This is a genomic window from Micrococcus sp. Alg238-R198, assembly GCF_900537135.1.
Classification (GTDB): Bacteria; Actinomycetota; Actinomycetes; order Actinomycetales; family Micrococcaceae; genus Micrococcus; species Micrococcus luteus.
Map to the genome: position 1 here is coordinate 228,550 of NZ_UNRH01000001.1, position 56,881 is coordinate 285,430.

General features: G+C 74.3%; 51 protein-coding genes and 2 tRNA genes (2 of these 53 running past the window's edge). 13 read left to right on the plus strand and 40 right to left on the minus strand.

Annotation, left to right across the window (positions count from 1 at the left end; genetic code table 11):
* The 6 genes from ilvC to ilvD all read right to left on the minus strand — a co-directional run.
* A protein-coding gene (gene ilvC, locus G6R13_RS01030) for a ketol-acid reductoisomerase (protein WP_100058408.1) crosses the window boundary here: on the minus strand, positions 1 to 534 show its 5' portion. Its footprint begins 498 nt before the window's first position; only the first 534 of its 1,032 coding nucleotides appear in the window; the start codon lies at positions 532 to 534; the stop codon falls past the left edge of the window.
* Positions 535 to 570: 36 nt separating this feature from the next.
* Complete coding sequence (gene ilvN, locus G6R13_RS01035; protein WP_002854209.1) at positions 571 to 1,080, minus strand: acetolactate synthase small subunit; 510 nt, start codon at positions 1,078 to 1,080, stop codon at positions 571 to 573.
* A gap of 12 nt (positions 1,081 to 1,092) precedes the next feature.
* Entirely contained in the window at positions 1,093 to 2,994 is a 1,902-nt protein-coding gene (locus tag G6R13_RS01040) for an acetolactate synthase large subunit (protein ID WP_101967178.1), read from the minus strand.
* A 290-nt stretch (positions 2,995 to 3,284) separates the two neighbouring features.
* A complete protein-coding gene (locus G6R13_RS01045) occupies positions 3,285 to 4,505 on the minus strand; it encodes an amidohydrolase family protein (RefSeq protein ID WP_123244091.1) in 1,221 nt (406 codons plus the stop codon).
* Between the two features lie 43 nt (positions 4,506 to 4,548).
* The gene (gene nagB, locus G6R13_RS01050) at positions 4,549 to 5,334 is read right to left on the minus strand and encodes a glucosamine-6-phosphate deaminase (protein ID WP_123244092.1); all 786 of its coding nucleotides are present in this window, start codon (positions 5,332 to 5,334) and stop codon (positions 4,549 to 4,551) included.
* Positions 5,335 to 5,437: 103 nt separating this feature from the next.
* Positions 5,438 to 7,165 (minus strand): dihydroxy-acid dehydratase, encoded by a 1,728-nt coding sequence (gene ilvD, locus G6R13_RS01055; protein ID WP_069941567.1) that lies wholly within the window; start codon positions 7,163 to 7,165, stop codon positions 5,438 to 5,440.
* A 104-nt stretch (positions 7,166 to 7,269) separates the two neighbouring features.
* On the opposite strand from ilvD, the gene G6R13_RS01060 reads away from it, so the two are divergent.
* From G6R13_RS01060 to G6R13_RS01090, 7 genes are all read left to right on the plus strand, one after another.
* Positions 7,270 to 7,818, plus strand: coding sequence for a hypothetical protein (locus G6R13_RS01060; protein ID WP_065573672.1), 549 nt, complete (start codon positions 7,270 to 7,272; stop codon positions 7,816 to 7,818).
* Between the two features lie 67 nt (positions 7,819 to 7,885).
* Positions 7,886 to 7,958: transfer RNA gene (locus G6R13_RS01065), tRNA-Lys, on the plus strand.
* An 86-nt stretch (positions 7,959 to 8,044) separates the two neighbouring features.
* The gene (bcp, locus tag G6R13_RS01070; RefSeq protein WP_036382122.1) at positions 8,045 to 8,533 is read left to right on the plus strand and encodes a thioredoxin-dependent thiol peroxidase; all 489 of its coding nucleotides are present in this window, start codon (positions 8,045 to 8,047) and stop codon (positions 8,531 to 8,533) included.
* 67 nt (positions 8,534 to 8,600) lie between these two features.
* Positions 8,601 to 8,681 (plus strand) — tRNA-Leu (locus G6R13_RS01075).
* Between the two features lie 48 nt (positions 8,682 to 8,729).
* Entirely contained in the window at positions 8,730 to 10,394 is a 1,665-nt protein-coding gene (locus G6R13_RS01080; protein WP_159833063.1) for an ABC transporter substrate-binding protein, read from the plus strand.
* A gap of 99 nt (positions 10,395 to 10,493) precedes the next feature.
* On the plus strand, positions 10,494 to 11,984 hold the full coding sequence (locus G6R13_RS01085; RefSeq protein WP_208011144.1) for a malate:quinone oxidoreductase: 1,491 nt from the start codon (positions 10,494 to 10,496) through the stop codon (positions 11,982 to 11,984).
* Between the two features lie 7 nt (positions 11,985 to 11,991).
* Complete coding sequence (locus tag G6R13_RS01090) at positions 11,992 to 15,225, plus strand: efflux RND transporter permease subunit (RefSeq protein ID WP_159833059.1); 3,234 nt, start codon at positions 11,992 to 11,994, stop codon at positions 15,223 to 15,225.
* 46 nt (positions 15,226 to 15,271) lie between these two features.
* Here G6R13_RS01090 and G6R13_RS01095 read toward each other — a convergent pair whose 3' ends face one another.
* Together G6R13_RS01095 and G6R13_RS01100 are read right to left on the minus strand one after the other, a co-directional pair.
* Positions 15,272 to 18,316 carry an SMC family ATPase gene (locus G6R13_RS01095; protein WP_159833057.1) on the minus strand — a complete coding sequence of 1,015 codons (3,045 nt, stop codon included), beginning with the start codon at positions 18,314 to 18,316 and terminating at the stop codon, positions 15,272 to 15,274.
* The gene (locus G6R13_RS01100; protein ID WP_069941941.1) at positions 18,313 to 19,536 is read right to left on the minus strand and encodes an exonuclease SbcCD subunit D; all 1,224 of its coding nucleotides are present in this window, start codon (positions 19,534 to 19,536) and stop codon (positions 18,313 to 18,315) included. Before G6R13_RS01100 ends, G6R13_RS01095 begins: the two co-directional genes overlap by 4 nt.
* A gap of 66 nt (positions 19,537 to 19,602) precedes the next feature.
* Between G6R13_RS01100 and G6R13_RS01105 the strand changes: the two genes are divergently transcribed.
* Positions 19,603 to 20,757, plus strand: a complete 1,155-nt coding sequence (locus G6R13_RS01105) for an ADP-ribosylglycohydrolase family protein (RefSeq protein WP_049145222.1) — start codon at positions 19,603 to 19,605, stop codon at positions 20,755 to 20,757.
* A 5-nt stretch (positions 20,758 to 20,762) separates the two neighbouring features.
* On the opposite strand, the gene G6R13_RS01110 is transcribed toward G6R13_RS01105, so the two are convergent.
* The 7 genes from G6R13_RS01110 to clpS are packed head-to-tail and all read right to left on the minus strand — an operon-like array spanning position 20,763 to position 26,257.
* The gene (locus tag G6R13_RS01110; protein ID WP_049145224.1) at positions 20,763 to 21,908 is read right to left on the minus strand and encodes an exonuclease domain-containing protein; all 1,146 of its coding nucleotides are present in this window, start codon (positions 21,906 to 21,908) and stop codon (positions 20,763 to 20,765) included.
* A complete protein-coding gene (locus tag G6R13_RS01115) occupies positions 21,905 to 22,594 on the minus strand; it encodes a non-canonical purine NTP pyrophosphatase (protein ID WP_044659188.1) in 690 nt (229 codons plus the stop codon). The genes G6R13_RS01110 and G6R13_RS01115 overlap by 4 nt, the downstream gene beginning before the upstream one ends.
* A complete protein-coding gene (gene rph / locus G6R13_RS01120; RefSeq protein ID WP_036382145.1) occupies positions 22,591 to 23,355 on the minus strand; it encodes a ribonuclease PH in 765 nt (254 codons plus the stop codon). Before rph ends, G6R13_RS01115 begins: the two co-directional genes overlap by 4 nt.
* Before the next feature lie 22 nt (positions 23,356 to 23,377).
* Positions 23,378 to 24,193, minus strand: coding sequence for an MBL fold metallo-hydrolase (locus tag G6R13_RS01125; protein ID WP_069941944.1), 816 nt, complete (start codon positions 24,191 to 24,193; stop codon positions 23,378 to 23,380).
* Positions 24,190 to 25,122, minus strand: a complete 933-nt coding sequence (gene murI, locus G6R13_RS01130) for a glutamate racemase (protein ID WP_049145229.1) — start codon at positions 25,120 to 25,122, stop codon at positions 24,190 to 24,192. Before murI ends, G6R13_RS01125 begins: the two co-directional genes overlap by 4 nt.
* Positions 25,119 to 25,886, minus strand: a complete 768-nt coding sequence (locus tag G6R13_RS01135) for a DUF2017 family protein (protein ID WP_069941945.1) — start codon at positions 25,884 to 25,886, stop codon at positions 25,119 to 25,121. Before G6R13_RS01135 ends, murI begins: the two co-directional genes overlap by 4 nt.
* 8 nt (positions 25,887 to 25,894) lie before the next feature.
* The gene (gene clpS / locus G6R13_RS01140; RefSeq protein ID WP_002857236.1) at positions 25,895 to 26,257 is read right to left on the minus strand and encodes an ATP-dependent Clp protease adapter ClpS; all 363 of its coding nucleotides are present in this window, start codon (positions 26,255 to 26,257) and stop codon (positions 25,895 to 25,897) included.
* Positions 26,258 to 26,321: 64 nt separating this feature from the next.
* Between clpS and G6R13_RS01145 the strand changes: the two genes are divergently transcribed.
* The 3 genes from G6R13_RS01145 (at position 26,322) to G6R13_RS01155 (ending at position 28,884) form a co-directional block, all read left to right on the plus strand.
* Entirely contained in the window at positions 26,322 to 27,674 is a 1,353-nt protein-coding gene (locus G6R13_RS01145; protein WP_010079001.1) for a nicotinate phosphoribosyltransferase, read from the plus strand.
* A gap of 3 nt (positions 27,675 to 27,677) precedes the next feature.
* On the plus strand, positions 27,678 to 28,361 hold the full coding sequence (locus G6R13_RS01150; protein ID WP_049145233.1) for an isochorismatase family protein: 684 nt from the start codon (positions 27,678 to 27,680) through the stop codon (positions 28,359 to 28,361).
* 61 nt (positions 28,362 to 28,422) lie between these two features.
* A complete protein-coding gene (locus tag G6R13_RS01155) occupies positions 28,423 to 28,884 on the plus strand; it encodes a GNAT family N-acetyltransferase (protein ID WP_159833055.1) in 462 nt (153 codons plus the stop codon).
* Positions 28,885 to 28,893: 9 nt separating this feature from the next.
* Here the strand turns inward: G6R13_RS01155 and G6R13_RS01160 are convergent, their stop codons facing one another.
* The 6 genes from G6R13_RS01160 to G6R13_RS01185 form a co-directional block, all read right to left on the minus strand.
* Entirely contained in the window at positions 28,894 to 30,843 is a 1,950-nt protein-coding gene (locus tag G6R13_RS01160; protein WP_159833053.1) for a heavy metal translocating P-type ATPase, read from the minus strand.
* A gap of 106 nt (positions 30,844 to 30,949) precedes the next feature.
* Entirely contained in the window at positions 30,950 to 32,770 is a 1,821-nt protein-coding gene (locus tag G6R13_RS01165; RefSeq protein WP_159833051.1) for a DEAD/DEAH box helicase, read from the minus strand.
* Positions 32,763 to 33,107 carry a DUF3039 domain-containing protein gene (locus G6R13_RS01170; protein WP_163720894.1) on the minus strand — a complete coding sequence of 115 codons (345 nt, stop codon included), beginning with the start codon at positions 33,105 to 33,107 and terminating at the stop codon, positions 32,763 to 32,765. Before G6R13_RS01170 ends, G6R13_RS01165 begins: the two co-directional genes overlap by 8 nt.
* 23 nt (positions 33,108 to 33,130) lie before the next feature.
* The gene (locus G6R13_RS01175; protein WP_159833049.1) at positions 33,131 to 34,735 is read right to left on the minus strand and encodes a Tat (twin-arginine translocation) pathway signal sequence; all 1,605 of its coding nucleotides are present in this window, start codon (positions 34,733 to 34,735) and stop codon (positions 33,131 to 33,133) included.
* Entirely contained in the window at positions 34,726 to 35,550 is an 825-nt protein-coding gene (locus G6R13_RS01180) for an ABC transporter ATP-binding protein (RefSeq protein WP_159833047.1), read from the minus strand. Before G6R13_RS01180 ends, G6R13_RS01175 begins: the two co-directional genes overlap by 10 nt.
* A 64-nt stretch (positions 35,551 to 35,614) precedes the next feature.
* Positions 35,615 to 36,571 (minus strand): tetratricopeptide repeat protein, encoded by a 957-nt coding sequence (locus G6R13_RS01185; protein ID WP_240335697.1) that lies wholly within the window; start codon positions 36,569 to 36,571, stop codon positions 35,615 to 35,617.
* Between the two features lie 125 nt (positions 36,572 to 36,696).
* On the opposite strand from G6R13_RS01185, the gene G6R13_RS01190 reads away from it, so the two are divergent.
* Positions 36,697 to 38,019: an AI-2E family transporter gene (locus G6R13_RS01190; protein WP_163720898.1), complete on the plus strand. Its 1,323-nt coding sequence runs from the start codon at positions 36,697 to 36,699 to the stop codon at positions 38,017 to 38,019.
* A 34-nt stretch (positions 38,020 to 38,053) separates the two neighbouring features.
* Here G6R13_RS01190 and G6R13_RS01195 read toward each other — a convergent pair whose 3' ends face one another.
* Positions 38,054 to 38,413 (minus strand): hypothetical protein, encoded by a 360-nt coding sequence (locus G6R13_RS01195; RefSeq protein ID WP_049145255.1) that lies wholly within the window; start codon positions 38,411 to 38,413, stop codon positions 38,054 to 38,056.
* Positions 38,414 to 38,465: 52 nt separating this feature from the next.
* On the opposite strand from G6R13_RS01195, the gene nucS reads away from it, so the two are divergent.
* The gene (gene nucS / locus G6R13_RS01200; protein WP_002857250.1) at positions 38,466 to 39,161 is read left to right on the plus strand and encodes an endonuclease NucS; all 696 of its coding nucleotides are present in this window, start codon (positions 38,466 to 38,468) and stop codon (positions 39,159 to 39,161) included.
* A 14-nt stretch (positions 39,162 to 39,175) separates the two neighbouring features.
* Here the strand turns inward: nucS and G6R13_RS01205 are convergent, their stop codons facing one another.
* The 18 genes from G6R13_RS01205 to G6R13_RS01290 form a co-directional block, all read right to left on the minus strand.
* A complete protein-coding gene (locus G6R13_RS01205) occupies positions 39,176 to 39,565 on the minus strand; it encodes a DUF2550 family protein (protein ID WP_240335698.1) in 390 nt (129 codons plus the stop codon).
* 34 nt (positions 39,566 to 39,599) lie between these two features.
* Positions 39,600 to 39,875, minus strand: a complete 276-nt coding sequence (locus tag G6R13_RS01210; protein WP_036313044.1) for a F0F1 ATP synthase subunit epsilon — start codon at positions 39,873 to 39,875, stop codon at positions 39,600 to 39,602.
* A gap of 6 nt (positions 39,876 to 39,881) precedes the next feature.
* A complete protein-coding gene (gene atpD, locus G6R13_RS01215; RefSeq protein ID WP_070708778.1) occupies positions 39,882 to 41,339 on the minus strand; it encodes a F0F1 ATP synthase subunit beta in 1,458 nt (485 codons plus the stop codon).
* Between the two features lie 53 nt (positions 41,340 to 41,392).
* Positions 41,393 to 42,286, minus strand: coding sequence for a F0F1 ATP synthase subunit gamma (locus G6R13_RS01220; protein WP_049161482.1), 894 nt, complete (start codon positions 42,284 to 42,286; stop codon positions 41,393 to 41,395).
* Positions 42,287 to 42,369: 83 nt separating this feature from the next.
* Positions 42,370 to 44,004 carry a F0F1 ATP synthase subunit alpha gene (gene atpA, locus G6R13_RS01225; protein ID WP_036334989.1) on the minus strand — a complete coding sequence of 545 codons (1,635 nt, stop codon included), beginning with the start codon at positions 44,002 to 44,004 and terminating at the stop codon, positions 42,370 to 42,372.
* A 90-nt stretch (positions 44,005 to 44,094) separates the two neighbouring features.
* The gene (locus G6R13_RS01230; RefSeq protein ID WP_159833041.1) at positions 44,095 to 44,910 is read right to left on the minus strand and encodes a F0F1 ATP synthase subunit delta; all 816 of its coding nucleotides are present in this window, start codon (positions 44,908 to 44,910) and stop codon (positions 44,095 to 44,097) included.
* Complete coding sequence (locus G6R13_RS01235; RefSeq protein ID WP_002857262.1) at positions 44,907 to 45,461, minus strand: F0F1 ATP synthase subunit B; 555 nt, start codon at positions 45,459 to 45,461, stop codon at positions 44,907 to 44,909. Before G6R13_RS01235 ends, G6R13_RS01230 begins: the two co-directional genes overlap by 4 nt.
* An 84-nt stretch (positions 45,462 to 45,545) precedes the next feature.
* Positions 45,546 to 45,761, minus strand: coding sequence for an ATP synthase subunit C (locus G6R13_RS01240; protein WP_002857264.1), 216 nt, complete (start codon positions 45,759 to 45,761; stop codon positions 45,546 to 45,548).
* A gap of 150 nt (positions 45,762 to 45,911) precedes the next feature.
* Complete coding sequence (gene atpB / locus G6R13_RS01245) at positions 45,912 to 46,712, minus strand: F0F1 ATP synthase subunit A (protein ID WP_002857266.1); 801 nt, start codon at positions 46,710 to 46,712, stop codon at positions 45,912 to 45,914.
* 231 nt (positions 46,713 to 46,943) lie between these two features.
* Positions 46,944 to 47,378, minus strand: a complete 435-nt coding sequence (locus G6R13_RS01250; RefSeq protein ID WP_101967161.1) for a hypothetical protein — start codon at positions 47,376 to 47,378, stop codon at positions 46,944 to 46,946.
* The gene (locus G6R13_RS01255; protein ID WP_159833037.1) at positions 47,375 to 48,514 is read right to left on the minus strand and encodes an MraY family glycosyltransferase; all 1,140 of its coding nucleotides are present in this window, start codon (positions 48,512 to 48,514) and stop codon (positions 47,375 to 47,377) included. The genes G6R13_RS01250 and G6R13_RS01255 overlap by 4 nt, the downstream gene beginning before the upstream one ends.
* A gap of 9 nt (positions 48,515 to 48,523) precedes the next feature.
* Positions 48,524 to 49,255 (minus strand): L-threonylcarbamoyladenylate synthase, encoded by a 732-nt coding sequence (locus tag G6R13_RS01260; protein WP_049161492.1) that lies wholly within the window; start codon positions 49,253 to 49,255, stop codon positions 48,524 to 48,526.
* Positions 49,252 to 50,154 (minus strand): peptide chain release factor N(5)-glutamine methyltransferase, encoded by a 903-nt coding sequence (prmC, locus tag G6R13_RS01265; RefSeq protein WP_159833035.1) that lies wholly within the window; start codon positions 50,152 to 50,154, stop codon positions 49,252 to 49,254. Before prmC ends, G6R13_RS01260 begins: the two co-directional genes overlap by 4 nt.
* Positions 50,151 to 51,260, minus strand: a complete 1,110-nt coding sequence (gene prfA / locus G6R13_RS01270; protein ID WP_044659208.1) for a peptide chain release factor 1 — start codon at positions 51,258 to 51,260, stop codon at positions 50,151 to 50,153. The genes prmC and prfA overlap by 4 nt, the downstream gene beginning before the upstream one ends.
* A gap of 115 nt (positions 51,261 to 51,375) precedes the next feature.
* Positions 51,376 to 53,466, minus strand: coding sequence for a transcription termination factor Rho (rho, locus tag G6R13_RS01275; RefSeq protein ID WP_163720902.1), 2,091 nt, complete (start codon positions 53,464 to 53,466; stop codon positions 51,376 to 51,378).
* A 320-nt stretch (positions 53,467 to 53,786) separates the two neighbouring features.
* Positions 53,787 to 54,740, minus strand: coding sequence for a homoserine kinase (gene thrB / locus G6R13_RS01280; RefSeq protein ID WP_101967155.1), 954 nt, complete (start codon positions 54,738 to 54,740; stop codon positions 53,787 to 53,789).
* Between the two features lie 3 nt (positions 54,741 to 54,743).
* On the minus strand, positions 54,744 to 55,856 hold the full coding sequence (thrC, locus tag G6R13_RS01285) for a threonine synthase (RefSeq protein ID WP_036313078.1): 1,113 nt from the start codon (positions 55,854 to 55,856) through the stop codon (positions 54,744 to 54,746).
* A gap of 3 nt (positions 55,857 to 55,859) precedes the next feature.
* Positions 55,860 to 56,881: the 3' portion of a homoserine dehydrogenase gene (locus G6R13_RS01290; RefSeq protein ID WP_101967154.1), read on the minus strand. The gene runs 301 nt beyond the window's last position; only the last 1,022 of its 1,323 coding nucleotides appear in the window; its start codon lies off the right edge, out of view; the stop codon is at positions 55,860 to 55,862.

The window sequence follows — 56,881 nt, forward strand, 5'->3', positions numbered from 1 at the left end:
GGCGCGGGTGCCGCCCACGGCCTTGGCGTAGGACAGGGCGAGGGCGTGGGCCTGGCCGGAGGCGTCCTTCTCGACGGCGATCAGCGCGGGCACGCCGCGGCCGGCCTCGAACTCGCGGCGCACCACGTGGCCCGGGCCCTTGGGGGCGACCAGGGCGACGTCGACGCCCTCGGGGGCCTGGATGTAGCCGAAGCGCACGTTGAAGCCGTGCGCGAAGAACAGGGCGTCGCCCTCCTGCAGGTTGCCGGCGATGTGCTGCTCGTACACGTCGGCCTGGACCTGGTCCGGGGTGAGGATCATGATCAGGTCGGCCTCGGCGGCGGCGGTGGCGACGTCGACGACGCGCAGGCCCTCGGCCTCGGCCTTGGCGCGGGACCTGGAGCCCTCGGCGAGGCCGATGCGCACGTCCACGCCGGAGTCGCGCAGCGACAGGGCGTGGGCGTGGCCCTGGGAGCCGTAGCCGATGACGGCCACGGTGCGGCCCTGGATGATCGACAGGTCGGCGTCGTCGTCGTAGAACTTCTTCACGGTCATGCTGTTCTCCTCACGGGATGGGTGGATCGGGACGGGTCAGCGGGCCAGGGCGCGGTCGGTCATGGACCGCGGCCCCCGGGCGAGGGCGAGGGTGCCCGAGCGGACGAGCTCACGCACGCCGTAGGGCTCCATCATCTCGAGGAAGGCCTCGAGCTTGTCACGGGTGCCGGTGGCCTCGAGGGTCAGGGACTCCGGGGCCACGTCGACGACGTGGGCGCGGAACAGGTCGGCCGCCTGGACGACCTGACCGCGGGTGGCGGCATCGGCGCGCACCTTGACGAGCAGGTGGTCGCGCTGAACGGAGGAGTCGGGCGTGAGCTCGACGACCTTGATCACGTTGATCAGCTTGTTCAGCTGCTTGGTGACCTGCTCGAGCAGGTCCGTGTCGGCGTCGACGACCACGGTGATCCGGGACAGGCCCTCGACCTCCGTGACGCCCACGGCCAGCGAGTGGATGTTGAACGCGCGCCGGGCGAAGAGGCCGGCCACGCGGGTCAGGGTGCCGGGCACGTCCTCGACGAGCACGGACAGGGTGTGGCGTTCCATCGGTTGCCCTCCTCAGTCTTCCTGGTCCCAGTCGGGCGTCATGCCCCGGGCCACCTGGATCGCGTCGTTGCTGACCCCCGCGGGGACCATCGGCCAGACCATGGCGTCACGGGAGACCACGAAGTCCACGATCACGGGGCGGTCGTCGATGGCGAGGGCCTGGCGGATGGTGTCGTCCAGGTCCTCCCGGCGGTCGCAGCGCAGGCCCGCGGCGCCGTAGGCGTCGGCGAGCTTGACGAAGTCCGGCACCCGGGCGGTGTCATGGCCCGTGTTGAGGTCCGTGTTCGAGTAGCGCCCGTCGTAGAAGAGGGTCTGCCACTGGCGCACCATGCCCAGCGAGGAGTTGTTGATCACCGCGATCTTGATGGGGATGCGGTTGATCACGCACGTGGCGAGCTCCTGGTTGGTCATCTGGAAGCAGCCGTCGCCGTCGATGGCCCAGACCACGCGGTCGGGTTCGCCCACCTGCGCCCCCATCGCGGCGGGGACGGCGAAGCCCATCGTTCCGAGGCCGGCCGAGTTGAGCCACTGGCGCGGACGCTCGTAGGCGACGAACTGGCTGGCCCACATCTGGTGCTGGCCGACGCCGGCCACGTAGGTGGCCTCGGGACCGGACAGGGCCGACAGACGCGAGATCACCTCCTGGGGCGCGAGGAGGCCGTCCTCGGTCTCGGTCCAGCCCATCGGGTAGGTGTCCTGCAGGCGCCGCAGCACCGCCCACCAGTCGGCGAGGTCGGGCAGCGCCTCGGGGTCCGTCGCGAGCTCGGCCACCAGGTCCGGGATGATCTCCTTGACGTGGCCGACGATCGGCACGTCCGCGGTGCGGTTCTTGGAGATCTCGGCCGGGTCGATGTCCGCGTGGATCACGCGGGCGCCGGGGGCGAACGAGGGCAGGTGACCGGTCACGCGGTCGTCGAAGCGGGCGCCGAGCGTGATCAGCAGGTCGGCCTGCTGGAGCGCGGCCACGGCGGGGACGCCGCCGTGCATGCCCGGCATGCCCAGGTGCTGGGGGTGCGAGTCGGGGAAGACGCCGCGGGCGGTGAGGGTGGTGACCACCGGGGCGCCCGTGAGCTCGGCGAGGGCGCGCAGCTCCTCGTGGGCCTCGCCGCGGGCCACGCCGCCGCCCGCATACAGCACGGGGCGCCGGGCCTCGCGGATCAGCCGAGCGGCCTCGCGGATCTGCCGGGGGTGGCCGCGCAGGACGGGGCGGTAGCCGGGCAGGTCGATCCGGGGCGGCCACGCGAACTCGAACTCGCCCTGCTGGGCGTCCTTGGTGACGTCCACGAGCACGGGCCCGGGCCGGCCCGTGGCGGCGATGTGGAACGCCTCGGCGAGGGCCTGGGGGACGTCCTCGGGCCGGGTCACGAGCCGGGAGTGCTTGGTGATGGGCATCGTGATGCCCACGATGTCCGCCTCCTGGAAGGCATCCGTGCCGATCGCGGCGGAGGAGACCTGGCCGGTGATGAACACGACCGCCTGGGAGTCCATGTGGGCGTCCGCGATGGCGGTCACCAGGTTGGTGGCGCCGGGACCGGAGGTGGCGATGGCCACGCCGACCTTGCCGGTGGCCAGGTGGTAGCCCTGCGCCGCGTGACCGGCACCCTGCTCGTGGCGCACCAGGATGTGGCGGATCCGATCGGAGTCCATGAGCGGGTCGTAGGTCGGCAGGATGGCGCCGCCGGGCAGCCCGAACACGTCCGTGACCCCCAGCTCCTCCAGGGAGCGGATGATGCCCTCGGAGCCGGTCATCCGGGTCGGCTCGACGCGGGAGCCCTCGCCGGGCACCCGCGGCTCGACGATCTCGGGCCGGGGGGCCGGACGGCGCTCCTGGACCCGGGCGGTCTCCGTCGGGCGGGAGGCCGGCGTCGGGACCTGCGGGACCGCCGCGCGGGCGTCGCGGGGGGTCGTGCTCATGGGGTCACCTCACTGCGTTCGTCGCTGCGTGTCCGTCGCGGGGGCGTCGGACGGTCGTCGTTCGGATCCGTCGGGCGTCGGGGACCGTGGCCGCGTCGATGACGGATCGGGCCGGCGTGGCGGAGTCTGAGGTGGGGACACGGGCCGCCGGGTCCTTCGGGGTGGTCTCAGTATCGACAGCCGTGCGCCCCGTCCGCCATCGACCACCCGCCTGTCTCGCAATGTGAGATAAAGCGTCACATCGTGAGACGACCGGGCGGTCGGGGTCGGATCCCGGGCCTGCGCCCACCCTAGTCAGCCGCCGCGGGGGCGGCCGCCTTCACCCACGTTCCGTGATGGAGCACCCCGCGCACCTCGAGCTCGGGGCCGAAGACGACGGCGTCCGCTCGGCTCCCGGCTCGGAGCCGGCCGACGTCGGGAAGCCCCAGGGCGTCCGCGGGCGCGGCCGTCGCCGCCCGCAGCGCGGCGTCGAGGTCGACCCCGGCGACGACGGCGGAGCGCACCGAGCCGGTGACCGTGGCCGTGGACCCGGCGATGGCCCCGGCTGCGCCGTCCGCGCCGACCACCCGCGCGACGCCGTCGTGGACCCGGACCCGCAGCGGCCCGAGGGGGAACTCGCCGTCGCCGCAGCCGGCGGCGGCCATGGAGTCCGAGACGAGGATCCACCGCTCCCCGGCCTCCCGGGCGACCCGCCGCACCGTGGCCGCATGCAGGTGGACGCCGTCCACGATGGTCTCGATCCCCACGCGCGGGTCCTCCAGCAGGGCGACGGCCGGCCCGGGCTCGCGATGGTGGGTGGGCCGGCACGCGTTGTGCAGGTGCGTGGCCATCCGCGCCCCCGCGTCGATCGCCGCGCGCGTGGTCTCGTAGGAGGCGTCCGTGTGGCCGATCGCGACGACGACGCCCGCCTCCGCCAGCCGGCCCACCGCGTCGAGGGCCCCGGGCAGCTCGGGGGCCAGCGTGACCATCGCCAGGTGGCCCGCGCCGACCTCGACGAGGCGAGCGACGTCCTCGGGCTCCGGCGCCCGCAGCGACGCGGCCCGGTGCGCGCCGCGGTGCAGGGGCGAGAGCCAGGGACCCTCGAGGTGCACGCCGGCCAGCACCCCCTCTGCGCACAGGGGCGTCAGGGCCGTCAGCTGCGCCGCGAGCGCGTCGACCTCGTCCGTGACGAGGGAGGCCACCACCGTGGTCGTGCCCGCGCGAACGTGGGCCGCGGCCGCCGCGCGTGCCGCGGCCGCGCCGGACTCGAAGGCGTGTCCGCCGCCGCCGTGGCAGTGCACGTCCACGCAGCCGGGAGCGAGGAGGGCGTCGCCGAGGTCGTGGACGGGGCCGTGGGTGCGCGGCGGGTCCCCGCCCCCGACGGCCACCACCCGGCCCTCGGCCAGGGCGATCCAGCCGGGGCCGCCGAGGCGCTCACCGTCATGGACGCGGTCCGCGCACAGCACCGACGGGGACGCGGCGGCCGGCGACGCCTGCTCGGCGCGCGGCCGGTGAGGGACCGAGGCGGGCACGGATGCACCTTCCGGGGTGGGCGGGTCGATGGACGAGGGGCGCTCAGAGGCCCTGCCAGGACGGCTTGGCCTCCCACATGTGGCGGTACTCCCCCGCGAGCTCGAGTCGCCCGGCGGCGGCCTCGTCCACGAGGACGGTCACATGCGGGTGCAGCTGCAGGGCCGTGACCGGCCAGCGCGCGCTCACGGGGCCCTCCACGAGCTGCCGCACCGCCTCGGCCTTTCCCTCGCCCCGGGCCAGCAGGACCAGGTGCCGGGCGTCGAGGATCGTGCCGACGCCCTGGGTGAGGCAGTGGGTCGGCACCTGGTCGAGGTCGCCGTCGAAGAAGCGGGCGTTGTCCCGCCGGGTCTGCTCGGCGAGCACCTTGATGCGCGTGCGGGAGGCGAGGGAGGAGCCGGGCTCGTTGAACGCGATGTGCCCGTCCGTGCCCACGCCGAGCAGCTGCACGTCCACGCCGCCGGCCTCACGCAGCGCCTCCTCGTAGGCGGCGCAGGCGCCCGGGACGTCCGCCGCCCCGCCGTCCGGACCGTGCACGGCCTCCGGGGCGATGTCCGTGCGCGCGACGAACTCCCGCTCGATCACGGTGCGGTAGGACTCGGGGTGTCCCGCGGGCAGGCCGACGTACTCGTCCAGCAGGAACGCGCGGCAGGAGCGCAGGGACAGCTCCCCGTCCCGGACCCGGCGGGCGAGCTCGGCGTAGACGGGCAGCGGCGAGGAGCCGGTGGCCAGCCCCAGGACGGCCTCGGGACGGGCCGCCACGTGGGCGGCCACCGCGTCCGCGCCGTGCCGGCCCAGGGCGGCGGCGTCGGGCAGGATGACGACCTCCATCAGCGCGCCTCCCGCCCGGGACGCGGCGGGGTTCCCCCGGCCCGGGCGTCGGTCTCGTGCATGCTCATCCTCTGCTCGTCTCGGCGTGCGGGCCGACCGGCCCTCAGCCCAGGTAGGCGCCCTCGGCGGCCGAGTGCACCAGCTTGGCGTACTTGCCCAGCACGCCCGTGGTGAACTTCGGCTCCACCGGCTTCCAGGACTCGCGGCGGGCGGCGAGCTCGGCCTCGTCCACGAGCAGGTCCATGGTGCGTCCGGCGATGTCCACGCGGATGCGGTCGCCGTCCTGCACCAGGCCGATCGGCCCTCCCTCGGCGGCCTCGGGAGCGATGTGGCCGATGCACAGGCCGGTGGTGCCGCCGGAGAAGCGCCCGTCGGTGATCAACAGGACGTCCTTGCCCAGGCCCGCACCCTTGATGGCGCCGGTGATCGCGAGCATCTCGCGCATGCCCGGGCCGCCCTTCGGGCCCTCATAGCGGATGACCACGACGTCGCCGGCGGCGATGGTCCCGTCCTCGAGGGCGTCCATGGCGGCGCGCTCCCGGTCGAAGACGCGCGCGGTGCCCTCGAAGACGTCCGCATCGAAGCCGGCGGACTTCACGACGGCGCCCTCCGGGGCCAGCGAGCCGTGGAGGATCGCGATGCCGCCGTTGGGGTGCATCGCGTCGTCCATGGTGCGGATGACCTTGCCGTCCACCGGGTCCGGATCGAGCGCGGCCAGGTTCTCGGCGAGCGTCTTGCCGGTGACGGTGAGGGTGTCCCCGTGCAGCAGGCCCTCGTCCAGCAGGGCCTTCATGACCACCGGGACGCCGCCGATGCGGTCCACGTCCGTCATGACGTACTGGCCGAACGGCTTGAGGTCGGCGATGTGCGGAGTGCGGTCGGCGATGCGGTTGAAGTCGGACAGCTGCAGGTCCACGCCCGCCTCCCGGGCGATGGCGAGCAGGTGCAGCACGGCGTTGGTGGAGCCGCCGAACGCCATGGTCACGGCGATCGCGTTCTCGAACGCGGGCTTGGTCATGATGTCCCGGGCCGTGATGCCCTGGCGGAGCATGTTCACCACGGCCTCGCCGGAGCGGCGCGCGAAGGCGTCGCGGCGGCGGTCCGCGGAGGGGGCGGCGGCGGAACCGGGCAGGGACATGCCGAGGGCCTCACCGATGGAGGCCATGGTGTTGGCGGTGTACATGCCGCCGCAGGCGCCCTCGCCCGGGGCGATGGACTTCTCGATGCGGAGCAGGTCCTCCTCGGACATGAGACCGCGGGCGCAGGCGCCGACCGCCTCGAAGGCGTCGATGATGGTCACCTGCCTCTCGGTGCCGTCGGTCAGGCGGGCCACGCCCGGCATGATCGAGCCGGCGTAGACGAACACGGAGGCCAGGTCCAGGCGGGCGGCGGCCATGAGCATGCCCGGGAGCGACTTGTCGCAGCCGGCGAGCAGGACGGAGCCGTCCAGGCGCTCGGCCATCATCACGGTCTCCACCGAGTCGGCGATCACCTCGCGGGAGACGAGGGAGAAGTGCATGCCCTCGTGGCCCATGGAGATGCCGTCCGAGACGGAGACCGTGCCGAACTCCAGCGGATATCCGCCGGCGGCGTGGACGCCGTCCTTCGAGGCCTGGGCGAGGCGGTCCAGGGAGAGGTTGCAGGGGGTGATCTCGTTCCAGGACGAGGCGATGCCGATCTGCGGCTTGCCGAAGTCCTCGTCCCCCATGCCGACCGCGCGGAGCATGCCGCGGGCGGCGGTGCGCTCCATCCCGTCGGTGACGTCGCGCGAGCGCGGCTTGATGTCGGGAGCGGCGGACGGGGTGCTGGGAGTCGACGCGGCGGAGTCCATGCCGCGGAGTCTAGTGAGCACGGCGCCACCGGGCCGACGCGACGTCCCCGTGTGACGGGTGCCGCGGCATGACACGTGCGGACGGGTCCGCGTACGTTGGGGCCATGGACACGCCCACCCTGCACAGACGGCTGCGCCGCGTCTTCGATGCGCGCGTGTTCAACCACGGCGACTACAACGTCGTCTACGGCCAGCCCTCGGGCTCTTCCTCCCCCCTCGTGATCGGCTACCGCCACCAGCCGCTCGAGATGCTGCTGTGCCCGTTCGACCCCACCTCCACCCCGGACGACCACGACCGCCGCGCGCCGGGCGTGGCCGAGGACGATCCGCACGGCCCGGTGACCGAGGCCTCCGCGGACCGCGCCGACGTCGTCGAGGTGGGGCTGGCCAACGTGGCCACCGTGGCGGACACGGGCAGCGGCTATCAGGTGGAGACCGTCACGGGCTTCCGGACGTGGTTCGACGTCCCGGAGCACACGCGGGTGCCGGTGGGCGACCTCACGGAGGACGGCACCGCGGAGCTCGACCAGGCCGAGGACGCCACCGACTTCCACGCCTTCATGACCGCCTTCATGGACGAGCTGGACCGCCTCTACGCGGCCCCGGAGCCGGACACGACGGACGTCACGCCCCCCGATTTGCACGGCGTCTGAAACCCCTGGTAGGGTTTCACCTCGTTGCACGGCGCACCGGAGAGATCCGAGAGGCGGTGCGGCATCTGCACCTCTAGCTCAACCGGTAGAGCATCTGACTCTTAATCAGCAGGTTCCGGGTTCGAGTCCCGGGGGGTGCACCCACCGGAGCGAAGGCCCCGTCTCCACGGAGACGGGGCCTTCGTCGTCCCCGCTCCCCGTCCGGGCCCACCGTAGGCTGGGGCCCATGACCGACACGACCCAGCACCGCCTCCAGCCCGGCGACACGGCGCCCGCGTTCACCCTCCAGGACCAGGAGGGCCGGCCCGTCTCGCTGCGCGACAGCGCGGGCAAGCACACGATCGTCTACTTCTACCCGGCCGCGTCCACGCCCGGCTGCACCACGCAGGCCTGCGACTTCCGGGACAGCCTCGCCTCCCTGACCGCGGCCGGCTACGTCGTCCTGGGGATCTCCCCCGACCCGATCGGCAGGATCATCCGGTTCGCCGAGCAGGAGGGCCTGACGTTCCCCCTGCTCTCGGACGAGGACCACGCGGTGGCCGAGGCCTACGGCGCCTGGGGTGAGAAGAAGAACTACGGGCGGACCTTCGAGGGTCTGATCCGCTCCACGATCGTCGTCGGCCCGGACGGGAAGGTCACCCACGCGCAGTACAACGTGAAGGCGACCGGCCACGTGGCCCGACTGCGCCGCACCCTCGGCCTCGACGAGGCCTGATCCGCGCCCGCCGCGCCCGGGCGCCGCACGGTAGGATCGGGGCTCGCCCCGCCCGCGCGGGGTGTGCGCGGGCGTGGCGGAACTGGTAGACGCGCTGGATTTAGGTTCCAGTGTCCTGGACGTGGGGGTTCGAGTCCCCCCGCCCGCACTCCCCGGACCCGCCCGACCCCGACGTCACCCGCCAGAGGAGGCCGCCATGCAGCCCACTCGCCGCGCCTTCCTCGGCGGGGGCCTGGGCCTGCTCGGCCTGGGCGTGGCCGGCTGCGCGACGTCGCCCGCGGCGCCGTCCTCCGCCGCCCCGAGCTCCTCGGGCCCGGGCCGGCTGCTCGTGGTCGGCGCCCCGGCGCGGGCGCTGACGCGGGACCCGGCCCGCGCGCTGGACGTCGAGTCCTTCCGTCTGATCCGCCAGGTCTTCGAGACGCTGCTCGGCGTGGACGCGGACACCGGCGCCCCCACGCCCCGCCTCGCCGAGCGGCACGAGGAGTCCGACGGCGGCCGCCTCCACATGTTCCACCTGGTCTCCGGGGTGGTGTTCGACGACGGCGAGCCGTGCGACGCCGCCGCCGTGGTCGCGAACATCGAGCGGTGGGCCGCCGCCCCTGCGCCCGTGGACGGGACCGTGGCCCCGCCCTCCTCGTTCGTCTCGGCCTTCGGCGGATACGCCGGGGACGCGGACTCCGCCTTCGCCGGCGTCGAGGCCCACGGAGAGCTCGAGGTGCGGCTGCGCCTGCACTCCCCCCGCCGTCACCTCGCGGCCGCGCTGGCCTCGCCGGCCTTCGCGATCTCCTCGCCGGCCTCGTGGGACCGCACGGTCGACGTGGACGGCTCCGAGGTCACCACCCCAGCCGGCACCGGCCCCTACCGCTGGGCCGACGCCGCGGAGACCGCCGAGCTCACGCGCGCCCACCCGGGCGCCTCGGGCGCGACGATCCTGGTCCCCAGCGCCCGCCACCGCGGCTCCGATCCGGCGGCGTACCCGGTGGCCGTGCAGGCGTGGGGTCGGGCCTCCGTGCGCCTGCGGGAGCTGCGGCGCGGCACGGCGGACGTGATCGACGTCGTCGCCCCCGGCCAGCTGCGCCCCCTCGTCGAGGCCGGCACCCAGGTGCTGCCCCGGGACCCCCTGGGCGTGCTCTACGTGGGCATGAACCTGGACCACCCGCGCGTGCGCTCGCAGTACCTGCGCCAGGCGATCGCGTACGCGGTGGACCGCCCGCGCATCGCCGGCAGCGACGTCTTCCTCGAGGGCACCCGCCTGGCCCACGACCTCGTCCCCCCCTCCCTCGGCGTCGGCGACGAGGAGGCGCGGCGCTACGACGTCAACCCGGGCCGGGCCCGCGAGTTCCTCGGCCTGGCGGGATACGACGGGGAGCCGTTGGAGTTCCTCTACCCGGCCGGCACGGCCCGCCCCTCCCTGCCCGAGCCGGAGCGGGTCTACGCGATGGTCGCCCGCGACCTCGGCGCGGTGGGGATGCACATCGTGCCCGTGCCCGTGCCGGAGGACCAGGACTACCTGCACGCCGTCGTCTCCCGACCCACCCGAGCCCTGCACCTGATGGGCCGCACCGGCGACTACCGCGACCCGCACGCGTTCCTCGAGCCCTTCGCGCGCTCGGGCCGCGCCGAGACCGGCTACCGCAACCCGCGCGTCGTCGAGGACGTGGACGCGGCCGCGGCCGAGACCGACGACGACGCGCGCCGCGCCCTGTTCCGCCGCGTCGTCCGGGCCATGGCCCTCGACCTGCCGGCGCTGCCGCTGGTCTATCCGATCTCGGCCCTGGCCACCGGCCCGCGCGTGGCCTCCTACCCGACGTCGCCGCAGCTGGACGAGCCCTTCTCGCGCGTCAGGCTGACCGAAGGCTGAACGCACCGGTAGTACAGTGGGAGATCACGGCGCCCGGCCCGACCGCCACTGCTCGGCCTGGTCGCACTGCGCCCACCCGCCGTCGTTCTGCTTCAGGAGTTGACCGTGCCCACCACCTCGTCCACCGCCACCCACGACGTCGTCCTGATCGGCGGCGGCATCATGAGCGCCACCCTGGGCGTGCTGCTGCAGAAGCTCGAGCCCACCTGGTCCATCGCCCTGTACGAGAGCCTCGATCAGGCCGGCCTGGAGTCCTCCGACCCGTGGAACAACGCGGGCACCGGCCACGCCGCCCTGTGCGAGCTGAACTACTCGCCCATGGACAAGAACGGACGGGTGGACGTCACCAAGGCGCTGGGCATCAACGAGCAGTTCTGGACCACCCGCCAGTTCTGGTCCTCCCTGGTGGCGGACGGCACGCTCAAGGACCCCAAGTCCTTCATCAACCCGCTGCCGCACATGTCCTTCGTGTGGGGTGACGACCACGCGGACTACCTCCGCACCCGCTATGAGGCCATGTCCGCCCAGCCGCTGTTCGCCGGCATGGAGCACAGCGAGGACCCGGAGCAGATCCGTGCCTGGGCCCCGCTGCTGATCGAGGGCCGTGAGCCGGGCCAGCGCCTGGCGGCGTCCCGCAACACCGGCGGCACCGACGTCGACTTCGGCTCCCTCACCCGCCAGCTCATCACGGCCATGGCCGGCGCCGGCGCCGAGGTGCGCTTCGGTCACAAGGTCACCGGCCTCACCCGCGGCACGGACGGCCGCTGGGAGGTCAAGGTCAAGAACAAGGCCGCCGGCTCCGAGGTCGTGGACCGCGCCCGCTTCGTCTTCGTCGGTGCCGGCGGCGGCGCCCTGCCCCTGCTGCAGAAGTCCGGCATCCCCGAGGCCAAGGGCTTCGGCGGCTTCCCGGTCTCCGGCCAGTTCCTGCGCTGCACGGACGAGTCCGTGGTCAACCAGCACATGGCCAAGGTGTACGGCCAGGCCGCCGTCGGCGCCCCGCCGATGTCCGTGCCCCACCTGGACACCCGCTTCGTCAACGGCAAGCGGTCCCTGCTGTTCGGCCCCTACGCCGGGTTCTCCACGAACTTCCTCAAGACCGGCTCCTACCTGGACCTGCCGCTGTCCGTGCGCCCGCACAACCTCAGCACGATGCTGGACGTGGCCAAGGACAACATGGACCTGACCAAGTACCTCGTGACCGAGGTGCTGAAGTCCCGGGACAAGAAGATCGACGCGCTGCACGAGTTCTACCCGGAGGCCGACGGCGCCGAGTGGGAGCTGATCACCGCGGGCCAGCGCGTGCAGGTGATGAAGCGCAAGGGCCGCTTCGGCGGCGTCCTGCAGTTCGGCACCGAGGTCGTCACCCACGCGGACGGCTCGCTCGGCGGCCTGCTCGGCGCCTCGCCGGGCGCCTCCACCGCGGCCCCCATCATGGTGAAGCTGCTCGAGCGCTGCTTCCCCGCGAAGATGGCCGGCTGGGACGGCACGCTCAAGGAGCTCATCCCGTCCCTGGGCCACACGCTCAACGACGACCCGGCGCTGCTGGACGAGGTCCGCACCGCCACGGACGCCGCACTGAAGCTGGCCTGACGCCCCGATGGGAGCGCTCGCACGGTTCTCACTCGGTCGGCGGGCGCTCGTGGCGCTCGTCACCGTGTTCATCGCGGTGTTCGGTGTCCTCTCCGCCGGGCAGCTCAAGCGGGAGCTCATCCCCCCGCTCGAGCTGCCCGTCATCTCCGTCTCGACGCTCTACCCGGGGGCGTCCCCCGAGGTCGTGGACGCGCAGGTGGGCGAGCCCCTCGAGACGGCCCTGCAGGCCGTGGAGGGGCTCGAATCCTCGCGGTCCACGTCGCAGTCCGGCTTCAACGCGGTCCAGCTGGAGTTCGCCTACGGCACAGACCTGAACCGGGCCCGGTCCCAGGTGGACCGGGTGGTCGCCAACCTCGGGCCCCAGCTGCCGGAGGAGGCGGAGACCTCGTCCTTCGCAGGCTCCGTCTCCGACTTCCCGGTGGTCTTCCTCGCCCTGTCCGGGGACGAGGACCTCAACACCCTGCGCCGCCGCGCCGAGGACGTCCTGGCCCCGCGGCTGCAGAAGATCGACGGCGTCCGTGGCGCCGACGTCCTCGGCGGCACGGACGAGAACGTCTCCGTGGTCCCGGACCCGGCCGCGCTCGCCGCCGCCGGGCTGACCACCTCCGACATCACCGACGCGCTCGAGGAGAACGCCGGCCTCTTCCCCGTCGGCCAGGTCACCGAGGGCGCGACCACCTATCCCGTCCAGGCGGGCGCCGCCGTCGAGGACCTCGAGGGCCTGCGCGGGATCGTCGTCGCTCCCTCCGGCGACGGAGAACCGCGCACCCTGGACGAGGTCGCCGACGTCACCCTCGTGGCCGCGGCCCCCACCTCCCTGACCCGCACCGACGGGGTGCCGACGCTGTCCGTCTCCGTGACCGCGACCCCGGACGCCGACCTCGTGGCGGTCTCTCAGGCCGTGCGCGACGCCCTGCCGGAGCTGGCGTCCCTGGTCGGCGGCGGCGCGGACCTGACCGTGGTGTTCGACCAGGCCCCGTTCATCCAGCAGTCCATCGACACGCTGTTCCAGGAGGGCCTGCTGGGCCTGGCATTCGCCGTGCTGGTGATCGCCGTGTTCCTGCTCTCGGTGCGCTCCACCCTCGTCACCGCCGTGTCCATTCCGCTGTCCCTGCTGGCCGCCCTCATCGGGGTGGCGGCCTTCGGCTACTCCCTCAACACGCTGACGCTCGGGGCGCTGACGATCTCGATCGGCCGGGTCGTGGACGACGCGATCGTGGTGGTGGAGAACATCCGCCGGCACCTCGGCCTGGGCGCCGACCGGCGCACCGCGATCCTCGACGGCACGCGCGAGGTCGCCACCGCGATCACCGCCTCCACCCTCGTCTCCGTGGCCGTGTTCCTGCCCATCGCCTTCGTGGGCGGCCTGGCCGGCGAGCTGTTCCGGCCCTTCGCCGTGACCGCCACGGTCGCCCTGCTGGCCTCCCTCGTCGTCGCCCTGACGATCGTGCCGGTGCTGTGCTGGTGGTTCCTGCGCTCCCCGCGGCGCGGGGCCGAGACCACGGCCGCGCCCGCCGTCCCCGGCGACCGGCCCGTGGCGGCCGGCGGATGGCTCACCCGGGCCTACCGCCCGGTGCTGCGCTGGACACAGCGGCACACCGTGGTCACCCTCGCCGCCGCCCTGGCGCTGCTGGCCGGCACGGCCGCGCTGGTCCCGCTGATCCCCACGAACCTCCTGGGCGACTCGGGACAGAACTCGTTCGTCGTCACGGCGGAGCAGGAGCCGGGGACGTCGCTGGAGACCACGGCCGCCGCCGCCGAGCGCATCGAGCGGGTGCTGCTGGACACCGACGGCGTCGAGACGGTCCAGTGGACGGCCGGCACCGCCGCCGGTCCGATGGGGGCCTTCGGCGGCTCCTCGGCGGACCGGGCGCGGTTCACGGTGGTGACCGACCCGGATGCGGACCAGGTGGCCCTCCAGGACGGGGTGCGCGCCGAGCTCACGGGTCTCGACGGCGTGGGCGACGTGTCCGTCTCCACACAGCAGGGGCCGAGCGGCGGCCAGGACATCGAGGTGGCCGTCTCCGCCCCCGACCCGCAGGCCCTCACCGCGGCCGCCGATCAGGTCGCCGAGGCGCTGCGGCCCGTCGAGGGTGCCCGCGAGGTGACGACGCCGGCTTCGGACCTGCGCCCGACGTTCCAGGTGGACGTGGACACCGTCGCCGCCGCCCGGCTCGGCCTGACCGAGGAGGCGGTGGCCGGCCAGGCCGCCGCCGCCCTGCAGGCCGTGCCCGTGGGCGACGTCCGCTTCGGGTTCGAGAGCTTCGCGGTGCAGCTGGGTGACCCGGAGCCGGTCGAGTCCCTCGACGCCCTGCGCCAGGTGCCCGTGGAGACGGCCGAGGGGCCCGTGCCGCTGGGGGACCTCGCCGAGGTCTCGCGAGTGCCGGTGCCCGCCCGGGTGACGTCCTCGAACGGCGAGCGGACCGCCGTCGTCACGGTGACCCCGGACGACGAGGACCTCGGGGCCGTCTCGCGCCGGGTCACGCAGGCCGTGGCGGAGCTGGACCTGCCCGAGGGCGTCACCGCGGCCGTGGGCGGCGCGGCGGAGCAGCAGGCGCAGACGTTCCGGGACCTCGGACTGGCGCTGCTGGCCGCCGTGGCGACCGTGTACGTCGTGATGGTGGCGACGTTCAACTCGCTGCGCCAGCCGCTCGTGCTGCTCGTGTCGATCCCCTTCGCCGCCACGGGCGTGTTCCTGGCGCTGCTGGCCACCGGCACGCCGCTGGGACTGTCCACGATGATCGGGCTGCTCATGCTGGTGGGCATCGTGGTGACGAACGCGATCGTGCTGATCGACCTGATCAACCAGTACCGCCGCGACCGCGGCATGACCCTGGACGAGGCGATCGAGGTGGGCGCGCTCAACCGCGTGCGCCCGGTGGTGATGACGGCCCTGGCCACCGTCCTGGCCATGACCCCGATGGCCCTGGGCATCACGGGGCACGCGGGGTTCATCTCCCAGCCCCTCGCGGTGGCCGTGGTGGGCGGCCTGGTGTCCTCCACCCTGCTCACGCTCGTGCTCGTGCCCGTGCTGTACCGGCTCACCGAGGTCCGCGGGGAGCGCCGCCTGCAGGAGGAGCGCCGTGTCGCGGCCGAGCGGGAGGCGCAGCGCGTCGCGGCCGAGCGCGCAGCCGAGCAGGCGCGCCGGGCTGAGGAGCGTTGGGCGGCCCCGTCCGAGCTCGACGCCGGACGCCTCGGCCGACTCCGGCAGCGCCTCCGCCGGCGGTGGCGCCGGGCCTGACCGCTCGCGTGGCGCGAGCCGGAGCGGCGGGGCGCACCCCCGCCGCTCAGGCGCCGTCGTGCACCGCGAGGCTCGAGCCGCGCCGGTCCTTGCGCACCTCGAGGCGCACGCCGATCTCCTGCCTCATCCGTTCGACGTGGGAGACGAGGCCCACGGTCCGGCCACCGGTTCGCAGGGTGTCCACGACGTCCAGGACGTCGTCGAGGGTGTCCGCGTCGAGCGAGCCGAAGCCCTCGTCCACGAAGAGCGTGTCCAGTTCGATGCCGCCGGCTTCGGCCTGCACGGTGTCCGCGAGCCCCAGGGCGAGGGCGAGGGAGGCCATGAAGGTCTCGCCGCCCGAGAGCGTGGCCGGGTGGCGCGTCTCGTCCACGTAGTGGTCCCGGATGACGAGTTCGAGGCCCTTGTTCCCGCGCCCGCCCACGGCGTCGGAGTACTCGATCGAATACCGCTGGTCCGTCATGGCGAGCAGACGCTCGGTGGCCGCGGCGGCGACCTCCTCGAGCCGCCCGGCGAGGACGTAGCTCGTCAGGGGCATCTTGAGCAGGTTCTCCCCGCCGCCGCGGACGAGGTCGAGCAGCCCCCGCACCCGCGTGTGCTCGGCGATGAGCCCGGCGGACCGCTCCAGGACCTCGGTCAGGGCGGCTGACTGGCGGCGCACCGTGGCGACGAGTGAATCGAGTCGCCCGACCACCGTCGCCCGGGACGAGCTCGCGGCCTCGGCCGCGGCGAGCGCCTCGGCGGCGGCGCGGGTCTGCTCCTCGGTCGGCGGCTCGACGCCCGCCTCGGCGAGGGCGCGGCCCCGGCGGACGGGCTCGCTCGCCTCGAGCTCGGCGAGGCGGGCCCGTTCGGCGTGCCACTCCTGCACGGCGGCCGTGCGCGCGGCGGCCTCCGTCTCCTCGAGGCGGGCCGCGCGCGCCGCGTCGACGTCGTCGAAGTGCTGTTCGGCCAGCGCGGCGGTGAGCGCCTGGTCGGTCTCGTCGGCGACCGCCCGGGCGCGCGCGTCCTCGTCCTGCGCCGCAGCGAGGGCGGCCAGGACCCGGCGTGCGGCGGTGACCTGGTCGCGGCGGGCGTCGAGGGTCTCGGCGTCACCGCGGGCGGCCTCGACGGCGTCCCGCAGCTCGGTCAGCCGGGCGGCACGGTGGGCGGCGGCCTCGGCGAGCCGACCGTCCTCGGCCGCGAGCGCGGCGGCGGTCTCGTCGGCCCCGGCGAGCGTCTTCTCGGCGGCGGTCAGCCGCCGGCGGTCCGCGGCGAGGTCCTTCGCCGCCTGGTCCAGCGCGGCCCGTTCGGCCTCGGCGCGCTCGAGCGCCTCTCGCGCGGCCTCGGGTGCGAGCCCGGCGGCGGCCTCGCGCGCCGTGCGGAGGGTCTGCTCGGCGGCGCGCAGGGCGGTCTCGGCGTCGGTCGCGGCCCGGTCGGCCGCGGTCCGGGCCTGCTCGGCGTCCCGCACGTCCGCCTCGGTCACCGTGGTGTCCGCGGTGGCGGCCGGGGCCGGGTGCTCGGGCGAGCCGCACACGGCGCACGGCTCGCCGGGCACGAGCCGCTCCGCCAGTTCGGAGGCGGCCTGCTCGTACCGGGCACGCAGCAGACCGACGTGCCGTTCGGCGGCCTCGCGTCGCCGCTCCTGTGCCTCCCGGTGGGCCCGGGCCGCGGTCTCTGCCTCGACGGCGCGGGCGGCCGCGGCCTCGGCGGCCGTGCGGCGAGCGGCGGCCTCGGACACGGCGCGGTCCACGGCCTCCCGGGCGCCGAGACGCTCGGTGCCGCGTTCGACGGCCGCGCGGTGTGCCGCGACGGCCGCCTCACGCTCGGGGCGGGACTCGACCAGGGCGGCGCGGTCGCGGCCGATCTCGGCCCGACGCTCCGCCGCGGCGGCCGCCTCCTGCTCCAGCTCGCCCATCCGGGCACGGTCCTGGACGGCGCGTGCCACCGCCTCCGCGGCGCGCTCGGCCTCCCCCAGCGCCTGGCGGGAGGCGGGCGCGTCGGCGGCCCCGTCCGCCCGGGCGGCGGCGAGCCACGCCGCCGCGGTCGGCTCGTCCTCGACGTGCGCCAGGGCCTCCGTCACCGTCTCCGACGCGGTGCCGGCGGCGTCCGCCGCCGCGGTGGCCCGCTGGGCGGCCGCGAGCACCCGCCCGGCGCGCTCATGGGCGTCGACGGCGCGGCGCCGCGCCGCGGCGGTCTCGGCCTCGGCGTCGTGGTCGCGTCGACGGCTCGCCCACGCCTCGGCCGCGGCCAGGTCCCGCCCGCGGGTCTCCAGCTCACGCGCCGTCACCCGGGCCCGCTGCTCCGCGGCGCGGGCCGTGGCGAGGTCGGCCCGCGCGTCCTCGTGGGCGCGACCTGCGCGCTCGGCGGCGAGGGCGAGCAGCCGGTCGTCCGTGTCCGGTGACGGCTCCGGCGCATGCCAGTCCGGGCCGAGCGCCTCGTGGAGCGCCTCGGCCAGCTGTGCCCGCGCGGTCCGGGCCACGTCCGCGTCCACGGCCACCGCGGTGTCCAGCCGGGCCGTCTCGACGCGCAGGTGCTCCTCGACGCCGTCGAAGCGCTGCGTGCCGAAGAGCCGCCGCAGCAGGACGCGGCGCTCATCCGACTTCGCGGTGAGGAACTGGGCGAACTGTCCCTGAGGCAGCAGGACCACCTGCATGAACTGCTCGGCGTCCAGGTGCAGGACGGCCGCGATCTGCTGGCCGACCTCGTCCGCCCGGGTGAGCGGCGCCGTCCATTCCCCGTCCACGCGTTCCCGCAGGGAGACCGTGGCCTGCGTGGTGACGGTGGCGCCGCCCGCCGCGCTGCGTCTCCGGCGGGGCCGCTCGTGCTTGGGCGAGCGGACCACCTCGAAGCGCCGGCCCTGCACGGTGAACTCGACCTGCACCTCGGGGATCACCGCGCCGGGCTCGCGCAGCGTGGTCACGAGCGACTCGGCCGACCGTCCGCCCGGCACGGTCCCGTAGAGGGCGAAGCACAGCGCGGCCAGCACCGTGGACTTGCCCGCGCCGGTGGGCCCGTCCAGCAGGAACAGGCCGCCCGCGTTGAGCCGGTCGAAGTCGACGTCCTGCGCCTGGGCGTAGGGCCCGAGCCCCTCCAGGCGCATCCGATGGATCCTCATGCGCGCACCTCCCCCGCGCGAGCGGCCTCGAGGGCGTCCCGCAGCAGGTCCTGCTCGGCCCCGCTGGCCGGCCGCTGCCGGACGTGGTCCACGAAACCGACCGCGAGCGCGTGGTCCGAGGGTGCCTGCCGCAGGACCTGGGCGTAGGTCCGCTCCCGGGCCCGCCTCCCGCCGGCCGGTTCGTGGCGGAAGACGAGCACGGAGGGGAACCGGGTCTTCAGGCGCTCCAGGGCCCGCTCGGGGCGTTCGTCGTCGGTGACGGTGACCTGCACCCAGCACTGCTCCGCCCACGCGAACTCCGGGGACTCCAGCAGGTCCTCGATCGGCCCGGACAGCACCGCCAGGCGCCGTCCGGCGTCCCAGTCCACGGCCTCGACGTCGGTGACGGCCCCGCCCGTGACGTGGACGAGCCAGCCGCCCTTGCGGTGGCCCGCCTCGGAGAAGGAGTACGGCAGCGGTGAGCCGGAGTACCGCACGTGCTCTGCCAGCCGCTGGCGGCCGTGCAGGTGGCCCAGGGCCGCGTAGTCGAGCCCGTCGAACACGGAGACCGGCACCTGCCCCAGCGTGCCCACCAGCATCTCGGGCGGGGCGTCCGGCTCGACGTGCTCGCCCTCGCCGATGTCCCGTTCGGACTCGGAGCCGTGGCCCCCGGCCGCGAACAGGTGGGCCAGCACGACGGCGGCCACCGGCTCCGGCGTCTCGGCGCGGCGGGCGGCCAGATCGGCGTGGACGCGGCGGACCGCCTCCGTCAGCACGGCCGTGTGGTGGGGCTCCACGCCCCAGGCCGGTCCCTGGTGGCGCGGTTCGAGGTAGGGGATGCCGTAGACGGCCACGGTCTGGCCCGCGCCGCCGTCGACCCCGGGCTCGGTGAGCAGCACGGGGCGGTCCAGCTCCGCCGCGTCCGCGCGCACGTGCACGCCCGCGGCCGCCAGGAGTCCGCCGCCGAAGCCGAGGCGCACCGCCGAGTCGTGGTTGCCGCTCGTGAGCACCACCTGGGCGCCGGCCGCGTGCAGCCGGGTGAGCGTCCGGTCCAGCAGCCGGACGGCGTCCGCCGGCGGCAGCGCGCGGTCGTACACGTCCCCGGCCAGCAGGACGGCGTCCACGCCGCGCTCCGTCACGGTCGCGACGAGGGCGTCCAGGACCTCCTCCTGGGCCTCGAGCAGCCCGGTGCCGTGGAACGACCGGCCCAGATGCCAGTCCGAGGTGTGCAGCAGGATCATGCGGCCCACTCTAGGGAGGGTGTGGACGGGATAAGCACGACGCGGTGCAGCTCGTACGATGGCGGCATGTCCGCCACCGCGCCCGAGCCCACCGCCTCCTCGTCCACGCCCCTGCCCGGCCCCGAGCACGCCGACCGGGTCCTGGCCCTCCTCGCGGCCGGTGCCGCCGGGGACGCGCTGGGCGGCGTCGTCGAGTTCACCCCCGCGTCGGGGATCGCGGCGGTGCACGGCCCCGCCGGCGTCACCGACGCCGCGGACCTGCTCGCCCAGGAGGGCGCCCACGCCCTGCCGATCACCGACGACACGCAGCTGACGCTGTACGTGCTCGACGGCCTGCTCGAGTGGATCGAGTGGCAGAACGACGGCGTCCCGGCCGATCCTGCGGCGTGCGTGTGGCTCGCGTGCCTGCGCTGGTTCGCCACGCAGGACGGCGCGCTGCCCGAGGGCGCTCCCCCGGCCCCGCCCCGCTGGATCGACGCGCACGCGGAGCTGAAGGTGCGCCGCGCGCCGGGCACCGCGTGCCTGACCGGGCTCGCCGAACCGGGGATGGGCCTGCCGGGCGACCCGCACAACCCGGGTTCGAAGGGCTGCGGGACGGTCATGCGCTCGGCCCCGTACGGGATGGTGCCGGGGCTCGAGGACCCGCACGTCGTGTCCCTCGCCCGCCAGGGGGCCGTCCTCACGCACGGCCACCCCACCGCGTGGGTCGCGGCGGGCGCGTACGCCCTCGTCATCGCGGCCCTGCTGCGCGGCCTGGACCTGGCCGCCGCGGTCGCGCACGCCCGCGCGTGGCTCGACGGCCTGGGCGAGGAGGCCGCGGAGACCCGCGCCGCCGTGACCGCGGCGGTCGACCTGGCCGGCACCGTCGACGCCGACCCCGGCGCCCCCGGCGCCCTCCCCACCGCGCTCGGCGAGGGCTGGGTCGCGGAGGAGGCCCTGGCGATCGCGCTGTATGCCGCGCTCACCGCGCAGGCGGTGCACCCGGCCGATCCGGCGGCGGCGCTCGCCCTGGCGCTGCGGATCGGCGTGAACCACGACGGCGACTCCGACTCCACGGCCTCGCTGGCCGGGCAGGTGCTCGGCGTGGCGCACGGCACCGCCGTGTTCGGTGCGCACGACCCCGCGGACCGCGCCGCGGCCGAGGCCTCCGTCCCGGGGTGGATCGCCGAGCGCGAGGTCGTCCTGGAGGCCGCCCGGCGCTGGAGCGCCGCGACCACCTGAGTGGTTCAGCGCGCGGCGTCCGGCCAGTTCCCGTCGAGCATCTGCAGGAACTCCCCCTCGGAGACCAGGGCGATGGCCTGCCCACGGTCCCGCCGGCGCAGGGCGTCCCGCGTCTTGCGGTGCGCCAGCGCCGTGGTCACGGCCTGCGGTGCCCCGTCCTCGGCGCGCGGGCGGTGCAGGTCCGCGGCCTCGAAGCCGTCCCCCACGACGAGCATCGTGGTGGCCGCGCCCACCCGGTTCGCGGTCTGCGCGCCGTGCGCGGCCGCGCGCGTCTTGGCACTCTGACGCGACATGCCGATGCCGCCCGTGAACACCACGGTCTGGCCGAACAGGGGGTGGCCCGGGTCGGCGGCCGGGTTCGGGAGCGGATTGACGCCCTCGTCCGGCCAGCGCATGAAGTCGGGCATGGCGCGTTCGTCCCGCAGCGGGACCCGCGCGTCGAAGACGCCCTCGGTACGCCGGGCCTGGCGGGTGGCCTTCGACTCGGCGCCCGATCCCGCCGCCCGGGGGGCGAGGACGCTGACGCTCAGCCCCTGGGCCCGCATCAGGCGGTCGACGCCGCGGCCGGCCGGCGCGTCGGTCAGCCCGGGCAGAATCTCCGCGTCGGCCGGCGGCACCCCCAGCACGCGCCGGCCGATGTCCACGAGGATGGCCGCGCAGGCCTCGGCGTCGGCCAGTGCGTCGTGGTGGCGCCCCGGGGTGAACCCGGCCTCGCGCGCCGCGGAGGGCAGGGCGTACGAGGGCAGGTCGTAGACGCGGCGCGCCAGCACCAGGGTGCACACGAACTCCAGGCCCGGCACGTCCCGGCCGGAGACCTCGAGGCCGGACTCGATGACGCCGACGTCGAAGCCCGCGTTGTGCGCCGCGAGCACGTCCGTCCCCACGAAGTCCGCGAGCTCGTCGTACACCTGCGCGAACCGGGGGGCGTCCAGGACGCGGTCCTCGGTGATGCCGTGGATGCGCACGTTGCGGGGATCGAACCGGTCGAAGCCGACGGGCGGACGGATCAGCCACTCGGCACGGTCCACCATGACCCCGTCCCGCACCCGGACGGCGCCCACGGCGCACGGGGAGCCGCGGAAGCCGTTGGCGGTCTCGAAGTCGATCGCGGTGAAGTCCAGCCCCGGCACGGGGACGCGCCCGCCGCTCACGGGCGCGCGTCGAGCGCGTCCACCAGGTAGGGCAGCAGGGCGCGGAAGGCGTGCCCCCGGTGGCTGATCGCGTTCTTGTCCTCGGGGCTCAGCTGCGCGGTGGACACGTCCCGGCCCTCGGGCCGCAGGATCGGGTCGTAGCCGAAGCCGCCGTCCCCCACGGGCTCGCGCAGCAGCGTGCCGGGCAGGCGGCCGTGCTCGACGTGCTCGACGTGGATGGCCCGGGCGCCCGCGGCGTCCGGGCCGCTGGGGACCGCGAGCGCGGCGGCGCACACGAACTGGGCACCCCGATGCTCGTCCGGCACGTCGGCCAGCTGGGCCAGCAGCAGCTCGAGGTTGGCACGGTCGTCCCCGTGGCGCCCGGCCCAGCGGGCCGAGAAGATCCCGGGGGCGCCGTGCAGCACGTCCACGGCCAGACCGGAGTCGTCCGCGACGGCGATCAGCCCGGTGTGCGCGGCCACGGCGCGGGCCTTCTTCAGCGCGTTCTGGGCGAACGTGACGCCGTCCTCGACGACGTCCGGGGCGCCCACGGCGCCCGCGTCCACCACCGCGGCCTCCACGTCGAGGCCGGGCACGGCGCCGGCGAGCAGCTGCCGCAGCTCGCGCACCTTGCCCGCGTTGTGCGTGGCGAGCACGATGCGGGCGCCCTCCGGCAGGCCCGCCGACGAGGAGGCGGGCGCGCTCACGCCCGGTCCTCCGTGGCGGCGGCCAGGGTCTCGGCCTGGATGCGGGCCAGCTCACCCGTGCCGATCAGGGCCAGGTCCAGCAGGGTGTCCAGCTCGGCGCGGGTGAACGGCGCGCCCTCGGCGGTGCCCTGCACCTCCACGAACTCCCCGGCCCCGGTGACGACCACGTTCATGTCCGTCTCCGCCTTCACGTCCTCCACGTACGGCAGGTCGAGGACGGGCACCCCGTCCACGATGCCCACGGACACCGCGGCGACGGAGTCCTTGAGGACGGCGGCGCCCTTGGCGAGGATCCCCTCGCGCCGCGCCCAGGCCACCGCCTCGGCGAGGGCGACGTAGGCGCCCGTGATGGCGGCGGTGCGGGTGCCGCCGTCGGCGTCGAGGACGTCGCAGTCCAGGACGATGGTGTTCTCCCCCAGGGCGGACAGGTCGATGACGGCGCGCAGGGACCGGCCGATCAGGCGGGAGATCTCGTGGGTGCGCCCGCCGATCCGGCCCTTGACGGACTCGCGCTGGCTGCGCTCGTTGGTGGCCCGCGGGAGCATCGCGTACTCGGCGGTGACCCAGCCGGTCCCCTCGCCCTTGAGCCAGCGCGGCACGCCCTCGGTGAAGGAGGCGGTGCACAGCACGCGGGTGTTCCCGAACTCGATCAGGGCCGAGCCCTCCGCCTGCCGGGACCAGCCCCGGGTGATGGTGATGGGGCGCAGCTCGTCGACGGCGCGGCCGTCCGGGCGGGGGGCGGTGGGGGCGGGAGAGCTCATGGCCTCCAGTCTAGGCGCGCCCTCAGACGCCGTAGCTCAGCCCCGAGACGGCGACGGCCAGCGGGCCGTCGTACACCGCGCGGGCCTCCTGGACGGCGCGCTGCGGATCGTTCCACACCGGCAGGTGTGTGAGCAGCAGCTTCCGGGCCCCGGCCTGCGCCGCCGTCTCGCCGGCCCGTCGGCCGGTCAGGTGGACGCCGTCGATGCCGTCGTCCCGGCCCTCGTGGAAGGCGGCCTCGCACAGGAACACGTCCGCGTCCCGCGCGGCCTCGACGAGCCCCTCACACGCGTCGGTGTCCCCGGAGTAGGTGAGCACGCGGGTGGTGACGTCGCCGTCGTCGTCGACGCGGTCCACCTCGACCCGGATCGCGTAGGCCTCGTCGATGGGATGGCGCACGGGGACCGGGGTGAACCGGAACGGACCGAGCCGCTCGGTGCGGCCGGCGGCCCAGCACCGGAACTCGAAGTCCTGGTGCATCCCCGGCTCGGGGTCCATCCCGTACGCCTCGGCGATGCGGTCGGCGGTGCCGGCGGGTCCGTAGACGGGCAGCCGGCCGCGGTCCCAGCCGGCCGGGTTCCAGCGGATGGCCACGTGCATCCCGCACAGGTCCATGAAGTGGTCCGGGTGCAGGTGGGAGAGCAGGATGCCGTCCAGGTCCTCGAGCTCGACGTAGCGCTGCAGCACGCCGAGGGCGCCGTTGCCGAGGTCCAGCAGGATCCGCCATGTGCGCGGGGTGACGCCGTCCTCGGCCACGCCCTCGGCGGTGAGGAGGTAGCACGAGGCGGGTGAGCCCGGGCCGGGGAAGGACCCGGAGGCCCCGATGATGGTCAGCTTCACGTCACACCCTCCTGCTCGGCGCCCAGCCGCACGAAGGCCGTCGAGCGCGTCGGGACCGGCGCGGCCGCGGGGCGGGGCGCGCCGATCGTCTCCAGGCGGCGCACGGACTCGACCTCGGGTCCGAGGAAGCGGCGCGCGAGGGCCTGGAAGTGGTCGGGGTCGCCGGTGGCGGCGAAGCGGTGGCGGGTGGCCTGGCCGGAGCCCGCGGCCGAGTGGGGGTGCTCGAGGCCGAGGCGGACCAGTTCCCGGTAGAGGTCCTTGGCGGTCTCCTCCGCGGAGGAGACGAGCGTGACGTCCTCCCCCATCACGAGCGAGAGGGCGCCGGTCAGCAGCGGGTAGTGGGTGCATCCCAGCACGAGGGTGTCCACGCCCGCCGCGCGCAGCGGGGCCGTGTACTCCCGGGCGGTCTCCAGCAGTTCGGGGCCGGTGGTGATGCCGGCCTCCACGAACTCCACGAACCGCGGGCACGCGACCGAGGTGATCTCGAGGTGCGGGGCGGCCGAGAACGAGTCCTCGTAGGCGCGGGACCCGACGGTCGCCTCGGTGCCGATCACGCCGATTCGGCCCGTGCGGGTGGCGGCCACGGCGCGGCGCACGGCGGGCTGGATCACCTCGATCACGGGGATGCCGTGGCCTCCCGTGTAGCGCTCGCGGGCGTCGCGCAGCACGGCGGCCGACGCGGAGTTGCACGCGATCACGAGCGCCTTGACGCCGCGCGCGACGAGCTCGTCCATGATCGCCAGGGCGAGGGCCCGTACCTCGGCGATGGGCCGCGGGCCGTACGGCGAGTGCTCCGTGTCGCCCACGTAGAGGATGGACTCGTGGGGCAGCTGGTCCATGATCGCCCGGGCCACGGTCAGCCCGCCCACGCCCGAGTCGAACACGCCGATCGGCGCGGCGGCGTCCACGGCGGCGCGCTGGCCGCTCACTGCTCGTCCTCCGCGTCCCCGGCGCCCGGCGCGGACTCGTCCGCGCCCTCGGGCAGCTCGCTGAGCATCTCCGTCATGAGCGTCTCCAGCAGCCACGAGGTGAAGTTGTAGAGCAGGGCCATGGTGGACTCGACGTCCTCCGCGCTGCGCCAGTCGTCCACGGCGTGCACGCGGGCGGCGTCCTCCTCGGTCTCGACGCCCAGGCGGGCGGCCAGGACGAGGCGCACGTCGTTGAGCGCGCGGCCGAAGGCCGGCGCCTGGTCGTGCGGCACCTCCACGCGCGTCGAGCGCAGCAGCTCGAGGGCCAGGCGCGCGTCCGCGAGCTTCCCCTCCGACAGGGCGTCCTCGGTCAGGGCCCGGTGGGCGCCCTGTTCGGCGGCGCCGGCCTGGGGCATCGCATCCGGCAGGAGGCGTGCGACGGCCGGGTCGGTGGGGGCCGAGCGCTGCGGCTCCGGGTCCTGGCTCAGGTGCAGGCCGGAGACCAGCCCCCAGAACGCGGCGTCGGACGCGTCCAGCCCGGCCACGGGGCCCGCGTCCTGCGCGGCGGACACGGACGGCGGCGCCGCCGGGGGATCTTCGGGCGTGTCGACGCCGTCCTCGGCGGCCGGGGCCTCGGCGGGGTCCGCCTCGGCGGGGCGCACGTCCGCGCGTCGGCCCTCGAGCAGGGCGACGACGTCCCTGACCAGCCCGCGCAGCAGGCGCACCTCCGGCAGCTCCAGCTGCGCCGTGTACCCCCGCCGCGTCCAGCGGAACCGTTCTGCCATGCCCCTCCTCAGTCCTCCGCCTGCTCCAGCGTGGCCCACAGACCGTAGCCGTGCATCGCGCCCACGTGCAGCTCGGCCTTCTCCTTGGTGCCCGTCGCCACCACGGACCGGCCCCGCTCGTGGACCTCGAGCATGAGCCGCTGCGCCTTGGCGGCGGAGTAGCCGAAGTGGGTGCGGAACACGTAGGCGACGTAGCTCATCAGGTTCACCGGGTCGTTCCACACCACGACGTTCCACGGCCGGTCCCGGGCTGTGTCCTCGTGAGGCCGCTCCAGCAGGGCGGTGTCGGTGGCGCCGGCGGGGACGGACTCACCCGGCGCCGGACGCACGGCGCGCGGCGCGGACGGATCGTGGCGGGTCAGCACGGACATGCGCCCCAGTGTACGAGGCGGGCGGGCCAGGACCGGCCCCGCCACGGTCCACTAGGGTGGGCGCGTGAGCCAGAACCCCGTGCCCAGCGCCCCGCGGACCGCCGACGACTGGCAGATCCCCACGGCGCTGATGACCGACCACTACGAGCTGACCATGCTCCAGGCCGCGCTGAAGGCCGGCACCGCGCACCGCCGCTCCCGCTTCGAGCTGTTCACCCGACGCCTGCCCAGCGGCCGCCGCTACGGCGTGGTGGCCGGCGTGGGCCGCGCGCTGGAGGGCCTGTCCCGCTTCCGGTTCGACACGCCCGAGCTCGACTTCCTCGCGGACACCACCGCCCTCGACGACGCCACGCTGGCCTGGCTCGCCGACTACGAGTTCACGGGCGACATCGTGGGCTACGCCGAGGGCGAGGCCTACTTCCCGCATTCCCCCCTCCTGCAGGTGGAGTCGACGTTCGCCGAGGCGTGCATCCTGGAGACCTACCTGCTCTCCATCTACAACTACGACTCCGCCGTGGCCTCCGCCGCCTCCCGCATGACGGCCGTCGCGGACGGCCGCCCGTGCGCCGAGATGGGCTCGCGCCGCACGCACGAGGAGTCCGCCGTGGCCGCCGCCCGCGCCGCGGCCATCGCGGGCTTCACCGCGACCTCGAACCTCGAGGCGGGCCGCCGGTACGGCATCCCGACCGTCGGCACCGCCGCCCACTCCTTCACCCTGCTGCACGACTCGGAGCGCGCCGCCTTCGAGGCCCAGGTCGCCGCGCTCGGAGCGGACACCACCCTCCTCGTGGACACGTATGACGTGGAGCAGGGCGTGCGCACCGCGGTCGAGGTGGCCGGCCCGGCCCTGCGGAACGTCCGGGTCGACTCCGGCGACCTCGTGATCCAGGCCCACCGCGTGCGCGAGCTGCTCGACGAGCTGGGCAACACCGAGACCGGGATCATGGTCACCTCGGACCTGGACGAGTACGCGATCGCCGCCCTGCGCTCCGCCCCCGTCAGCTCGTACGGCGTGGGCACGCGCCTGGTCACCGGGTCCGGCGCGCCCACCGCCTCCATGGTCTACAAGCTCGTGGCCCGCCAGGACGACGACGGCACGTGGGTGGACGTGGCCAAGGCCAGTTCCGGCAAGGCCAGCCGGGGCGGCCGCAAGGAGGCCGCGCGCCGCCGCGACCCGCGGGGCCGGGCCACCGCCGAGGTGATCGGCGTCAACCGCAGCGCCGCGCCCGACGCCGACGACCGTCCCCTGCTGCACCGTTTCGTGCACGCCGGCGAGCTGGCCGAGGGCTGGACCGGCCCCGAGGCCGTCACCCGCGCCGCCGAGCGGCACGCCGCCTCCCTGCGCGAGCTGCCCGCCTCGGTGGGCCGCCTGCAGCCGGGCGACCCCGCCATCCCGACCATCTTCCTGGAGGACTGACCCATGGAGAACCTGAACCGCGCCCTGGTGATCGTGGACGTGCAGAACGACTTCTGCGAGGGCGGCGCCCTCGGCGTGGCCGGCGGCGCCGCCGTCGCGGCCGGGGTCAGCGAGCACCTGGCCGAGCACGCGGACGCCTACGCGGCCGTGGCCGCCACGCGCGACTGGCACGTCGACCCGGGCACGCACTTCGCCGCGGCCACCGGCGCCGAGCCGGATTTCCGCACCACCTGGCCGGTGCACTGTGTGGCCGGCACCGCCGGCGCCGAGCTGCATCCCGACCTGGACGCCGAGCACCTCGACGCCGAGTTCCTCAAGGGCCTGCACACGGACGCCTACTCCGGCTTCGACGGCGCCCTCGGCGAGCCCGACGCCGTCCCGACCGGGGCCGCGGGCGAGCGCCCCTCCGGGACCGTCGGCCCGTACGGGGCCACCGCCGTGGCCGCGGCCGCCGTCGAGTCCGGCGCCCCCGGCCTCGACGAGTGGCTCCGTGAGCAGGGCGTGGACGCGATCACCGTGGTGGGCATCGCCACGGACCACTGCGTGCGCGCCACCGTGCTCGACGCCCTCGACGCCGGCTACGAGGTCACCGTGCTGACCGACCTGGTGGCCGGCGTCGACGAGGCGGCCGCCCAGGCCGCGCTCCACGAGATGGAGGCCGCCGGGGCCATCCTGGCGACCTCGTGAGCGGGTGCGGCCCCGGCGGGCGTGCCGGAGCCGGTCCCCGACGTCGACGAGGAGAGCAGCCATGACCGACTCCCCCATCGCCGCAGACCGGGACGGCATCCGCTACCTCTCCGGGGCGATCCCGGCCGCCGACGATGTCCGCGCCCTCTACGACGCCGTGGGCTGGTCCGCCTCCACGGGGGACATGGACACGCTCATGGGCGGGCTGCAGGGCTCGGCCACCGTGGTGACCGCCTTCGACGGCGGCCGACTGGTCGGTCTGGCCCGCGTGGTCTCCGACGGACACACCATCGCCTACCTGCAGGACATCCTCGTGGATCCGGGGCACCAGCGCCGCGGCATCGCCTCCGAGCTGCTGCGCCGCGTCTTCGCGCGGTTCGGCCAGGTGCGTCAGCACGTGCTGCTCACGGACACCGAGGAGCGTCAGCGCGCCTTCTACGAGGCCCATGGATTCCGCGAGTCCCATGACGTGGAGGGCGACGAGCTGCGCGCCTTCGTGCGCTTCCAGTCCCGGGACGGCTGAGCCCGGCGCTCAGGCCGACACGGCCTGCCGCTCCCCCCGGGCGGGGGCGGCGGTGAGATCGCCGAGCCGCTCGGCCTCGTGCGGGCCGGGCTTCATGGCGCGCAGCGCGTTGACGATGGCCACGACGTCCACGAGCTCCTGGAACAGCGCGCCGACCAGAGCCGGGATGGCGCCCGTGGCGGCGATGACCATTAGGACCAGGGAGAGCGCGATGCCGACCCAGATCGACTGCGTGGCCACCTGCAGGGTGCGCTGGCCGGCGGCCACGGCGACGGCGACCTTGGAGACGTCGTCGGCGAGCACCACCACGTCGGCGGACTCGGAGGCGGCGGTCGAGCCGCGGGCGCCCATGGCCACGCCCACGTCCGCGGCGGCGAGCACGGGGACGTCGTTGACGCCGTCGCCGACCATCATCACCGGGCGCTCAGGGCGCTCGGAGAGCAGGCGGACCTTGTCCGCGGGCAGCAGGTCCGCGTGGACCTCGTCGATGCCCGCCTCACCGGCGATGTGCCGTCCGGTGGCCTCGGCGTCGCCGGTGAGCATGAGGACCCGGCGTGCGCCGAGGCGGTGGAGCGCCTGCACGGTGGCGGCGGACTCGGGGCGGATGCGGTCGGCCAGCAGCAGGACGCCGGCGAAGGCGCCGTCCACGGCCACGTAGACGGCCGACTGACCGGGGGCGAGGTCGGCGGTGACGGTGTCCGGGGCGGCCTGCGTGACGTAGGCGCGCTTGCCGACGACGACGCGGCGCCCCTCCAGCACCGCGACGACGCCGTGGGTGGCCTCCTCCGTGGCATCCTGCGCGGTCGCCAGGGACAGCCCGCGCTCCTCGGCCGCCGCGCGGATGGCGTCGGCGAGCACGTGCACGGAGTACTGCTCGGCGGAGGCGGCCAGGCGCAGCAGCTCGTCCTGGGCGAAGCCGGCGGCCGGGCGCACGCCGACCAGCTCGGGGCGGCCGGCGGTGAGGGTGCCGGTCTTGTCGAAGCCCACGGTCTGCACGGAGCCGAGGGCCTCGATGGTCCCGCCGGACTTCACGATCACCCCGGACGTGGCGGCGCGGGACATGCCGCCGAGGAAGGCCACCGGAGCGGCGATGAGCAGCGGGCATGGCGTGGCCACCACGAGCACCTCGGCGAAGCGGACCGGGTCCTGGGACAGCCACCAGGCCAGGCCGGCGATCAGGTAGGCGACGGCGGTGAACGGCACGGCGTAGCGGTCGGCCAGGCGCACCATGGGGGCGCGGGACTCGGCCGCCTGCTGCACGAGGGAGACGATGGCCGCGTACTGCGAGTCGGCCGCGGAGGCGGTCGCCTCGAGCACGAAGGCGCGGGTGCCGTTGAGCGCGCCGGACATCACGGCCGAGCCGGTGCGGTGCGTGACGGGCAGGGACTCGCCGGTCAGGGAGGACTCGTCCAGGTCCACGGCGACCTCCCCGCCGTCCTCGGCGGAGGCCACGGTGCCGTCCACGGGAAGCACCTCGGCGGGACGCACCAGGAGCCGGTCACCGGGACGCACCTCCTCCACCGGCACGTCCTCCACGGAGCCGTCCGGGCGCAGTCGGTGCGCGCGCTGCGGGGCGCGGTCCAGCAGGGCGGACAGATCCCGCCGGGCGCGGCCGGCCGCGTAGTCCTCGAGGGCCTCCCCGCCGGTGAGCATCAGGCAGACGAGCACGGCGGCGAGGTGCTCCCCCACGAGCACGGTGGCGACGATCGCGGTGACGGCGAGGACGTCCACACCCCAGTGCCCGCGCATGAGGTCCCTGACCATGCCGACCGAGGTCCACGCGGCCACCACCAGGGCGTACGCCGAGGCGATCCAGCGCGCGGGATCCTCCGCCCCCGCCAGGTGCAGGCCGAGGGTGAGGGCGACGACGACCAGTGTCGCGAGCACCCACGGGTACCGCGCGGCGAACCCGAGGACGGCGGGGCGCGACGACGACGGGGACGGGGCGGACACGGGCATGGCGACTCCTGACATCGTGCCCCCATTCCAGCCCGTCCCCGTGCCGGGTGCCAGCCAGGGGAGGCGAACCTCAGCCCGCGAGCGCCCGCCGCGCTCCCGACGGACCTCAGGTCCGGCCGACGAACCACCCGCGCAGGGTGCTCAGCCGCTTCTCCAGCTGCTCGCGGGAGGCCTGGGCCACGGCGGGGCCGCCGGAGATCTCCCGCAGGCGGTTGTGGATCACCCCGTGCGGCTGGCCGGAACGGGCCGCCCAGGCGGACACCGTCTTGGACAGCTCGGAGCGCAGCTCCTTCATCCGCCGGTGGTCCACGACGTCGGCGGGCTCGGCCGCCTGCGCACGCGGCCGGCGCTGGATCTGCTCGGCCTGCCGCTGCCGCAGCAGGGCGGAGACCTGCTCGGCGTCCAGCAGGCCCGGGATGCCGAGGAAGTCCTGCTCCTCCTCCGAGCCGACGGCGCCGCCGAGGCCGAACTCGCCGCCGTCGAAGAGCACCTTGTCGAAGCTCGCCCGGGACTCGAGGGCCTCGAACTTCTCCCGCGTCAGCGCGTCCGAGCCGCTCTCGGCCCGGTTGGCCTCCGCGATGAGGTCCTCCTCGGGGGCGTCCTCGAGGTCCTCGACCTCGACGGCGCCCTCCTTGCGGTCCAGCGCGTGGTCCCGCTCGAGCTCCATCTCGTTGGCCAGCAGCATGAGCGCGGGCACGGACGGCAGGAACACCGAGGCGGTCTCCCCACGCCGGCGGGAGCGCACGAAGCGGCCCACGGCCTGGGCGAAGAACAGGGGCGTGGATGTGGACGTGGCGTACACGCCCACGCACAGGCGGGGCACGTCCACGCCCTCGGACACCATGCGCACCGCCACCATCCACCGCTCGTCCGACGCGGCGAACTCCTCGATGCGATCCGAGGCGCCCTTGTCGTCCGAGAGGATCACGGCCGGCCGCTGGCCGGTCAGCGCCTCGAGCTGCGCGGCGTACGCGCGCGCGTCCTGGTGGTCCGTCGCGATCACGAGGCCGCCGGCGTCGGGCACGTTGCGGCGCACCTCGCTGAGCCGCCGGTCGGCCGCGCGCAGCACGGACGGGATCCACTCGCCCGCCGGGTCCAGCGCGGTGCGCCAGGCGGAGGCGGTGATGTCCTTCGTGGCGGCCTCGCCGAGCTGAGCCTCCATGACCTCGCCGGTGGAGGTCTTCCAGCGCATCTGCCCGGAGTAGGCCATGAAGATCACCGGGCGCACCACGTGGTCCCGCAGCGCCGGGCCGTAGCCGTACGTGTAGTCCGCCTTCGACCGCTCGATGCCGTCCGCACCGAGTTCGTAGCGGACGAAGGGGATGGAGGCGGTGTCCGAGCGGAACGGGGTGCCGGTCAGGGACAGACGCCGCGTGGCCGGCTCGAACGCCTCACGGATGCCCTCGCCCCAGCTCAGGGCGTCGCCTCCGTGGTGGATCTCGTCCAGGATCACCAGCGTCTTGGCGGCCTCGGTGCGGTTGCGGTGCAGGACGGGCTTGTTCGCCACCTGGGCGTACGTCAGCGCCACCCCGCGGTACTCGGCGCCGTGCCGCCCGTCGGCGTTCTTGAAGTTCGGGTCGATGGCGATGCCCACGCGCGCGGCGTTGTCCGCCCACTGGCGCTTGAGGTGGTCCGTGGGCGCGACGACGGTCAGCCGCTGCACGACGCCGGAGTCCAGGAGGATCTTGGCCACGCGCAACGCGAACGTGGTCTTGCCCGCGCCGGGGGTCGCGACCGTCAGGAAGTCCTGCGGCGCGCTCTCGAGATAGCGCTCCAGCGCCTCCTGCTGCCACTGGCGCAGCTTGGGGGCCGTCCCCCACGCCGCGCGCTCGGGCATGGCGGGGGGAAGGTCCTCGCCGATGTGGAACAGGTCGTGCTGGACGCTGCCGTCCGGGGTGCCGCTCGTCAGGGAGCGGCCGTCAGCCACGGCCGCGGCCTCCGAACCAGCCACCGCGCTTGCCGCCGCCGTCGCCGTCGCCGCCGTCCTGCGGCTCGCGCAGGCCCTCGTAGATCTCCTTGCACGTGGGGCACACGGGGAACTTGTTCGGGTCCCGGCCCGGCACCCACACCTTGCCGCACAGGGCGATCACGGGGGCACCGGTGACGGCGGACTCCGTGATCTTCTCCTTGCGGACGTAGTGGGCGAAGCGCTCGTGGTCGCCCGGCTCGATCTCCTGGCGCAGCTCCTCACGATCGAGGACGGACGTGCCGCCGCCGGCGGGCGCGAAGGGGTCGTTCAGGTCGGGTTCGCCGGTCACACTCATGCGGGCCAGTCTAGCCGCGCCCCTCAGAAGGCGGCCACGGCCTGGTAGGTCTCGGCCTGCGCGCGGTCGTACCAGCGCGCCCCCAGGCGCACGCCCAGCCACAGCGCGACAGCGCCCCACGCGAGCCCGAGCGCCACCGTCACCCACCCCCACACGGCGGCCCCGGTGATGAGCCGGACCACGAAGGGCACCAGGAACGGCACCGCGAGCGCCAGGCTGACCAGCATCGCGGCGCCCTGGACGAGCATCGTGCGCATGGCCGCGCCCTGCGGCGTCGCGAACGGGCTGTCCCCCGGCTTCGGGACCGGGTAGACGAAGCGGGCGGAGACGAACGCGGACAGCCCGGCGGTCGTCCCGAACAGGCCGAGGGCCAGGCCCAGCATCGGCGCCAGCAGGGACCAGTCACCCGCCGCCGCCGCCACCGTCGCCGTCGTCACGAGCAGGATCATCGGCACGCCCCAGCCCGCCAGGCCCAGGACCCGGCCCCAGCGGTCGTCCACGCCCCGCACGCCCGAGACGACGTGCAGGTGGAACGCCGTGTGGTCGTAGGCGATGTCCGCGGAGATCGAGTAGGCCAGGGACCAGGCGGTGATCGGCCCGAGGACCAGCAGCAGGCCCAGTCCGGGACCCCCCTCCCCGGCCATGCCCCCGGTGAACCACAGCAGGACGGCCATGAGCGGGATGATGATGAGCCCGGCCGCGTACCGCGGGTCGGCCAGCCAGTAGCGCTGGGCGCGGGCCGCGATCGCGGTGCGCGGGCCCGTGGCCGGTCGGCCCAGCCAGCGCAGCGGCGTCGGGTCCGCTCCCGCGGCGACGCGGCGGGACCGACCGCCGCCCACGGCCACCGGCTCCACGGTGCGGCGCACGGCCAGGTGCCACAGGGCCAGGGCGGCCAGGCACCAGGCGGCCGCCACCGCGAGGTGGAGCGCGACGGCGGCGCCGCGGCCCTCGGCGGCCGCCCACGCCGCGGCGGGGCCCGCCCCGAACGGGGTCCACGCCGCGCCGCGGGCGATCTGGGGCGCGATCGCCAGGAAGTCCTCGAACGACGCGACGGCCCGCGAGAGGGCGAGGCCGCCGAGCATGAGCGGGATGAACAGCAGGACGGAGACGACGTCCCGCACCCGACGCCGGCTCGCGTAGGCGGCCAGGAGGCCGGCGAGGCCGGAGCCGATCGCCACGGCGGTCACCGCGGTGATCGCGCCCCCGGCCAGGCCCGCTGCCAGCGCGGCCGGCCGGTCCCACCAGCTGGCCCCCAGGCCCACCAGCACGGCCAGCGTGGCGAGCCCGACCGGCGTCGTGAAGGCGCTCAGGACCAGACCGGCGATGAGGGTGCGGGCCGGGACGGGGAAGAGCACGAAGCTGTGCGGGTCGAGGGTGGCGTCCACGCCCGTGACGAACGGCGGGATGACGAGCCAGGCGAGCACCACGACGGCGGCGGCCAGCACGGTCGTGGCGCCGCGGGCCTCGTCCGGCAGGGCGGGCAGGCCCGTGACGAGCAGCGTCACCGCCACGGCGGCCATGCCGAGCACGTACAGCGCGCCGAGCACGCTCATCACCAGGGTGAACGGGGACCGCCGCCACTGGTTCAGGGTCAGCGTCCAGCGCAGTCGGACGAGCGTCAGAGCCATGTCAGCCCCGCCGAGCCGTGGCGGCCGCCGACGAGGTCCACGAAGCGGTCCTCGAGGTCGCGCCCGTCCCGGACCTCCTCGAGCGTGCCGGCGGCCCGCAGCGTCCCGGCCGCGATCACGGCGACGTGGGTGCACATGCGCTGGACGAGGTCCATCACGTGGCTCGAGACGATCACGGTGCCGCCCCGCTCCACGTACGAGTGCAGGATGTCCCGGATGTTCGCGGCGGAGACCGGGTCCACGGCCTCGAACGGCTCGTCCAGGACGAGCAGGTCCGGGGCGTGGACCATGGCGGCCGCCAGGGACACCTTCTTGGTCATGCCGGCGGAGTAGTCGGCGACGAGCTTGTGGCCGGCGTCCTCCAGGTCCATCACCCGCAGCAGGTCCGTGGTCCGCTCGGCCACGGTGTCCGCGTCGAGCCCGTGCAGCAGCCCGGCGTAGGTCACGAGCTGCGCGCCCGTGAGGCGGTCGAAGGTGCGCACGCCGTCGGCGAGCACGCCGACCCGTCGCTTGGCCTCGAGGGGCTGCTCCCACACGTCGACGCCGTGGATCCAGGCGCGGCCGTGGTCCGGGCGCAGCAGCCCGGTGGCCATGGACAGGGCGGTGGTCTTGCCCGCCCCGTTGGGCCCGACCACCCCGAAGAACGATCCGGCCGGGACGTCCAGGTCCAGCGCGTCGAGCGCCAGCTTGTCCCCGAACCGCTGGGTCAGCCCGCGCGTGACGAGGGCGAGGTCCGGATCGGGGGCGTCCACCGCGCGACGACGGGCGGCGGCCGCCAGGTGGGCGGGGGCAGGCTCGGGCGCATGCGGAGTCATGCCTGGGACGTTACCCACCGTCAGGCGGACACGGCGTCCTCCTCAGGGATGAACTGTGGGTCCCTCAGAACAGCGCTGCGGCCAGCCGACGCCGCGAGGCCTGCACACGGGGATCGTCCGTGCCCACCACGGTGTAGAGGTCCACGAGGTGGGCGCGCGCCGTCTCCCGGTCGTCGCCGGGGTGGAGGGCGATGAACCGCACGAGCCGGGCGAAGGCGTCCTCCACGTGGCCACCGAGCACGTCCAGGTCGGCGACGGCGAGCTGGGCGGCGACGTCGTCCGGGCCGTCCGCGGCGGCCGTGCGCACCGCCGCGGCGTCGGCGTCGCGGGTGCGCAGCATGAGGCGGGCCGCGGACAGGCCCTGCTGGGCCACGGCGTCCGCGGGGCTGTCGGCCAGCGCCGCCTCCCACGCCGAGACGGCCCCGGGCAGGTCGTCGGCGGCGAGGGCCTCATGGGCGGCCCGGTGCAGCGGCGGCACGGGCGGAGCGTCCGCGGCCGCGGCGCCGGCGTCCTGGCGCGCCGGAGCGACGGGGGGCACGGTGCCGGCGACGCCGTTCTGACGGGCCACCTCGAGGATCTCCCCCATGAGCTGGCGCAGCGTCTCCTCCGGCACCTCCTGATTGACCAGCGGCACCGGCTGCCCCGCCACCACGGCCATGACCGCGGGGCCGGCCCCCAGGCCCAGCGCCTGCAGCACGGCGGGCTCCTTCGCCACGTCCAGACGCGCGAGCACGAGCCGTCCCGCCTGGGCGTCGACCGCGTCCGCGAACTGCCGGTAGAGCGCCTCGCTCGCCGCGTCCCCGGGCACGTGCAGGTGCAGCAGCACCGGCACCTGGGCGGAGAGCTGGACCAGCTGCTGCAGCAGACCCTGGTCGGCGTCCGCGATCACCCACGAGCCGCCGCCGACGCCGGCGTCGGCCCCCGGCGCGGTCCGCCCGGCCGGGGCCGGGGTGCCGAGCGAGGACAGGTCGACGGCGCCGCGCAGGTGGGACGGGGCGTCAGAGGGGGGCTGGGCGGTCACGTCGGTCACGATCCTTCCGGTCCGGGTCCGCCCCGTCGCCGGGGCGAGGGGCGTTGTCACTGCGCCCCACGGTAGCCTCCCGGGCGCGGCGCGGTCAGGCCGGGGCCCTGACGTACGCTGAGCGCGTGGAGGAGAAGGAGACCGCATCCGGCCCGGACGCCGCCGGCGTCGCCGACGTCCGTGGCCCGGCCGAGCCCGAGGGCGCCGAGCAGCCGTCCCTGACCGGCATCCCCGCGCAGCCGGTCGGGGTGGCCGCCGCGCCGCCGTCGCACGGGCCGACGCCCGCCGGGCGTCGTCGACTGCTCCGCCTGGGCTCCGTCCTGCGGCGGCGCCGACCCTTCCTCGAGGAGGACCGGGTGGACCCCGAGTCGGTCCCCGTCGACGGCGCCGAGGATCCGGCGGTCGCGGCCGTGGCTGTCGAGTCCCCCGTGCTGACCGGCTTCCTGCTCGCGGTGGGCGTGGCCCTGGCCATCGGCGTCGTCTCGGTGCTGCGCACGAACGGACAGCTCATCGTGTGGATCGCCGCGGCCCTGTTCATCGCCCTGGGCCTGGATCCGCTGGTGCGCCGGGTCGAGTCCTGGGGCGCGCCCCGCTGGGTCGGCGTGCTCACGGCCGCAATCGGTCTGGCCGCCGTGGCCGGGGCGTTCGTCGCCCTCCTGGTCCCCACGGTGATCGAGCAGTCCACGCAGCTGGTCCAGGACCTGCCGGCCATCATCGACGGTGTGATGAGCGCCGAGTGGTTCGTGCGACTCGACGAGGAGTTCCACCTCCAGGAGGCCGTCCGCGCCCAGACCGAGCGCCTCGCCGCCGACGGCGTCGCCGTCACCGACCTGTTCGGCGGGCTCCTCGGCTTCGGCCAGACCGTGCTGAACGCCGTCTTCTCGGTGCTCGTGGTGGTCGTGCTGACGCTGTACTTCCTCTCCTCCCTGCCGCACATGAAGTACTGGGCCTACCGGCTCGCACCGCGCTCGCGCCGGCCCCGCATCGAGGCGCTGTCCGAGCAGATCACCTCCTCGGTCGGCCACTACGTGATGGGCCAGTCCTTCGTGGCCGCCCTCAACGGCGCGGTGGCGTTCACGGCGCTGGCCATCGCCGGCGCCCCCTTCGCCGTCCTGCTCGCCGCGATCGCCGCCTTCATGGCGTTCATCCCGCTGGTGGGCGCCGCGATCGGCGGCACGCTGCTGACCCTCGTGAGCCTGCTGACCTCGTGGCAGACCGCCGCCGTGTTCGCGGCCGTCTACTTCGTCTACCTGCAGATCGAGGCCTACGTCATCTCGCCGCGCGTCATGGCGCGCGCGGTGTCCGTGCCGGCGGCCGTGGCCGTGATCGCGGTGATCGCCGGAGGCGCGCTGCTCGGCGTCCTCGGCGCCCTCATGGCGATCCCGCTCGCCGCCGCGCTGCTGCTGCTGGTCCGCGAGGTCTTCATCCCCCGCCAGGACGCCCGGTAGGCCCACGACGGCGGCGCGGCCCGGGCCGTCGCGGTCAGCGGCTCGGTCGGGTGCGCCAGCACACCGGGTGCCAGTGCCGCCGGTCGGCGCCCGCGTCCTCGTCCCCCATGATCCAGTCGGCGCGCCAGGCCACGAGGTGCGCCTGGCCCTGCCGGATCACCCGACCGCAGCCGGGGCACGTGTAGTCCTTCACCGCGCGCCACGCGGGGATCTGCCGGACGTGCCATCCGCCGTCGGACCCGGACTGGCGCGAGTAGCCCGCGTCCAGGCCGAGGAGCTCCTCGAGCGGGTCGGCGCGCCCCGGCGACGGCCGGGACCGCCGGGAGGCGCCGGAGGCCCCGCGCTCGCTCCGCCGAGGCGCGGACGAGCGGCGGGGGCGGTTCGAACGGGGCATGCCTCCATGCTGGCACAAGAGCCGGTGGGCGCGGTCCGCCTAGGATGGACCGGTGCGACTCGTCATTGCCCGCTGCTCCGTGACCTATGAGGGCCGCCTGAACGCCCACCTGCCCACCGCCACCCGCCTGCTCATGGTGAAGGCGGACGGCTCGGTGCTGGTGCACTCCGACGGCGGCTCCTACAAGCCCCTCAACTGGATGTCGCCGCCCGCGACCCTGCACGTGGAGGAGCCCTCCCCCGACCAGGCCGACCAGGGGGTGACGCAGGTCTGGCGCGTGCAGGCCAAGAAGTCCGACGACCGGCTCATCGTGCTCATCGAGGAGGTCCTGGCGGACGACTCCCACGAGCTCGGCGTGGACCCCGGCCTCGTCAAGGACGGCGTGGAGGCGGATCTGCAGCGTCTGCTGGCCGAGCAGATCAGCCTGCTCGGCGACGGCCACACCCTCGTGCGCCGCGAGTACATGACGGCGATCGGCCCCGTGGACATCCTGGCCCGCGACGCCGACGGCGGCACCGTGGCGGTCGAGCTCAAGCGCCGTGGGGACATCGACGGGGTCGAGCAGCTCACCCGCTACCTCGAGCTGATGAACCGGGACCCGCTCCTGGCGCCCGTGCGCGGCGTGTTCGCGGCCCAGCAGATCAAGCCCCAGGCCCGCACCCTCGCCGAGGACCGCGGCATCCGCTGCGTCACCCTCGACTACGACGCGATGCGCGGCGTGGACGACGCCGAGTCCCGCCTGTTCTGAGGCGCCGGGCGGGCTCAGCGGCGCCAGAAGGACGACGCCGCGGACGGCCCCGCCTCGCTCCAGGCGCGCAGGGCGCCGGCGTCGTCGGGGTCGACGACGACGCGCACCGGACGTGTGCCGGCGCTCAGCTCCAGGACGGCCCGGCCGGCCTCGTCCGCCGGGAGGCGGTCGATCTGCAGGCGGCTCCGGTCCGCGCTCCAGCGCTCCCGCGAGAGGCGCCAGCCCCCGGTGAGGCGCAGGCAGGACTCGTCGTACACGCCGATCACACGCTCACGCCCCGGGCCCTCCCGCTCCAGGACCGCAGGGAAGGCGGCCGTGACACGGGCGAGGGCCCGGCGCCGCATCACCAGGGCGAGTGCCGACAGCACGATGACTGCCACCACGGTCGCCGAGGCGATGAGCACCGGGCCCTCCACCGTCAGGTCCTGCCGCGCCGCGTCAGGCCGCCGCGGCGTCGCCCAGCCGGGCGGACGTCGCAGCGATCACGACACGGTCGTGGTCCACGGAGAAGAAGCCGCCGCGGGCCTGTGCGGTGACGGTTCCGCCGTCCGTGGTCCGCACCACGACCTCGCCGTCGCCGAGGACGGCCAGCATCGGGGTGTGGCCCGGGAGGATGCCGATCTCACCGTTGACGGTGCGCGCCGACACGGCCGACGCGGCGCCCGACCAGATGGACCGCTCCTCGGAGACGATCTCGACGTTGAGCTCAGCCATGATCGATCAGCCCTCGGCCTGGATCTTGGCCCACTCGCGCTCGACGTCGTCCAGGCCGCCCACGTTGTAGAAGGCCTGCTCCGCGACGTGGTCCAGGTCGCCGTCGGCGATGGCCTTGAAGCCCTCGACGGTGTCCTTGACCGGCACGGTGGAGCCCTCGACGCCGGTGAACTGCTTGGCGGTGTAGGTGTTCTGCGAGAGGAACTGCTCGATCTTGCGGGCGCGGCCCACGGTGATCTTGTCCTCCTCGGAGAGCTCATCCACACCGAGGATCGCGATGATGTCCTGCAGCTCCTTGTTCTTCTGCAGGATCTGCTTCACGCGGATGGCCACGTCGTAGTGGTCCTGGCCCACGTACTGCGGGTCGAGGATGCGCGAGGTCGAGGCCAGCGGGTCCACGGCCGGGTACAGGCCACGGGACGCGAGGTCGCGGGTCAGGTTGGTGGTCGCGTCCAGGTGCGCGAACACGTTGGCCGGGGCCGGGTCGGTGTAGTCGTCCGCGGGGACGTACACGGCCTGCATCGAGGTGATGGAGTGGCCGCGGGTCGAGGTGATGCGCTCCTGGAGCACGCCCATCTCGTCCGCCAGGTTCGGCTGGTAGCCCACGGCGGAGGGCATGCGGCCCAGCAGCGTGGAGACCTCGGAACCGGCCTGCGAGAAGCGGAAGATGTTGTCGATGAACAGCAGCACGTCCTGGTTCTGCACATCGCGGAAGTACTCCGCCATGGTCAGCGCGGACAGGGCCACGCGCAGACGCGTGCCCGGCGGCTCGTCCATCTGGCCGAACACGAGGGCGGTGTCCTTGAGGACGTCCGCCTCCTCCATCTCGACCCAGAGGTCGTTGCCCTCACGGGTGCGCTCGCCGACGCCGGCGAACACGGAGGTGCCGCCGAAGTTGCGGGCCACACGGGTGATCATCTCCTGGATGAGCACGGTCTTGCCCACGCCGGCGCCGCCGAACAGGCCGATCTTGCCGCCCTTGATGTAGGGGGTCAGCAGGTCGATGACCTTGATGCCGGTCTCCAGCATCTCGGTGGAGCCCTCGAGGGAGGCGAAGTTCGGGGCCGGGCGGTGGATCGGCCAGCGGTCCTCGGCCTGCAGCTGCGAGGTCGGCATGTCCAGGGTCTCGCCGAGCACGTTGAAGATGTGGCCCTTCACGGCGTCACCGACCGGCACCGAGATGGGGGCGCCGGTGTCCACGACGTCGGTGCCGCGCACCAGGCCGTCGGTGGACTGCAGGGAGATGGCGCGGACCATGTTGTCGCCGAGGTGCTGGGCGACCTCGAAGGTGACCGTGCGGCGCTGGCCGTTGAGGTCGATCTCAGTGGTCAGCGCGTTGTAGATCTCCGGCATCGCGTTGGCCGGGAACTCGGCGTCGATCACGGGGCCGATGACGCGGGACACGCGTCCGGTGGCACCGCCGGTGGGGGTCCCGGTGCCCTGGTCAGTGATGGTGGCAGTCATCTCTCTCACTTCTATCGTGTGTGGATGGCGAGTCTGGTGAGTCCCGAACGGGCTCAGGAGTTGTTGAGCGCGTCCGCGCCCGCGATGAGCTCGGTGAGCTCCTGGGTGATCTCGGCCTGACGGGCGTTGTTCATCAGGAGCGTGTAGTCCTTGATGAGGCTCGTGGCGTTGTCGCCCGCCGACTTCATGGCGCGCTGACGGTTGGCGAGCTCCGAGGCCGCCGACTGCAGCATCGCGTTGAAGATGCGCGACTCGATGTACTTGGGCAGCAGCGCGTCGAGGACCTCCTCCGCGTCCGGCTCGTACTCGTAGAGCGGCAGCACCTCCTCGGCGGTGGCGGCCTCCTCCTCGACGACCTCGAGGGGCAGCAGGCGCACCACGTGGGGGTTCTGCTTCACGAGCGAGACGAACTCGGTGAACACGACGTGGATCTCGTCCACGCCGCCGTCTGCCGTGTCCGTGAGGAACGCGTCCACGAGCACCTCGCCGATCTCGGAGGCGCGCTCGGCGACGGGGGCGTCCGTCTGGCCGGTCCACAGCTGCTTGTAGTCGCGGCCGCGGAAGTCGAAGTACGTCTGCGCCTTGCGGCCGACGACGTACACGTCCACGTCCTTGCCCTCCTCGCCGAGGCGGGTGAGGAGCTGCTCGGCCTTGCGCAGCACGTTCGCGGAGTACGCGCCGGCGAGGCCGCGATCCGAGGACATGATGAGCACGGCCGCCCGGGTCGGGTTCTCGGGCTCCGTGGTGAGGACATGATCGATGTCGTGCTGGCTCGACACGGCCGAGACGGCGCGGGTGATCGCGTTCGCGTAGGGCAGCGACGCGCTGACGCGCTCACGTGCCTTGGTGATGCGGGACGTGGCGATCAGCTCCATCGCCTTGAAGATCTTCTTCATCGACGACGTCGACGCGATCTTCTGACGGTAGACCCGGATCTGGGCTCCCATGGTGGTCCTTTCCCTGGCGGGAGGGCGGCCCGGCGTCGTCCCCGTGGGGTCCGACGCCGGACCGCTCCCTCACCGACCGGCGGTCAGCGCTTCTGCTTGGTGATCTGCTCCTGCGCGACCTGGTCCTGCTCGATCGCGCGGTGCTCCTCGTGGCCGGCCTGCACGCCGCCGTCCTCGGAGGACTGGAAGCCCTTGGAGAACTCGGCGACGGCCGACTCGAGCGCGGACACGGTGCCGTCCTCGAGCTTGCCGGTGGAGGCGATGTCGGTCAGGACGGAGGTGTGGCGACGCAGGTGGTCGATGAACTCGCGCTCGAAGCGCAGCACGTCCTGCACCGGCACCTCGTCGAGGTGGCCCTTGGAGCCGGCCCAGATGGACACGACCTGCTCCTCGACCGGGTAGGGCGAGTACTGCGGCTGCTTGAGCAGCTCCATGAGGCGCTCACCGCGGGCGAGCTGGCGGCGGGTGGCCGGGTCCAGGTCCGAGGCGAACATGGAGAACGCCTGCTGGTCGCGGTACTGCGCCAGGTCCAGCTTCAGCGTGCCGGAGACCTTCTTCATGGCCTTGACCTGGGCGGCGCCGCCCACGCGGGACACCGAGATGCCCACGTCCACGGCGGGACGCTGGTTGGCGTTGAACAGGTCCGACTGCAGGAAGATCTGGCCGTCGGTGATGGAGATGACGTTGGTCGGGATGTAGGCCGACACGTCGTTCGCCTTGGTCTCGATGATCGGCAGGCCGGTCATGGAGCCCGCGCCCATCTCGTCCGAGAGCTTGGCGCAGCGCTCGAGGAGCCGGGAGTGCAGGTAGAAGACGTCGCCCGGGTAGGCCTCGCGGCCCGGCGGGCGGCGCAGCAGCAGGGAGACGGCACGGTAGGCCTCGGCCTGCTTCGACAGGTCGTCGAAGATGATCAGCACGTGCTTGCCGCCGTACATCCAGTGCTGGCCGATGGCCGAGCCGGCGTAGGGGGCGAGGTACTTGAAGCCGGCCGGGTCGGACGCCGGGGAGGCCACGATGGTGGTGTACTCCAGGGCGCCGTGCTCCTCCAGCGTGGCGCGGACGCCGGCGATGGTGGAGGCCTTCTGGCCCACGGCCACGTAGACGCAGCGGACCTGCTTCTCGACGTCGCCCGACTCCCAGTTGGCCTTCTGGTTGAGGATCGTGTCGACGGCGATCGCGGTCTTGCCGGTCTGGCGGTCACCGATGATCAGCTGACGCTGGCCACGGCCGATCGGGATCATGGCGTCGATGGCCTTCATGCCGGTCTGCAGCGGCTCGTGGACCGACTTGCGCTCGGTCACGGTCGGCGCCTGCAGCTCGAGGGCACGGCGGCCCTCGGCCTCGATCGGGCCCAGGTCGTCGATGGGCTGGCCCAGCGGGTCCACCACGCGGCCCAGGAAGGCGTCGCCCACCGGGACGGAGAGGATCTCGCCGGTGCGCTGCACCTCCATGCCCTCGCGGATCTCCTGGAACTCGCCGAGGACGACGACACCGATCTCGCGGGTGTCGAGGTTCTGGGCCAGGCCCTGGATGCCGTTCTCGAAGCGCAGCAGCTCGTTCGCCATGACGGAGGGCAGACCCTCCACACGAGCGATGCCGTCCGCCGCGGAGATGACACGGCCGACCTCGGTGCGATCGGTGCCCGACGGTTCGTACGATGCCGCGAAATCGTTCAAGGCATTGCGGACATCGTCAGCGTTGATGGTCAATTCGGCCATCTGCAGTCCCTGCTCTCTGTGCTTGGTGATCATCGACGTGACGATGATGCTTACGTTCGTGGGTGTTCCGGATGCGGGCGGGAGCCGGCCTCAGCCGGCCATCCGCCGCTGGAGGTCGTGGAGGCGCGAGGCCATGGACCCGTCGACGACGTCGTCGCCGACCTGGACGCGGATGCCACCCACCACGTGGGGGTCCACCGTCACGTCCATGACGAGATCGCGACCGAAGGCGCGGCGCAGGCCCAAGGCCAGCCGCTCCTGCTGCTCGGCCTCGAGCGGCCGGGCCACGGTCACCTCGGCGATCCACTGGCGCTGCCGCTCGGCGACGACGTCCGCGGCCTTGCGGACGGCGGCGGACGGCTTCAGGCCGCGCGGGGCCGCGACGGCGCGCTCGACCAGCAGTCGGCCGGCCGGGCTGGCCGACTCGCCCAGGAGACGACCGGCCAGAGCGGCCCGCGCCTCGAGGGGTGCGTGCTGATCGGTGAGCGCCCGCTGCACCTCGTGCGAGTCCTCCACCGTGCGGTTGAAGGCCAGCAGCTCGCCCGAGAGGGCGGCCAGGCCCGCGTGTCCGCCGCGTGCGGCCTCCGCGGCGGCCGCGTGCGCGGCCACCGTCTCGAGGGCGTCCCCGAGATCGCGCTCCGCCGACCAGCGGCGGCCGGCCAGGTCCTTGAGGACCTGCAGTGCACCGGGGGTCACCCGGGCGCCGAACAGCGAGTCGACGAGGCCGTGACGGCGCTCGGTGGTCCAGGCGGGGTCGGTCAGGGCGCGGCGCAGGGCGCCGTGCTCGTCCACCACGTCCAGCGCGCCGAACAGCTCGCGTGCCAGGGCCACGCCGCCCTCGTCCAGCACCGGACCGACGGCCTCCAGGGAGGCGGCCAGGGAGTCCCTCGATGCGCCCGTCATCATTCGGCGACACCTGCGCTCTGGTGACGGTCCAGGTCAGCCAGGAAGCGGTCGACCACGCGCTGCGAGCGGGCGTCGTCCTCGAGGGACTCGCCCACGATCTTGCCGGCCAGGGTCGTGGCCAGCGAGCCGACCTCGCCCTTGAGCTGCGCGGCGGCCTGCTGACGCTCGGCGGCGATCTGCGCCTGCGCCTGCTCGGAGATGCGCGTCGCCTCGGCGGTCGCGCGCTCGCGCGCCTCGGCCACGATCTCGGCGGCCTCGGTGCGGGCATCCTCGCGGATGCGGTTCGCCTCGGTGCGGGCGTCCGCCAGCTGCGACTCGTAGTCCGCCATCATCGCGTTCGCCTCGGCCTGGGCCTTCTCAGCCTTGGCCAGACCGCCCTCGATCGCCTCGACACGGTCCTGGTAGGACTTCTCGAGGGTCGGGACGATGAACTTGATGACGATGAACATGAGCAGGGCGAAGCCCACCACGACGACGAGGATCTCCCACGGGTTGGGGATCAGGGGGTTGGCCCCCTCAGCCGCCGCGAGGATCAGTCCGTTGCTGATCATGTTTCAACCATCCTTCGGTCAAGAGTCCTGTGGAGAGGGAGCACCGACGGTCTCACCGTGCGGGCGCTCCGTGGACGCGGCGCGTCAGGCGCCGATGACGAAGGCGAAGACGAGGCCCAGGATGGCGAGGGCCTCGGCGAGCGCGAAGCCCAGGAGGGCGATCGGCTGCAGGATGCGCTGGGCCTCCGGCTGACGGGCGACGCCGTTGATGTAGGCGGCGAAGATCAGGCCCACGCCGATGGCGGAGCCGATGGCGGCGAGGCCGTAGCCGATCATGTTGAGCGAACCGTGCAGTTCCATGGTGTTCCTTTCACGAGGCCGAGGTGTCCGGCCGGGTTGTGGAGGGTCGGCCTCCCGGGTGGTCCTCCTGCGGAGGGCCGGGAAGACTGGTGGCGGGCTCTCCCGCCGTACCGCGGCCGCCTGGGTCGTGCCCGAGGCGGCCCCGGAAGATCAGTGGTCGTTCGCGTCGATCGCGCCCTGGATGTAGATCGCGGTCAGCAGCGTGAAGACGAAGGCCTGCAGGTACATGATCAGCAGCTCGAGGAAGTACAGGGCCACCGAGCCGAGGATGACCAGGATGCCGGTGCCCTGCAGGGCCAGGCTGCCGGTCTGCGTGATCAGGTAGGCGGCGCCGGCGCCGGCGAGCATCACGATCATGTGGCCGGAGAGCATGGTGGCCATCAGACGCAGGGAGTGGGTCAGGGGGCGCACGATGAAGTTGGAGATGATCTCCAGCGGCACGAGCAGCGGCAGGATCCAGCCGGGCACACCGGAGGGCACGACGGCCAGCTTCAGGTAGCGCACGCCGTGGCGCTTGATGCCGACGCCGATCCAGATCGCGTAGACGATGAGGGCCAGGCCGTAGGCGGCGCCCGCGTGGGAGAAGGTCGGCAGCTGCAGCACCGGGATGGCGCCGAACAGGTTGTTCAGCAGCACGAAGAAGAAGATGGCGAAGAGCAGCGGGACCCACTGCTTGAAGTTCTTCTCGCCCAGGATGTCCTTCGCGATGTCGTTCCGGACGAAGGAGTAGCCGGACTCGGCGAGCCACTGGGCCTTGCCGGGCACGAGCCGGGGACGGCGCATGGCCCACGCGAAGAAGGCGGTGATGAGCACCACGGAGAGCAGGACGAGCAGCATCTGCTTGCCGAAGCCAGTGCCGTACTCCGCACCCCAGGGGAAGATCTCCGGGAGGTGACCATCAGAGATGGTGGGGGGCACGAATGATGCGTTGGCCAGCACGAGGGTCAGCACGCGGTTCCTCTCCGAAGTGATGCAGTCGACGGGACCGCAGCCTCGTCCCCGGACCACAGGCGGGCGCCGCGACATTGCGGGGGTACCGGTGCGATGCGAGACACGGATGGCGGCAGATGGGCGCCGTCGAAGTGTTCGCCGCCAACGATACCAAACGGTGACCCGTGCTCCGTACCGCAGACGGGGCCCACGACATGGCCCGCGGCTCCGTGTCTTCGCCCCTCGGGCGGGTCAATCGGCGTAGATCCCGCGGCGGGTCCGGGCGAAGACGAGGACCTCCGCGGTCTGCCAGACGAGGATCGTCACGAGGGCGGAGATCGCCGCCGCGTCCGGCCGGACCCAGTCGGGGCGGGGCAGGGCCCCCAGCAGCACCGCGAACACCGCGATCTTGAGCACGAACAGCCCCACGCTGACCGGCAGCGCCGCCTCGCGCGCCCGGTCCCAGACGAGTGCCGTCGTCACCCCGGTGAGCGCCGAGAGCGCGAGCACCGCGCCGCCGCCCAACAGGGCGCTCCCGGCTGCCTCACCGCCGGCGGAGAGCAGCCACGCGGCGCACGTGATCGCCAGGGCAGCCCCCGCCGCGGCCAGGGACCACCCGAGGATCCCCCACCAGCCACGGCGGTTCTCCCAGCGGCGCCGGCGTCGGCGACCTCCCGCCCCGGTCACGCGTCCCCCCGCTCGTCCGGGTGGGCCGCGGCGTCGTTCCGGACCGCGCGACGGCGCTCCACGAGCGGATGCAGGGTGAGGTAGCCGGCTCCGGCCAGGGCCACGGCGAGCACGGGCAGGACGATCCTGTGGTCCACGAAGTTCAGGGACACCGCGCCCCAGGCCACGAGGAACGCCCAGAGCCAGAGCAGCGCGACGGCCTGCGCCTGGGTGTAGCCGCCGTCCACGAGCTTGTGGTGCAGGTGCCCGCGGTCCGCCGAGAAGGGGCTGGTGCCCTTGGCCGTCCGCCGCAGCACGGCCAGGGCGAGGTCCGCGAGCGGCAGTGCGAGGACGGCGACGGGCAGCAGGATCGGCATGTAGGCGGGGACGTTGCGGAAGCGCATCCCGTCCAGGGCGTTCACGTCCGCGGTCACGGCGACCGCGGCCGCGGCCATCAGCAGGCCGATGAGCATGGCCCCCACCTCGCCCATGAAGATGCGGGCCGGGGCCAGGTTCCACGGCAGGAAGCCCACGCACGCGCCGACGAGCAGGGCCATGAGCAGGGTGGCGAGGTTGGCGTAGTCGAACTGGTTGATGGTCCGCGTCAGCAGATACGAGTAGACGAAGAAGGCCGAGCCGCCGATCAGCGCGACGCCCGCCGCCAGGCCGTCCAGACCGTCCACGAAGTTGATCGCGTTCATCGTCAGCACCACGGCGAACACCGTGAGGATGACCTGCGTGGTCTCGTTCCCCACCGGGATCCAGCCCACCGGCATCGCCTCGATGCGGATCCCGCCCAGGGCCACCGCGAGCCCGGCCAGCACCTGGCCGGCCATCTTCACCCACCAGCGCAGGTCCCACATGTCGTCGGCGATGCCCACGATGAGCACGACGGCGACGGCGACCAGGAGCCCGCGCATCGCGGCGTCGTCCGCGTAGATCCCCTGGAGGAACGGCACGACTCCCCCGACGGCGAATCCCACCAGCACGGCCGCGGCCATGGCCACGCCGCCCAGCTTCGGCACGGGGTGCCGGTGCACGTCTCGCTGGCGCAGCGGGGTGAACACGCGCGCGCGCAGCCCCAGCCGGCGCATGAGGGGCGTCAGGGCCCCGCAGGCGACGGCCGTGACCACGACCAGGACGAGATACGCGCGCATGGGGGCCGGTCAGGCCTCCCGGTCGGCGGGGCGCGCCGCGGCGGCGTCGTCGGCCGCGATCCGCTCGGCGGCGACCGGCGGCTCCTCGCCCTCGGCGAGCAGGTCCGGCACCACCGCGCGCAGCTCTTCCAGGGGCACGGAGCCCTGCCGGGCCACCCGGAACGGGGTGACGGTGCAGTCCACGATCGTCGAGGGATCCCGGCTCTCGCGGGGGCCGGCGTCGAGGTAGAGGGCCACGGACTCCCCCAGCATCGAGCGGGCGGCGTCGGCGGTGGTGGCGGCGTCCATGCCGGTGCGGTTCGCACTGGAGACGGCCATGGGGCCGACGGCGTAGAGCAGCTCGCGGGCCACCGCGTCGTCCGGCACGCGCAGGGCGACGGTGCCGCGGGTCTCGCCGAGGTCCCAGGTCAGCGTGGGCTGGGACTTGAGGATGAGCGTGAGGGCGCCGGGCCAGAAGCGCTCGGCGAGGGCCTCGGCCTCCTCCGGCACGTCGTACGCGAGGCCCGCCATGACGCGGCGGTCCGCGATGAGCACGGGCGGCGGCATGGTGCGGCTGCGGCCCTTGGCGGCCAGCAGCACGGCCACGGCCAGCGGGGAGAACGCGTCCGCTCCGATGCCGTAGACGGTGTCCGTGGGCAGGACCACGCAGCCGCGGTCCGCGAGGACCTCGCGGGCGCGGGCCACGGCATTCTCGAGGGCGGCCGGATCCGAGACGTCGATGAAGTCACTCACGTCGGTCATTCTTCCACCTCCGCGCCCGCCGCGGCGTCGCAGGACCGGCGCGCCGTCAGGAACCGGTCTCGTCCGGTGAGGTCCGGGTGCACGCGGACGCCCGTGAACCGGGGGTCCGCGCCGAGGGTGGCCAGGAGCGCCGGGCCCTGCGTCTCGTGGTGCTCCATGGCGAAGAGGCCGCCCGGGGCGAGCAGGTCCGCCGCCCGGTGCGCGATGGCCCGCGGGACCCGCAGCCCGGGCGCGTCCCCGCCGTAGAGCGCCCGCGCCGGGTCCAGTCGGGCCTCGGGCTGGGCGGGCACCTCGGCCTCGGGCACATAGGGCGGGTTGCTCACGACGACGTCCACGCGGCCCTCGAGGTCGGGGCATGCGACAAGGGCATCGCCTTGTCGCAGGTCGATCCCGCGCGGGGCGAGGTTCCGCCGGGCCCAGTCGGCCGCCGTCGGGTCGAGCTCGACGGCGGTGACGGCGAGCGCGCGTCCCCGCGCCTCGCCCCACGCCGCGACGGCCGCGGCGATCGCGCCGGAGCCGGTGCACAGGTCCACCACGACGCCCGCCGCCGGCCGCGCGGCCAGGTCGGCCACGACGGTCTCCACGAGCAGCTCGGTCTCCGGCCGCGGGATGAAGACGCCCGGGCCGACCGCCAGGTCGAGCCCGTGGAAGTGCGCGACGCCGGTCAGGTGCTGGACGGGCTCGCGGGCGGCGCGGCGTCCGACGAGCGCCTCGAACGCCGCCGCCTGCGCGGGCTCGGCCACGGCCCCGGCGAACACCCGGGCCAGCAGCGCGCCGCGGTCGAGGCCGAGCACGTGGGCCAGCAGCAGCTCGGCGTCCACGCGCGGCGAGTCGATGCCCACCGCGGCCAGGCGGGCGGCGGCGTCGCGCAGCAGCGCGGACCAGGCCGGTGCGCTCACGCGTCCCCGCCCAGCGCGGCGAGCCGCCGCTCCTCGTCGAGGGCGAGGCAGGAGGCGATCACGGCCTCGAGGTCGCCGTCGAGGACCGCGTCGAGGTTGTGCGCCTTGTAGCCGGTGCGGTGGTCCGCGATCCGGTTCTCCGGGAAGTTGTAGGTGCGGATGCGTTCCGAGCGGTCCATGGTGCGCACCTGCGCGGCGCGCGCCGCGGAGTCCTCGGCGTCCTGCTCCGCCCGCTGCCGCTCGAGCAGCCGCGACCGCAGCACGCGCAGCGCGGCCTCGCGGTTCTGGATCTGGGACTTCTCGTTCTGCATGGAGACGACGATCCCCGTGGGCAGGTGCGTCAGGCGCACCGCGGAGTCGGTCGTGTTGACGGACTGGCCGCCCGGCCCGGAGGAGCGGAACACGTCCACCTTGAGGTCGTTCGGATCGAGGTGGACCTCGTCCGGGGCGTCCACCTCGGGCAGCACGAGCACGCCGGCGGCGGAGGTGTGGATGCGGCCCTGGGACTCGGTGACGGGCACGCGCTGCACGCGGTGCACGCCGCCCTCGAACTTGAGCCGGGCGTAGACGCCGTCGGCCGGGTCGGCCGCGCTCCCCCGCACCGCCACATGGACGTCCTTGTAGCCGCCCAGGTCGGAGTGCGTGGCGGAGAGGACCTCCGTCTTCCAGCCCCGGGACTCGGCGTAGCGCAGGTACATGCGCAACAGGTCGCCGGCGAACAGGGCCGCCTCCTCGCCGCCCTCGCCGCCCTTGATCTCGAGGATCACGTCGCGGGCGTCGTCGGGGTCGCGCGGGATCAGCAGCCGGCGCAGCCGTTCGGCGGCCTCCGCCTCGGCCGCCTCCAGACCGGGCACCTCGGCCGCGAAGGCCGCCGCGTCGTCGTCGCCGGCCGCGGCCAGCTCCCGCGCGTCGGCCAGCTCCTCCGCGGCCGCCGACCAGGCGCGGTGGGCCGTCACCACGGCGCCGAGCTCGGCGAACCGCCGGTTCAGCCGCCGGGCGAGCGCCGGGTCCTGGTGCACCGCCGGGTCGGACAGGCGCGCCGTCAGCTCGCGATGCTCCGCCAGGAGCCGATCCACGGCCTCGCGCCGCTGGTCCGAATCGAACACGTGCGTGCCTCTCCTCCTCCGGCCTCAGCGGGCCGGGCTGTCCGACGTGGACGGCCCCGCCCCGTCCGGCGGAGACGAGCTCCCCCGGGCGGGACGGGGCCGTGCGACGGGACGGTCAGTCGTCGCCCTTGGACCCCAGCGTGGTCTTGGAGACCAGCATGAGGAACTCGGCGTTGGACGCGGTGTCCTTGATCTTGTTGGTGAGCAGGTCGAGGGCCTGCTGCTGCTCGAGGCCGGAGAGCACCCGGCGCAGCTTCCACATGATCTTGACCTCCTCCTGCGAGAGCAGGGCCTCCTCGCGGCGGGTGCCGGACGCGTTGACGTCCACCGCCGGGAAGATGCGGCGCTCCGCGAGGTGACGGGACAGGCGCAGCTCCATGTTGCCGGTGCCCTTGAACTCCTCGAAGATCACCTCGTCCATGCGCGAGCCGGTCTCGACCAGCGCGGTGGCCAGGATGGTCAGCGAGCCGCCGTTCTCGATGTTGCGGGCGGCGCCGAAGAACTTCTTCGGCGGGTACAGCGCCGAGGAGTCCACACCGCCGGAGAGGATGCGGCCCGAGGCCGGGGCGGCCAGGTTGTAGGCGCGGCCCAGGCGAGTCATGGAGTCGAGCAGCACGACGACGTCGCGGCCCATCTCCACGAGGCGCTTGGCACGCTCGATGGCCAGCTCGGCGAGGGTGGTGTGGTCGTCCGCCGGGCGGTCGAACGTGGAGGCGATGACCTCGCCGTCCACCGACCGCTGCATGTCGGTGACCTCCTCGGGGCGCTCGTCCACGAGCACCATCATGAGGTGGACCTCGGGGTTGTTCGTCTTGATCGCGTTGGCGATCGACTGCAGGATCATCGTCTTGCCGGCCTTGGGCGGGGAGACGATGAGGCCGCGCTGGCCCTTGCCGATGGGGCTGACCAGATCGATCACGCGGGGGCCGATCAGCTTGGGATCGGTCTCCAGGCGCAGGCGCTCCTGCGGGTACAGCGGCACGAGCTTGCCGAACTCCACGCGCTGCGGGTGCTCGACGGCGGGCTGACCGTTGACCGAGGAGATCTTCACCAGGGCGTTGAACTTCTGACGGTTGGAGCCGCCGCCGTGGTGCTGCTGCTTCTCACCGTCGCGCGGGGCGCGGATCGCGCCGACGACGGCGTCGCCCTTGCGCAGACCGTACTTCTTCACCATGGCCAGGGAGACGTAGACGTCGTTCGGGCCCGGCAGGTAGCCGGAGGTGCGGACGAACGCGTAGTTGTCCAGCACGTCGAGGATGCCGGCCACGGGCTGCAGGACGTCGTCCTCGGTCAGCTCGGTCTCGTCGACCTCGGGGCCGCCGCGGCCACGACGGTTGCGGCCGCGCTCGTTGCGGTTGCGACGGTTGCGGCGGTTGCGGCCGCCCTCGTCGTCGCGGTCGTCGCGGCGGCTGCGGTCCCCGCGTCCGCCGTCGCCCCGGCCGCCGTCCTCGGACTTGTCGCCGCGCTGCTCGCGCGAGCCGTCGCGGCCGTTCTCACGGTCCCGGTTGTTCTCGCGGCCGTTCTCACGGTCCCGGTTGTTCTCGCGGCCGTTCTCGCGGTCGCGGCCGTTCTCGCGGTCCCGCCCGTTGCGGCCGCGGCCGTTCTCGCGCCCGTTGTCGTCACGGTCCTCCCGGTCGCCGCGGCGGTCCGCGTCGGCGCCGTCCTCGCCCTTGGCGCCGTCGGAGCGACGGTCCTGACCCTGCTGGGCGTCGTCGTCGCCGGCGCGGCGGCGGCCGCGGGAGCGGCGCTCGGACTGCGGGCGGTCCTCGCCCTCGTCGCGGGTCTCGGACCCCCCGGACCGATCCTGGTCCGAGGCGGTCTCCCGGGGGGCCTGCTCGGTCTGGGCCTCGCGGGCCTCGGCCTGGGGCTGCCCGTCCTGGGCGGCGGCCGGAGCGGAGGTGTCGGCGTCGGCGCGGCGCGAGCGGCGGCGGGCCGGGCGCTCGGCGGCCGGGGCGGCGTCCTCTGAGGGCGGGGCGGCCGGGGCGGCCTCGACGGCGGGGGCCTGGGCCGCGCGCTCGGCGGCGTCGCGGTCCGCCACGGAGCCGCCGCGCTGGTGGTCGGAGATCGCGGTCACCAGGTCGGCCTTGCGCATGCGTGAGCCGCCGGCGATGCCGAGCTGGGAGGCCAGGGCCTGGAGCTGGGCGAGCTTGAGCGAGGCCAGGCCACCGCCGTTCGTCGGCGTGGTCTGTTCCGTGGATTCGGTCACGAAGGTTCCTTCTCCCTCGAATGCGGCCCGGCGGCGCGTGGCGCGTCGGGCTGCGGTGTGCATCCGGTCGGGCCGCGCAGCGGCGCCCCAGAAAACCGGGTTTCATGGTGTGAACTCATCAGTGGCGCCTCCCCTGATCGTGCGCAGTCGCTGCGTGACGGGGCGGAGGCGTCCGGACTCGACCGAGCCGGAGGGGGTCCCGCTCACCGGCCGTGCGCAGCACGGGATGGATCGCGGCGGGGTTCCGGCCGACGGCGCACGGTGCGTCCGGCCGTCACAGGCCCGGGCACCAGAGACCCGGGCCGCGCGAGGCGGTGGGGTCAGCCGTGGTGGAGTGATTCCACCCTAACACCGTCCACGGCCACGGACGGCACCAGCACGCGCCAGGCGGCCGCCCCGTCCGCCGTCAGAGCACGCGCCGCCTCCGCGGCGTGTTCAGCCGCCTGGACGCCGTCGCACAGCGCGAGCACCGTGGGGCCCGCGCCGGAGACGACGGCGGCATGGCCGCGCTCACGCAGCCCCGCGACGAGCGCGGCGCTGTCCGGCATGGCCACGGCGCGCGGCTCCTGGTGCAGCCAGTCGCGCGTGGCGGCCGGCAGCAGCGTGGGGTCCTCCGCCAGGGCGTGGACGAGCAGCGCGGCACGGCCGGCCTGGGCAGCCGCCACGGCGTGGGGCACCTCGGCGGGCAGCACGCCCCGGGCGACGTGGGTGGACAGCTCGGTGTCCGGGATCGCGACCACCGGCACCACGCGCTCGTGCAGCCGCAGCCGCGCCGTGGCCGGGCCGGGGACGTCGTCACGGATCCAGGAGACGGTGGCCCCACCCACGAGTGCGGGGGCGACGTTGTCCGGGTGCCCCTCGAAGCGGGTGGCCGCCTCGAGCAGGTCCGCGGGCGCCCGGCGCAGGGCGGCCGGCAGCAGGGCCTCGGCCGCGGCGTAGGCCGCGACGACGGCGGCCGCGGACGAGCCGAGCCCGCGGGCGTGCGGGATCCGGTTCACGGCGCGCAGGTGCAGCCCCGGCGCGGTGAACCCGCGGTCCCGCAGGTGCTCGTGCGCCAGGCGCAGGATCAGGTGCGCGCCGTCCCGCGGCAGGGTGGCCTCCCCCTCCCCCTCGACCTCCGCGACGTCAGGGCCCGCCACGACCGTGAGCGTCACCTCGTCGCGCAGCTCCAGGGCCAGGCCCATCGAGTCGAAGCCGGGGCCGAGGTTGGCGGAGGTGGCGGGGACGGAGACGGACGCGGCGGTCCCGGGCGCCAGCGGCTGCGGTGCGGCCATGGCTCAGCTCAGGCCGAGGGCCTGGGCGACGGTGACCACGTCGAACGGCACCGAGCGCGGGGTCACGTCGGCGCCGTCGGCGCCGCGCAGGGCCCACTGCGGGTCCTTGAGGCCGTGGCCGGTGACGGTGATGACCCAGCTCTTGCCGGCCGGCACGTTCCCGGCGGCGTGGTGCTTGAGCAGCCCGGCGACGCCGGCGGCGGAGGCGGGCTCGACGAACACGCCCTCCTTCGCGGAGAGCCAGCGATGGGCCTCGAGGATCTCCTCGTCCGTGACGGAGTCGATCATCCCGCCGGACTCGTCGCGGGCGGCCTCGGCCTGCTCCCACGAGGCCGGGTTGCCGATCCGGATGGCGGTGGCGATCGTGTCCGGGTCGGTCACGGGGTGGCCCTGGACGATCGGGGCGGCGCCCGCGGCCTGGAAGCCCCACATCACGGGGGTCTTCGTGGCCACCGCGGGCAGCTCGGCGTCCGAGGCGCCCTCGTGCGGGTTCACGTAGGGGGCGGCGTACTCGCGGTAGCCCTTCCAGTACGCGGTGATGTTGCCCGCGTTGCCCACGGGCAGCAGGTGGTAGTCCGGGGCGTCGCCGAGGGTGTCCACGACCTCGAACGCGCCGGTCTTCTGCCCCTCGATGCGGGCCGGGTTGACGGAGTTCACGAGGAACACGGGGTAGTTCTCGGCCAGCTTGCGGGCCACCTCGAGGCAGTCGTCGAAGTTGCCCTGCACCTGGAGGATCTCCGCGCCGTGGGCCACGGCCTGGGACATCTTGCCCATCGAGATCTTCCCCTCGGGCACGAGCACGGCGCACGTGATCCCGGCCTGCGCGGCGTAGGCCGCCGCCGAGGCGGACGTGTTGCCGGTGGACGCGCAGACGACGGCCTTCGCGCCGTCAGCGACGGCGGCGGTGATCGCCATGGTCATGCCGCGGTCCTTGAAGGAGCCGGTCGGGTTCATGCCCTCGAACTTCACGTGCACGGTGCCCTGCACCAGCTCGGAGAGGTGGGGGGCGTGGATGAGCGGGGTGCCGCCCTCGCCGAGGGTGATCACGCGCGTGTCCTCGGTGACGGGCAGGCGGTCGGCGTACTCGCGGACGACGCCGCGCCACTGGTGGGCCATGGGTCAGTTCCCTTCGACTCGGAGGACGGACGCGACCTCGTGGACGACGTCCAGGGCGGCGAGCGCCCCGACGGTGGCGTCGAGGTCGCGCTGCCGCGCACGGTGGGTGATCAGCCGCAGGGACGCGCCGGGGGCGTCCTCGCGCTCAGATGGGACCTGACGCAGCGTCTCGATGGAGACGCCGTGCTCCTCGAACACCCCGGCGACGCGGCGCAGCACACCGGGCTGGTCCGCCGCGCGCAGCACGACCATGAAGGAGGTGTGGGCCTCGGCCGGGTCCAGGGCGGGCAGGGCGGTGACGGGGGTGCGCAGGCGCGCCGGGCCGCCGCGCACGATGCGCTGGGCGATCGAGACGACGTCGCCCATCACCGCGGAGGCGGTGGGGGCGCCGCCGGCGCCGGGACCGTAGAACATGAGCTCGCCGGCGTTGTCGGCCTCCACGAAGACGGCGTTGAACGCCCCGCGCACGGAGGCCAGCGGGTGCTCCCGCGGCAGCAGGGTGGGGTGCACGCGCAGGACCGCGCCCTCGGCGCCGTCGGCGGCGCGGCCGCGCTCGGCGATCGCCAGCAGCTTGATGACGTAGCCCGCCTCCGCGGCGGCGGCGTTGTCCTCGGCCGTGATCGCGGTGATGCCCGCGACGGCCACCTGGTCCAGGGTGTACGGCGCCCCGAACGCGATGGTCGCCAGGATCGCGGCCTTCGCGGCGGCGTCGTGGCCCTCGACGTCGGCGGTCGGGTCGGCCTCGGCGTAGCCGAGCCGCTGGGCCTCGGCGAGGGCGTCGTCGAAGTCCGCCCCCTCGGAGTCCATCCGGTCGAGGATGAAGTTGGTGGTGCCGTTGGCGATGCCCATCACGCGGGTGACGCGGTCGCCGCCCAGGGAGTCGCGCAGCGGGCGCAGGATCGGGATGGCGCCGGCGACGGCGGCCTCGAAGCTGAGCTGCGCGCCGGTGGCGGCGGCCGCGGCGTACAGCTCCTCGCCGTGCTGGGCCAGCAGCGCCTTGTTGCCCGTCACCACGGACGTGCCGG

Bases quoted from the DNA above. Each gene is read 5' to 3' on its own strand.
- G6R13_RS01155 (WP_159833055.1), top strand. From the start codon at position 28,423: ATGACCGACTCCCCCATCGCCGCAGACCGGGACGGCATCCGCTACCTC.
- G6R13_RS01100 (WP_069941941.1), bottom strand. From the start codon at position 19,536: ATGATCCTGCTGCACACCTCGGACTGGCATCTGGGCCGGTCGTTCCAC.
- G6R13_RS01105 (WP_049145222.1), top strand. From the start codon at position 19,603: ATGTCCGCCACCGCGCCCGAGCCCACCGCCTCCTCGTCCACGCCCCTG.
- G6R13_RS01150 (WP_049145233.1), top strand. From the start codon at position 27,678: ATGGAGAACCTGAACCGCGCCCTGGTGATCGTGGACGTGCAGAACGAC.
- G6R13_RS01230 (WP_159833041.1), bottom strand. From the start codon at position 44,910: ATGATGACGGGCGCATCGAGGGACTCCCTGGCCGCCTCCCTGGAGGCC.
- G6R13_RS01135 (WP_069941945.1), bottom strand. From the start codon at position 25,886: ATGGCAGAACGGTTCCGCTGGACGCGGCGGGGGTACACGGCGCAGCTG.
- bcp (WP_036382122.1), top strand. From the start codon at position 8,045: ATGACCGACACGACCCAGCACCGCCTCCAGCCCGGCGACACGGCGCCC.
- nagB (WP_123244092.1), bottom strand. From the start codon at position 5,334: ATGGAGGTCGTCATCCTGCCCGACGCCGCCGCCCTGGGCCGGCACGGC.
- G6R13_RS01260 (WP_049161492.1), bottom strand. From the start codon at position 49,255: ATGACCGACGTGAGTGACTTCATCGACGTCTCGGATCCGGCCGCCCTC.
- atpD (WP_070708778.1), bottom strand. From the start codon at position 41,339: ATGACTGCCACCATCACTGACCAGGGCACCGGGACCCCCACCGGCGGT.
- G6R13_RS01175 (WP_159833049.1), bottom strand. From the start codon at position 34,735: ATGGCTCTGACGCTCGTCCGACTGCGCTGGACGCTGACCCTGAACCAG.
- G6R13_RS01180 (WP_159833047.1), bottom strand. From the start codon at position 35,550: ATGACTCCGCATGCGCCCGAGCCTGCCCCCGCCCACCTGGCGGCCGCC.
- G6R13_RS01195 (WP_049145255.1), bottom strand. From the start codon at position 38,413: ATGCCCCGTTCGAACCGCCCCCGCCGCTCGTCCGCGCCTCGGCGGAGC.
- G6R13_RS01235 (WP_002857262.1), bottom strand. From the start codon at position 45,461: ATGATCAGCAACGGACTGATCCTCGCGGCGGCTGAGGGGGCCAACCCC.
- thrB (WP_101967155.1), bottom strand. From the start codon at position 54,740: ATGGCCGCACCGCAGCCGCTGGCGCCCGGGACCGCCGCGTCCGTCTCC.
- thrC (WP_036313078.1), bottom strand. From the start codon at position 55,856: ATGGCCCACCAGTGGCGCGGCGTCGTCCGCGAGTACGCCGACCGCCTG.
- G6R13_RS01220 (WP_049161482.1), bottom strand. From the start codon at position 42,286: ATGGGAGCCCAGATCCGGGTCTACCGTCAGAAGATCGCGTCGACGTCG.
- G6R13_RS01170 (WP_163720894.1), bottom strand. From the start codon at position 33,107: ATGAGTGTGACCGGCGAACCCGACCTGAACGACCCCTTCGCGCCCGCC.
- G6R13_RS01095 (WP_159833057.1), bottom strand. From the start codon at position 18,316: ATGAGGATCCATCGGATGCGCCTGGAGGGGCTCGGGCCCTACGCCCAG.
- G6R13_RS01090 (WP_159833059.1), top strand. From the start codon at position 11,992: ATGGGAGCGCTCGCACGGTTCTCACTCGGTCGGCGGGCGCTCGTGGCG.
- G6R13_RS01240 (WP_002857264.1), bottom strand. From the start codon at position 45,761: ATGGAACTGCACGGTTCGCTCAACATGATCGGCTACGGCCTCGCCGCC.
- clpS (WP_002857236.1), bottom strand. From the start codon at position 26,257: ATGTCCGTGCTGACCCGCCACGATCCGTCCGCGCCGCGCGCCGTGCGT.
- G6R13_RS01080 (WP_159833063.1), top strand. From the start codon at position 8,730: ATGCAGCCCACTCGCCGCGCCTTCCTCGGCGGGGGCCTGGGCCTGCTC.
- G6R13_RS01060 (WP_065573672.1), top strand. From the start codon at position 7,270: ATGGACACGCCCACCCTGCACAGACGGCTGCGCCGCGTCTTCGATGCG.
- ilvN (WP_002854209.1), bottom strand. From the start codon at position 1,080: ATGGAACGCCACACCCTGTCCGTGCTCGTCGAGGACGTGCCCGGCACC.
- atpA (WP_036334989.1), bottom strand. From the start codon at position 44,004: ATGGCCGAATTGACCATCAACGCTGACGATGTCCGCAATGCCTTGAAC.
- G6R13_RS01040 (WP_101967178.1), bottom strand. From the start codon at position 2,994: ATGAGCACGACCCCCCGCGACGCCCGCGCGGCGGTCCCGCAGGTCCCG.
- rph (WP_036382145.1), bottom strand. From the start codon at position 23,355: ATGAGCTCTCCCGCCCCCACCGCCCCCCGCCCGGACGGCCGCGCCGTC.
- ilvD (WP_069941567.1), bottom strand. From the start codon at position 7,165: ATGGACTCCGCCGCGTCGACTCCCAGCACCCCGTCCGCCGCTCCCGAC.
- G6R13_RS01210 (WP_036313044.1), bottom strand. From the start codon at position 39,875: ATGGCTGAGCTCAACGTCGAGATCGTCTCCGAGGAGCGGTCCATCTGG.
- G6R13_RS01160 (WP_159833053.1), bottom strand. From the start codon at position 30,843: ATGCCCGTGTCCGCCCCGTCCCCGTCGTCGTCGCGCCCCGCCGTCCTC.
- G6R13_RS01255 (WP_159833037.1), bottom strand. From the start codon at position 48,514: ATGCGCGCGTATCTCGTCCTGGTCGTGGTCACGGCCGTCGCCTGCGGG.